The sequence below is a fragment of the Polyangium sp. 6x1 genome (genome assembly GCF_029946515.1).
Classification (GTDB): Bacteria; Myxococcota_A; Polyangia; order Polyangiales; family Polyangiaceae; genus Polyangium.
Genome location: NZ_JARZHH010000048.1, coordinates 1 through 57,671, shown reverse-complemented (window position 1 = coordinate 57,671; position 57,671 = coordinate 1). Strand labels below are relative to the sequence as shown.

Annotated in this window: 41 protein-coding genes; 22 read left to right on the top strand and 19 right to left on the bottom strand. The window is 69.9% G+C overall.

The genetic code is table 11. From position 1 onward, the window contains the following. Nucleotides 1-618 precede the first annotated feature (618 nt). The 4 genes from QHF85_RS34150 (at nt 619) to QHF85_RS34135 (ending at nt 4,276) form a co-directional block, all read left to right on the top strand. Nucleotides 619-1,119 (top strand): DUF2505 domain-containing protein, encoded by a 501-nt coding sequence (locus QHF85_RS34150; protein ID WP_281331595.1) that lies wholly within the window; start codon nt 619-621, stop codon nt 1,117-1,119. Between the two features lie 222 nt (nt 1,120-1,341). Further along, nucleotides 1,342-2,613 carry an NAD(P)/FAD-dependent oxidoreductase gene (locus QHF85_RS34145; protein WP_348652781.1) on the top strand — a complete coding sequence of 424 codons (1,272 nt, stop codon included), beginning with the start codon at nt 1,342-1,344 and terminating at the stop codon, nt 2,611-2,613. Between the two features lie 163 nt (nt 2,614-2,776). Further along, complete coding sequence (locus QHF85_RS34140; protein ID WP_281331593.1) at nt 2,777-3,523, top strand: hypothetical protein; 747 nt, start codon at nt 2,777-2,779, stop codon at nt 3,521-3,523. Nucleotides 3,524-3,799: 276 nt separating this feature from the next. Beyond that, the gene (locus QHF85_RS34135; protein WP_281331592.1) at nt 3,800-4,276 is read left to right on the top strand and encodes a hypothetical protein; all 477 of its coding nucleotides are present in this window, start codon (nt 3,800-3,802) and stop codon (nt 4,274-4,276) included. A 79-nt stretch (nt 4,277-4,355) separates the two neighbouring features. Here QHF85_RS34135 and QHF85_RS34130 read toward each other — a convergent pair whose 3' ends face one another. From QHF85_RS34130 to QHF85_RS34120, 3 genes are all read right to left on the bottom strand, one after another. After that, the gene (locus QHF85_RS34130) at nt 4,356-5,879 is read right to left on the bottom strand and encodes a tetratricopeptide repeat protein (protein WP_281331591.1); all 1,524 of its coding nucleotides are present in this window, start codon (nt 5,877-5,879) and stop codon (nt 4,356-4,358) included. Between the two features lie 64 nt (nt 5,880-5,943). Continuing rightward, complete coding sequence (locus QHF85_RS34125) at nt 5,944-8,244, bottom strand: serine/threonine-protein kinase (protein ID WP_281331590.1); 2,301 nt, start codon at nt 8,242-8,244, stop codon at nt 5,944-5,946. A gap of 15 nt (nt 8,245-8,259) precedes the next feature. After that, complete coding sequence (locus QHF85_RS34120; protein ID WP_281331589.1) at nt 8,260-8,919, bottom strand: hypothetical protein; 660 nt, start codon at nt 8,917-8,919, stop codon at nt 8,260-8,262. A gap of 131 nt (nt 8,920-9,050) precedes the next feature. Here QHF85_RS34120 and QHF85_RS34115 point away from each other — a divergent pair, with 131 nt between their 5' ends. Both QHF85_RS34115 and QHF85_RS34110 read left to right on the top strand, forming a co-directional pair. Then, complete coding sequence (locus QHF85_RS34115) at nt 9,051-10,181, top strand: HAD family acid phosphatase (protein WP_281331588.1); 1,131 nt, start codon at nt 9,051-9,053, stop codon at nt 10,179-10,181. Nucleotides 10,182-10,361: 180 nt separating this feature from the next. After that, nucleotides 10,362-15,185: a translocation/assembly module TamB domain-containing protein gene (locus QHF85_RS34110; protein ID WP_281331587.1), complete on the top strand. Its 4,824-nt coding sequence runs from the start codon at nt 10,362-10,364 to the stop codon at nt 15,183-15,185. On the opposite strand, the gene QHF85_RS34105 is transcribed toward QHF85_RS34110, so the two are convergent. Further along, nucleotides 15,179-15,679: a hypothetical protein gene (locus QHF85_RS34105; protein ID WP_281331586.1), complete on the bottom strand. Its 501-nt coding sequence runs from the start codon at nt 15,677-15,679 to the stop codon at nt 15,179-15,181. The two genes, QHF85_RS34110 and QHF85_RS34105, sit on opposite strands and share 7 nt — an antisense overlap. Before the next feature lie 129 nt (nt 15,680-15,808). On the opposite strand from QHF85_RS34105, the gene QHF85_RS34100 reads away from it, so the two are divergent. Together QHF85_RS34100 and QHF85_RS34095 are read left to right on the top strand one after the other, a co-directional pair. Further along, nucleotides 15,809-16,570: a class I SAM-dependent methyltransferase gene (locus tag QHF85_RS34100; protein WP_281331585.1), complete on the top strand. Its 762-nt coding sequence runs from the start codon at nt 15,809-15,811 to the stop codon at nt 16,568-16,570. Between the two features lie 194 nt (nt 16,571-16,764). Next, on the top strand, nt 16,765-17,397 hold the full coding sequence (locus tag QHF85_RS34095) for a hypothetical protein (RefSeq protein ID WP_281331584.1): 633 nt from the start codon (nt 16,765-16,767) through the stop codon (nt 17,395-17,397). Between the two features lie 157 nt (nt 17,398-17,554). Here the strand turns inward: QHF85_RS34095 and QHF85_RS34090 are convergent, their stop codons facing one another. From QHF85_RS34090 to pyk, 3 genes are all read right to left on the bottom strand, one after another. Then, nucleotides 17,555-18,460 (bottom strand): hypothetical protein, encoded by a 906-nt coding sequence (locus QHF85_RS34090; protein ID WP_281331583.1) that lies wholly within the window; start codon nt 18,458-18,460, stop codon nt 17,555-17,557. A gap of 229 nt (nt 18,461-18,689) precedes the next feature. Further along, complete coding sequence (locus tag QHF85_RS34085) at nt 18,690-20,642, bottom strand: serine/threonine-protein kinase (protein ID WP_281331582.1); 1,953 nt, start codon at nt 20,640-20,642, stop codon at nt 18,690-18,692. Further along, nucleotides 20,639-22,060 (bottom strand): pyruvate kinase, encoded by a 1,422-nt coding sequence (gene pyk, locus QHF85_RS34080; protein ID WP_281331581.1) that lies wholly within the window; start codon nt 22,058-22,060, stop codon nt 20,639-20,641. Before pyk ends, QHF85_RS34085 begins: the two co-directional genes overlap by 4 nt. A gap of 170 nt (nt 22,061-22,230) precedes the next feature. Here pyk and lysA point away from each other — a divergent pair, with 170 nt between their 5' ends. After that, nucleotides 22,231-23,538, top strand: coding sequence for a diaminopimelate decarboxylase (gene lysA, locus QHF85_RS34075; protein ID WP_281331580.1), 1,308 nt, complete (start codon nt 22,231-22,233; stop codon nt 23,536-23,538). A 57-nt stretch (nt 23,539-23,595) separates the two neighbouring features. Here the strand turns inward: lysA and pnp are convergent, their stop codons facing one another. Both pnp and rpsO read right to left on the bottom strand, forming a co-directional pair. Then, nucleotides 23,596-25,866 (bottom strand): polyribonucleotide nucleotidyltransferase, encoded by a 2,271-nt coding sequence (gene pnp, locus QHF85_RS34070; protein ID WP_281331579.1) that lies wholly within the window; start codon nt 25,864-25,866, stop codon nt 23,596-23,598. 370 nt (nt 25,867-26,236) lie between these two features. Further along, nucleotides 26,237-26,503, bottom strand: a complete 267-nt coding sequence (gene rpsO, locus QHF85_RS34065; protein ID WP_281331578.1) for a 30S ribosomal protein S15 — start codon at nt 26,501-26,503, stop codon at nt 26,237-26,239. 287 nt (nt 26,504-26,790) lie between these two features. Between rpsO and QHF85_RS34060 the strand changes: the two genes are divergently transcribed. Continuing rightward, complete coding sequence (locus QHF85_RS34060; RefSeq protein WP_281331577.1) at nt 26,791-28,407, top strand: serine/threonine-protein kinase; 1,617 nt, start codon at nt 26,791-26,793, stop codon at nt 28,405-28,407. Here QHF85_RS34060 and ruvX read toward each other — a convergent pair. Then, the gene (gene ruvX / locus QHF85_RS34055) at nt 28,404-28,967 is read right to left on the bottom strand and encodes a Holliday junction resolvase RuvX (RefSeq protein ID WP_281331576.1); all 564 of its coding nucleotides are present in this window, start codon (nt 28,965-28,967) and stop codon (nt 28,404-28,406) included. The genes QHF85_RS34060 and ruvX overlap by 4 nt on opposite strands. A gap of 92 nt (nt 28,968-29,059) precedes the next feature. On the opposite strand from ruvX, the gene hisS reads away from it, so the two are divergent. The 3 genes from hisS to QHF85_RS34040 are packed head-to-tail and all read left to right on the top strand — an operon-like array spanning nt 29,060 to nt 32,920. Further along, a complete protein-coding gene (hisS, locus tag QHF85_RS34050; protein ID WP_281331575.1) occupies nt 29,060-30,349 on the top strand; it encodes a histidine--tRNA ligase in 1,290 nt (429 codons plus the stop codon). Next, entirely contained in the window at nt 30,346-32,049 is a 1,704-nt protein-coding gene (locus QHF85_RS34045) for a hypothetical protein (protein ID WP_281331574.1), read from the top strand. Before hisS ends, QHF85_RS34045 begins: the two co-directional genes overlap by 4 nt. A 52-nt stretch (nt 32,050-32,101) precedes the next feature. Then, nucleotides 32,102-32,920: a hypothetical protein gene (locus QHF85_RS34040; protein ID WP_281331573.1), complete on the top strand. Its 819-nt coding sequence runs from the start codon at nt 32,102-32,104 to the stop codon at nt 32,918-32,920. A 369-nt stretch (nt 32,921-33,289) separates the two neighbouring features. Here the strand turns inward: QHF85_RS34040 and QHF85_RS34035 are convergent, their stop codons facing one another. Then, nucleotides 33,290-37,276: a protein kinase gene (locus tag QHF85_RS34035; RefSeq protein WP_281331572.1), complete on the bottom strand. Its 3,987-nt coding sequence runs from the start codon at nt 37,274-37,276 to the stop codon at nt 33,290-33,292. Nucleotides 37,277-37,459: 183 nt separating this feature from the next. Here QHF85_RS34035 and QHF85_RS34030 point away from each other — a divergent pair, with 183 nt between their 5' ends. Continuing rightward, the gene (locus tag QHF85_RS34030) at nt 37,460-38,731 is read left to right on the top strand and encodes a hypothetical protein (protein ID WP_281331571.1); all 1,272 of its coding nucleotides are present in this window, start codon (nt 37,460-37,462) and stop codon (nt 38,729-38,731) included. 46 nt (nt 38,732-38,777) lie between these two features. Here the strand turns inward: QHF85_RS34030 and QHF85_RS34025 are convergent, their stop codons facing one another. The 4 genes from QHF85_RS34025 to QHF85_RS34010 all read right to left on the bottom strand — a co-directional run bounded on the left by QHF85_RS34025 (nt 38,778) and on the right by QHF85_RS34010 (nt 46,788). Beyond that, complete coding sequence (locus QHF85_RS34025) at nt 38,778-41,222, bottom strand: ATP-binding protein (RefSeq protein WP_281331570.1); 2,445 nt, start codon at nt 41,220-41,222, stop codon at nt 38,778-38,780. Between the two features lie 11 nt (nt 41,223-41,233). After that, entirely contained in the window at nt 41,234-43,558 is a 2,325-nt protein-coding gene (locus QHF85_RS34020; RefSeq protein ID WP_281331569.1) for a hypothetical protein, read from the bottom strand. A gap of 2 nt (nt 43,559-43,560) precedes the next feature. After that, entirely contained in the window at nt 43,561-45,957 is a 2,397-nt protein-coding gene (gene lon / locus QHF85_RS34015) for an endopeptidase La (protein ID WP_281331568.1), read from the bottom strand. A 66-nt stretch (nt 45,958-46,023) separates the two neighbouring features. Further along, nucleotides 46,024-46,788, bottom strand: a complete 765-nt coding sequence (locus QHF85_RS34010; protein ID WP_281331567.1) for a hypothetical protein — start codon at nt 46,786-46,788, stop codon at nt 46,024-46,026. 48 nt (nt 46,789-46,836) lie between these two features. Between QHF85_RS34010 and hisB the strand changes: the two genes are divergently transcribed. Further along, nucleotides 46,837-47,424, top strand: coding sequence for an imidazoleglycerol-phosphate dehydratase HisB (gene hisB / locus QHF85_RS34005; protein ID WP_281331566.1), 588 nt, complete (start codon nt 46,837-46,839; stop codon nt 47,422-47,424). 2 nt (nt 47,425-47,426) lie between these two features. Continuing rightward, the gene (hisH, locus tag QHF85_RS34000) at nt 47,427-48,071 is read left to right on the top strand and encodes an imidazole glycerol phosphate synthase subunit HisH (RefSeq protein ID WP_281331565.1); all 645 of its coding nucleotides are present in this window, start codon (nt 47,427-47,429) and stop codon (nt 48,069-48,071) included. Nucleotides 48,072-48,074: 3 nt separating this feature from the next. On the opposite strand, the gene QHF85_RS33995 is transcribed toward hisH, so the two are convergent. Genes QHF85_RS33995 through QHF85_RS33985 form a run of 3 tightly spaced genes read right to left on the bottom strand, consistent with a single transcriptional unit; the run spans nt 48,075 to nt 51,546 of the window. Next, entirely contained in the window at nt 48,075-48,503 is a 429-nt protein-coding gene (locus tag QHF85_RS33995) for a nuclear transport factor 2 family protein (protein ID WP_281331564.1), read from the bottom strand. A gap of 23 nt (nt 48,504-48,526) precedes the next feature. Beyond that, nucleotides 48,527-49,903: a DUF1552 domain-containing protein gene (locus QHF85_RS33990; RefSeq protein ID WP_281331563.1), complete on the bottom strand. Its 1,377-nt coding sequence runs from the start codon at nt 49,901-49,903 to the stop codon at nt 48,527-48,529. Next, complete coding sequence (locus QHF85_RS33985) at nt 49,900-51,546, bottom strand: DUF1592 domain-containing protein (RefSeq protein ID WP_281331562.1); 1,647 nt, start codon at nt 51,544-51,546, stop codon at nt 49,900-49,902. The genes QHF85_RS33990 and QHF85_RS33985 overlap by 4 nt, the downstream gene beginning before the upstream one ends. 231 nt (nt 51,547-51,777) lie before the next feature. On the opposite strand from QHF85_RS33985, the gene QHF85_RS33980 reads away from it, so the two are divergent. Together QHF85_RS33980 and QHF85_RS33975 are read left to right on the top strand one after the other, a co-directional pair. Continuing rightward, the gene (locus QHF85_RS33980) at nt 51,778-53,154 is read left to right on the top strand and encodes a hypothetical protein (RefSeq protein WP_281331561.1); all 1,377 of its coding nucleotides are present in this window, start codon (nt 51,778-51,780) and stop codon (nt 53,152-53,154) included. Between the two features lie 8 nt (nt 53,155-53,162). Further along, nucleotides 53,163-53,696 (top strand): hypothetical protein, encoded by a 534-nt coding sequence (locus QHF85_RS33975; protein ID WP_281331560.1) that lies wholly within the window; start codon nt 53,163-53,165, stop codon nt 53,694-53,696. A 440-nt stretch (nt 53,697-54,136) separates the two neighbouring features. Here QHF85_RS33975 and QHF85_RS33970 read toward each other — a convergent pair whose 3' ends face one another. Then, nucleotides 54,137-54,433, bottom strand: a complete 297-nt coding sequence (locus QHF85_RS33970; RefSeq protein ID WP_281331559.1) for a DUF2288 domain-containing protein — start codon at nt 54,431-54,433, stop codon at nt 54,137-54,139. Between the two features lie 56 nt (nt 54,434-54,489). Between QHF85_RS33970 and hisA the strand changes: the two genes are divergently transcribed. The 4 genes from hisA to QHF85_RS33950 all read left to right on the top strand — a co-directional run. Continuing rightward, the gene (gene hisA, locus QHF85_RS33965) at nt 54,490-55,212 is read left to right on the top strand and encodes a 1-(5-phosphoribosyl)-5-[(5-phosphoribosylamino)methylideneamino]imidazole-4-carboxamide isomerase (RefSeq protein WP_281331558.1); all 723 of its coding nucleotides are present in this window, start codon (nt 54,490-54,492) and stop codon (nt 55,210-55,212) included. Between the two features lie 72 nt (nt 55,213-55,284). Continuing rightward, entirely contained in the window at nt 55,285-56,634 is a 1,350-nt protein-coding gene (locus tag QHF85_RS33960; protein WP_281331557.1) for a tetratricopeptide repeat protein, read from the top strand. Beyond that, nucleotides 56,624-57,316 (top strand): CDP-diacylglycerol--glycerol-3-phosphate 3-phosphatidyltransferase, encoded by a 693-nt coding sequence (gene pgsA, locus QHF85_RS33955; protein WP_281331556.1) that lies wholly within the window; start codon nt 56,624-56,626, stop codon nt 57,314-57,316. The genes QHF85_RS33960 and pgsA overlap by 11 nt, the downstream gene beginning before the upstream one ends. 13 nt (nt 57,317-57,329) lie before the next feature. Next, nucleotides 57,330-57,671 (top strand): hypothetical protein (locus QHF85_RS33950; protein ID WP_281331555.1); only part of this gene is annotated, 342 nt, incomplete at its 3' end.

Sequence of the window (57,671 nt, the reverse complement as noted above, 5' to 3'; positions counted from 1 at the left end):
CCCCCACGGCATCAAATTCGCCGAGGAGAAGGCCTAAAACGCCGAAGGCCGCCTGGGATCTCCCGAGGCGGCCTTCGCAGTCGTCAGAATGACGCTTGCTCTACCGCCTACGTGCCCCCCTCCGGGTTGCCGAGCTGCCGCGAATCACGAAGCGTATACGCGCGAAACGACTCGGTTTTGCCGGACTTGGGCGCAAGATGTCCCGCGCTCTGCAGTCGACCGAAGGCCACGCACGCGACCCCTGCTGCCGTCAGCAGGGCTCGTTCGTGGTTTCGGTCGGTCGCAGGGCGGATCAACATGTAAAAACTCTCCGGCGAGAGATACTCGTCTCGGATCGACTTTGCAACAAAAAAGTTCCCGCTTATCTCATTTTCGTTCGGGCCCCGCCCCGGACACGCGCCGAGCACGAGATGCGCACCCGAACCAAGGCCCCATGACGCTCTGCATCGCGGATGCCACGGGCGGAGACCGTCCAGGGCGGCCAGCAAAGTGCCGTCATCGGGAGGCTATGGAACGACGGCCCTCGCTGGTAGAGTCGCCGCCCTTCCCAGCCCCGGTGGCCCACGAAGCCCCAGACGGCGCGAGAGATCGGCCCCGGGCAAATAACCAGGAGACGTCATGGGCAAGTTCACCGTCACGCACGAGATCAACTGCGACGAGGAGACCTTCTGGAAGATCTTCTTCGACAAGGCCTTCAACGAGAAGCTCTACAGGGATCGCCTCAGCTTCCCGAGGTTCGACATCCTCGAACAGACGGAGACCGATACCCGGATGAGCCGAAAGGTCGCCGGACAACCCAAGATGGACGTCCCCGCCCCGGTCGCCAAGTTGCTCGGCTCGGGCTTCAGCTACACGGAAGAAGGCAGTTTCGACAAGGCCACCAAGGTCTGGCGCTGGAAGTTGATCCCCTCCACCATGGCCGACAAGGTGCGCAACGAAGGCACGATGCGTATCGAGCCCGTCGGCGATAAGAAGGTCCGTCGCATCGCCGAGATCACCATCGAGGCCAAGGTCTTCGGCATCGGAGGCCTCATCGAGAGCTCCACCGAGAAACAGCTCCGCGACGGCTGGGGCGACAGCGCCGTCTTCATGAACGACTGGATCAAGACCCACACCTGAGGGCCCCGGACGCCCGCTCGGCCCCAGCCACCCTCCCACCACCTCGGCTGGACCGACGATTGCATCGCCCCGGGCATGAGAGGTCCGACAGGGCGAGCGAGGAGGCCGGAGCCAACGCCGCGTAGCGCGCGAATCGCACAGCGCCGCGCGGACGAGCGCGGCAGCCCCATCACGTTCGGAGAGCCCGGCCGTACCCCCAAAGCACGCAAGGAGCCGCTGCACCTGCCCCACGTGGTCATCGTGGGCGGCGGCTTCGGCGGGCTCTACGCCGCCAAGGCCCTGCGCCACGCGCCCGTGCGCATCACCCTGCTCGACCGCAAGAACCACCACCTCTTTCAACCGCTGCTTTATCAGGTCGCGACCGCAGGCCTGAATCCGGCCGAGATCGCCGCGCCGATCCGGCGCGTGCTGCGCGATCAACGAAACGTGCAGGTGCTCCTCGGCGAGGTCACGGGCATCGATGCGAAAGAGCGAACCGTGACCTCGTCGGCCGGGACATTCGGATACGATTACCTCATCCTCGCGACCGGCGCGAGCCACTCGTATTTCGGGCACGACGAATGGGCGCCCATGGCCCCGGGGCTGAAGAGCCTCGAGGACGCGCTGGAGATCCGACGCCGCGTGCTGCTCGCATTCGAGAAGGCCGAGTGCTGCGCGCCCACGCCCGAGGAGCGCGCCGCATGGCTGACGTTCGTGATCGTGGGCGGAGGACCGACGGGCGTGGAGCTCGCCGGGACGCTGGCCGAGGTCGCTCATCATACGGTGGCGAACGATTTCCGGGTGATCGATCCGACGGCCGCGCGGATCGTGCTCGTCGAGGGGATCGATCGCGTGCTGCCGACGTATTCGGAGCTGCTCTCGGCGCGCGCGAAGCGGCAGCTCCAGCGGCTCGGGGTGGAGGTGCGCACGGACGCGCGGGTGACGGGCATCGACCCGGAAGGCGTGCTGATCGGCGAGGAGCGAATCGCCGCGAAGACGGTGCTCTGGGCCGCGGGCGTGAAGGCGTCGCCGCTCGGGCAATCCCTCGGCGCGCCGCTCGATCGCGCCGGGCGCGTGAAGGTTTCGCCGGATCTGTCGGTGCCCGGGCATCCGGAGGTCTTCGTGATCGGCGACCTCGCCGCACTGGAGCAGGACGGATCGCCCGTGCCGGGCCTCGCGCCCGCGGCGATCCAGGAGGCGAAGCATACCGCGAAGAACATCGTGCGGTCGCTCCGAGGCGATGCGCGGCTGCCTTTCCGTTACCGCGACAAGGGCACGCTCGCGACGATCGGGCGCAACGCGGCCGTGGCGGATCTCGGGCGCATCGAGCTCTCGGGCTTCGTCGCGTGGCTCGCGTGGCTCCTGATTCACGTATTTTTCCTGATCGGGTTCCGGAATCGGCTCCTCGTGCTCTTCGATTGGGCCTTTTCCTACGTGACGTACGAGCGCGGCGCGCGCCTCATCACGGAGACGAGCCCCAAGGCCGCCCGGACCGAGCCAGAGCCCCGGCGCTGAGCGGCGCGCGATTCTCCGAGCGAACGCGGGAGGCCCCTGCCGCCCTGGACGCGCGGCGGGGGCCGTGATAGCGTTCACAAAGGTCTTCGCCAGCACGCGTAGGCCGCACCTTTCTTTCGTGGCGCCGGCGCGCGGCGCCCCCAACCCATTCGCCGGAGCACCAATGACCCACGAGCGCATGGCCAAAGGCTTGACCCTGCTGTTTTTCGCGGCCGCAACGCTGTTCGCCGCCTGCAGCTCGGAGGACCCCCAGACCCCCGAGCAAAAATACTGCAATCAGCGCTGCGAATGCAACAAGTGTCCGGAAGAGGAGCTGGGGGAGTGCCTCGACGACAAGGTCAACCAGAAGGACGAGGCCGCGGACGCCGATTGCAAAGAGGAATACTCGACATACCTCACCTGCCTGACGAACGACGCCGCCTGCAGCGACGGCGATTACGACGAGTCGGTGTGCTTCGCCGAGGAGACCGATCTCAATTCGTGCCTGCACCCGGCCCCGGCGTGCAACCTCGTGAACAACGGCGTCTGCAATGAACCCGCGCCGAAGGGCGACGGCCTCTGCGCAGCGGGGTCCGACACGACGGATTGCGCGATCCCGACCTGCCCCTCGGCCGGCGACGGGTTCTGCGACGAACCGGAAGGATCCGGGATCTGCGCGGAGGGATCCGACCCGCTCGATTGCCCCGTCGAGACCTGCCAGAGCTGTTACAGCTACGCGCTGAGCCCCTCCTCGGGCCCCATCTGCGACGCGTCGATCACCGCCTTCTCGGCGTACTACGAGTGCGCGTGCGGGACGTGCGCCGACGCTTGCCAGGCGACGCTTTGCTCGGGCTTCTCCGTGGAGGCCACCTGCGACGATTGCATCGCGTCCCTCTGCGCGAGCGCGTACACCGCCTGCCACACCGAATGAGCCCGGCGCGCCCGCCCCGCCCAGGGAGCGATGCGCCCGTCCTGCCCACGTGCGTCCCGCGCGCACGGCAATCGTCCTGAAGTCCCAGCGATTCCCGCCTCCCCTGCCCTTTCCTTCGTCATCGTCCGCTCTTCCCGATTGATATCGGGAATGACCTTCCCGCGCGCTGTCGAGGCCGCCTGGCATCGCGTTTGCCCGAGGATGCTCGGGGACGCCCGTTCGGCCGCCCGTCGGCTCGCCCGACCCGCGCCCCCAAAGGGGAAAAGGAGGGTAGTCATGAAGGTCGGGAAAGCATTCTTCGCAGGGATCGTCGGCGGCGCCGCAATGACGCTGATCCTGGCGGCAGCCCGCGCGGCCGGCGCTTCGGCCGACATGGCCCAGGTCCTCGGCACGCTGCCCGGCAATGCGCCGAGCAGCCTGTCCTGGTTCGTCGGGTTCCTCGTGACCATCCTGATCTCGGGCCTCATCGGGATCGCCTACGGCGCCGTGTTCGAGACCATCACGCGGAGCGCAGGCGTCGCGGCGGGCCTCAAGGTCTCGCTCGTACACCTCGTGCTCGCGGGCATCTTCGTGGGCCTGGTCGGCGTGATGCACCCGCTCGTGCCGGAGCTCGTGGCCGCGCCGGGCTTCTTCATGTCGAGGTACGGCGGGCTCGGGATCCTCTCCTTCGTGGCCGCGCACCTCGCGTTCGGCGCCATCGTGGGCGGGCTCTACGGGACGGTGATGACCGAGGAGGAGATCCCGCTCAAGTGATGGGCATGGGCAGCGAACCAAAAAGCAAAAGGCGCGGGCCCTTTGCAGGGCCTCGCGCCTTTTCTGTATTCGCGTCGTGTCAGGTCGCCGCCGGGGGCGTCTCCGGATTGGACATCACGCCGCCGAGGGTCAGACCCTCGTCGATCGATTTCACCGCGCGCTTGGCGCGCTTGCGGATGTCGACGTGCAGCGAATCGTCGAAATTGATGGCCGAGAACGCGCCGCGCGCCTCGATCTTCTTTTCGAGGCCGAGGTAGGCCTCCGCCTCGTTCCAGCGGAGCTTCCAGTCGCGCTTGGCCAGGTTCTCGAGCTTGCCCGCGTCCTCGACGATCTCCTGGTATCGCTTCTCGTTGCCGAGCTGCGTCCAGAGCTCGGCGCGGAGGTCGTCGTCCTCAACGCGAAGCGCGACGGCCTTCTTGAGGAGGTCGATGCCCTCGTCCTTCGCGCCCGTCGCGATCTTCGCCCGCGCGAGCGAGCGCCACGCGCCCACCGCATTCGGGTGCGCCTCGGCGAACGCCGTGAGCGCCGGGATCGCATTCGCGACGCCCTGGATGTTCGTGGCCGCGTCCGCGGGCCAGAAGCGGTACTGGAGCGCGAGGAGGTCGCCCGGATCCGCCACGAGCGCCTTGTCGAGCGCCGCGCGCGCCTCGTCGACGTTGCCCGCGGCCGCGAGCGAACGCCCGAGCTCGACGTACGCGCCCGCCGATTGCGCCTTCTCGACGTACGCCTTCGCCGCCGCGAGGGCCTCGTCCCGCCGGCCGAGGTCGCGCAGGGCCGCGATCTTCGCGAGCTCGCCGCGCTCGGCGGAACCGGCGTCGCCGAGCTTGATGATGCGCTCGGCGATCGCGAGCACCACGATCGGGCGCGCCTCGCGCTCGTGGTACGCGAGCTGCTCGAGGTAATACGCGGCGTCGCGCGCCTCGGCGTCCCACACGGAGACGAGGTACTCGTCGACCTTGTCGCTGCGCACGTAGGTGAGCGAGGTCGCGTCGCGCGGGTTCTCGTAGACGGGCACGAGGATGCCGAGCTTGGCGAGCGCGTCGAGCGCGGGCTGGCAGTCGGGCTGCGCCTCGAGCGCGAGGACGAACTCGTCGACCGCCGCGTCCTTGTTGCTCATGGTCGCGTGGACCTGCCCGAGGCCCACGTGATAATCCGCGTCGCCCTCGAAGGTCTTGCGGATCGACTGGTACGTCTTCAGCGCGGCCGGGTAATCACGCAGGGCCGTCTGCGCCGCGGCGAGGTTCAGGCGCGCGGCGTGATCGTCGGGATCCATCGAGGCGATGCGCTTGAGCGCCGAGAGCGCCTTTTCGAAGTCGTTCTCGGCGAAGCCCTTCTGGGCGCGATCGAGCAAGGGCGCCTTGTCGAGGAAGACCTCCAGCGCCGAGACGAGCTGGCTGTTCTTCTTGCGCCAGTTGCCATCCTTGCCCGCGGGCGAGTCGTTGAGGAACGACTTGATCCACTTGCGGGCGTTTTCGATGGACAGGCCCTTGTCGGCCAGACCCTCGAACTCGCTCTTGGGAATGGGGAGCTGCGGCGGCATCCCCTGACGGCGCGACATCTTCGGGTCCAGGGCGATCATGACCCATTCTTCGTCTTTGCTCATCGCGGATCACGGTAGCGAAAGGCCGCTTCCGAGATCAAGCGCGGAAGGCTCGCGCCACGGCGCGTCAGGTGAAGCCGATCAGGATCACGACGAGCAAGACGATGACCACGCCGACGCCGATCGCGATGAGCACCGGGGTCTGCAAACCGAGCACGCGCGGACGCAAGCGCGTGGTGAACGCGTCGGGGTCGAGCTCGGGCGCGGGCAAGGCATGGCGATCCGGCAAGCGCGTCGCGCCCGGCGGCACCGAACGACCCGGCACGGGCGGCGCCGGCGGGATCGGCGGCGGCGCAGGAATGGAAGGACCCGCGAGCGCAGGCGACGACGGCGATCGCATCGGCGAAACGGCCGGGAGCGGCGCCGGCGGCGGGATCGGCGGCGGGGCCATGGCCCCGAAACCCGGCGGCGGCGCGCTCACGGTCTGCGCGGCGGCGCCTTCGGTCGCGCGGGCCGTGCGCTCCATCGCGAGCGCGACCTCGAGCCGGCGCAGGCCATCCGCGACGCCCTGGGCCTTGCCGATCCTCCGCGCCTCCGCGGCGATCGCAGCCGCGTCGCTCGTGGCCTTGGCGAGCGCGGCCTTCCGCTCGGCGCGGGCATACGCGGCCTTCGCCTCCTCGGCGAGGCGCATCGCCTCGATCGAGAGACGCTCCGCCTCGCTGCGCAGGCGCTCCTCGGCGGCCGGATCCACGCCCACCGGAGGCGGCGGCGGGGCGGATCCCGCGCTCCGGGTCGTGATGGGCGGCAAGGGCACGGACGGATCGGCGGGGACGATCTGACCGGGCGGCGCCGGAGGCATGGCACGCGCGGCCGTCGCGGCGCGGACCTTGCGCAGCATGTCGCCGATGGGCGCGGTGGGATCGTCGAGCTCCTCGCTGTCGGGCGGATCGTCGCGATGGCCCGGGCCGGCGGCGGGTTTGCCCTCGAGGACGGTCGCGAAGCTCGGCTGCGGGGCGCGCTTCTCCTCGGGGGCCTCGGGCGGGGGCGCGGGGCGCGCGGCGGCGACGTCGGGGGCGACGAGCTTCGGATCGAAGGGTTTGCCCCCCTTGAACTGCTGGCGCAGCATCGCGAGCTGCTCGGGCGTGCCTTTGACGAGGGTCGGGACCTCTTCGCCCCAGTCGACCTCGCCCTCGCCCGTGCCGCGCCCGGACGCGATGCGCGGCGCGTTCCGCAGCGTGCCGATCCGCGGCGGCGTGGCCTTCGCGTCCGCAGTCGTGTCCTCGGTGAGGTCGCTCGCGTCGGTGTTCGGCGCTAGGCCGGCCGATCGTTTGGTGCCCGGACGTTCGGTGGGCGGGGGCGAGTCTCGCCGGTTCGGCGGGTCTTTCGGGAGCGGGGCCACGACCGAGTTCCCGGTGAACGTGGGCGGGCGTGGCTTCGGCTTTTTGACCTCGGGCGTCTGGCTGGCGATCACGCGCTCGAACCAGGCCATCTGGCGCATCGCGTTCCGACGGACGAAGCGGCCGAGCGCCTCCTCGTTTTCCTCCATGTACCCGTGCGCGCTGAGCCACTCGTCGAGCCGCGCGAGGATCTCGGCGATCGACTGGAAGCGCGCCTTCGGATCCTTTTCGAGGCACTTGCTCACGATGCTCACGAGCTCGCGATCGATCCTCGGCCGGAGCTTGAAGAGGTCGGCCGGGGGCGCGGTCATGAGCATGCGCGCGAGCTCCATGTCGTTCGGCGCGACCCAGGGCCTGCGCGCTGCGAAGAGCTCGAAGAGCATGACGCCGAGCGAGAAGATGTCGGCGCGCGCGTCGATGTTGTTGCCCGTGGCCTGCTCGGGCGAGATGTACTCGAGCTGGCCCTTCACCATGCCCGTGAGCGTGCGCGTGAGCCGTTGCTTGGCCTTGGCGAGGCCGAAGTCGGTGATCTTCACATCGCCCTGGAACGAGCAGAGAACGTTGCCGGGCGTGAGATCGCGGTGGACGAGGAACAGGGGCTCGCCGCTCGGCGCGCGCAGGGCATGCGCGGTGCCGAGGCCGCGGCAGATCTGGCGCGCGAGAAAGACGACCATCCGCTCGGTGAAGGCCTCGCCGGTGTCGAAGATCGTCTTCATGAGCCGCGCGAGCGAGACGCCCTGCACGAGCTCGACGGCGAGATAGAGGCCCTGATCGTCGCTGCCCCAGCCCACGACCTCGACCACGTTCGGGTGCCGGAGCGCCGCGGTCATCCACATCTCGTCGCGGAACTGGGCGACGAACGCGGGATCGCTGGCGAGGTGCGGGTGCAGGCGCTTGACGGCGACGAGGCGACCCTCGGCGGGGCCTTGGGTCACGCGGCAGAGATCGACCTTCGCCGACTCCCCGGCCGCGATCTCCGCGAGCATCAGGAAGGAGAGCGCGGACGGGTCTTGCCCAGGAGGCGGCGGCATTCGCGGGTCAGTGTATCAAACCGTTTGCCGCGCCGCAGCGATCGCTTGCGAGAGACCTCCGATGTTTGCCTTGAGGTGCACGTCGAGGTGATCGTCCTTGGTACGGATCGCACGGACCGAGGCGACGGGCAGGACGATCGAAAGGTAACGACGAACCTTGGGGTTTTCCGCGATCTTGGGCACCTTCATGAGGTCGAGCGTGAGGCGATCGTCCTTGGCCTCGACCAGCATGGGCGGACGCTTCGGCATGAAGGCGACGAGGTTGCCGGGCTTCGAGAGATCGAGCGCGCCGGACTTGAGCAGGCCGGCGAGCGGCGAGCTCGAATCGCCGAGCACGGTGAGCGTGAGGCCCTCGATGCGGACCCCGATGCGCATCTCGGTCAAGGAGATGTCGATCTCCTCGATGTGAAGGACGAGCGAGGCGCGCAGCGGCGTGCCCATGGCGTCGACGGTCGCGGCGACACGAACGCCGGGCGGCGCGGCCTCGATGACGATGTCCTTCGGGGCTTTCTTGTTGTCCGGAACGAACTCGCGCGCGAGGTAACGCAGGGCATCCATGGGGATGGACGCGCGCAGGCCGAGGGCGCTGCGCAAGGCGCGGACGATCTCCTCGGGGTGCTCTTTCAGGTAGTTGCCAGCGGTGCGGGCGAGGACGCGGGGATCAGGCTTGGGCATACGAGGGGTTAGAACCTTCGCAGAGGTGCGCGCGTCCGCGCAAGGGGCGCGAACGCCAGGTTCGCGGCGTCGAAGGATGCAGCGCGTCGAGGCGCTTTTTCCGCGGATCGATTGGGGCCACAATGGAGAGCATGCGTGGAACGTTCGCTTTCTTCTTGGCGGGGATCGTGGGCATGGCCGCATGCGGGACCGGCGGCGGCGTCGACGTGGTGACGGGCGGCGCCACGACGGGCGCAGGCGCATCCGGAGGCGCGGGTGGATCGGGCGGCTCCGCGGGCGCGGGCGGCGACGCGACGGGCGGCGGCGGATCGGGCAGCGTGCCGGGGGCGTGGTGCGCGCCGATCCCGGCCTGCGACGCGCCTCCGCCTCCGCCGGGAGAGGCCATCGACTGGAACTCGGTCCTCCCGCCGTTTGGAGATCCAAACCACCGCGGGCGTGATCTCTTCCTGAACCCCGGCGATCCGCAGTGGATCCTCGCGAAGTTCTCGTACGGGACGTTCGACGACGACATCAAGGGCGAGTACGTCGACGTGTACGTGCTGCGTGATTGCGCAGGCGCGTGGGAGCACCTCGGGACCGCGACGACGACCGAGGACGGCGAGCACCAGGCGGTCGAGGGCGTGGAGGACACGGGAGGGCGCGTCTACTTCGAGATCCCGAAGGAGAAGGCCCTCGGGCTCGGCAGACACAGGGTTCATCTCGTTGTCAAGGGTGACCTCTCGACGACGGACCTCTTCGTCGAGGTCGTGCCGAAAGGGACGCCGGTCTTCGTGAGCGACATCGACGGGACGCTCACGACCTACGAGACGGAGGAGTTCGTCGCGCTCGCGCAAGGGGCACTGCCGGAGGTGCGAAAGGACGCGGCGAAGCTCTTCGACGTGCTCGTTTCGAAGGGCTATCACCCGTTTTACATGACCGCCCGGCCCGAATGGCTCGGCGCGCGGACGCGGGCGTTCCTCGATCAAAACGGATTTCCGCACGGGATCGTGCACACGACGCTGACCAAGTCGGGCGCGCTCGGGAGCGAGGCGTCGACGTACAAGAGCGGCGAGCTCGCGATGCTCGCGCAAAAAGGGATGGTCCCCACCTACGCCTTCGGCAATACGGACACCGACGCCGAGGCCTATTTCAACGCGATGGTGCAGCCCGCCGAGCGGCGCGTGTTCATCGAGTTCGACGATACGGTGCACGGGGGCCGCAGGATCGAGAGTTACACGGAGCTGCTCGCCGAGGCCGAGGCGCTGCCAAGCCTCTGTCAATGAGCCGTCGCAGGCGGACCGTGATTCTCCGGTAACTTCCGCCCATCCTCGAAAGCATGAAACTGCGGGGCGCGGAGGCCGTGAAACCCGGCGGCGATTCGTTATGCTACGGCCGTGGCCCCGAGCGCGCCGGCCGATCGCGATTCCCCACCGAAAGCCGCGACGCCGCGGCGACCGGGACGGGTGCGGCGTGCGCTCGCGACAGGCGCGGCCACGATCGGGCTTTGCGCGGTGTTCACCGGGTCCGCCGTCCTCGCCGTCGGGCTCCACCTCGACGTCGGGCCGTTCCGTCGCCTCGCGCGCGACATCACGAACCAGGCGCTCGGATCGCTCTTCGAAGGGAAGATCGTGGTCTCGGAGATCGATCACCTCGCGCTCGACGAGGTATCGATCCGATCGGCCGTCACGCTCGATCCGAGCGGCGCGGAGATCATCCGGGCGAATGGCATCCACGCGCGCTGCGACCTCCTCGGGTTTGCCCGCGCGTCGCTCTTCGGCGCGGGCGAGCGCACGCTCGCCTTCCCGATCATCCGGATCGAGGAGGCCGAGGTCGTGCTCGATCGCGGGGCCGATCAGCGCCTCGGGATCGAGACGGCGTTCCATCCTCGGCCGAAGCCGAAGAAGCCCAAGAAGCCCAAGAAGTCGGGTGAGGTGGAGAAAGCGGTCGAGCGACCGACGACGGTGGCGCTCGAGCGGATCGAAATCGGCCACGCGCACGTGCGCGGGCAGGTGGCGGCGCCGCGCGCGCTCGACGCCGACGTGACGCGCCTGTTCGCCTCGGTGCACGTGGGCCCGCGCGGAGTCGCCGTGGACGTGGAGCACACGGGCATCCGGGAGCGCGCGCTCGCGCACGTGCCGCTCGCGGGCACGGTCGATTACCACCTGCACATCGACACGCCGCCCGAGGCGCCCGCGACGAGCACGGCGCCGGACGCGAAGAGCCCGGCGGCCGTGATGCAGATGTGGAGCAGCTTCGCGGGGCGCGCGGGGCCTGTCGAGGTGCTGGCGCGCGCGAGGCTCGACGGCGCGCATGTGTCGGCGGCGGTCGAGCTGCCGCGCGCCGAGCCCGCGGACCTCAAGCTGCTCGTGCCGGGTTTGCCCCTGCGCGAGCGGGTCTCCGCGAGGGTCACGCTCGAAGGAGACGCGCCGACGTTCGAGGTCGAGGGCCGGCTCGATGTCTCGCCGCAAGAGCGATCGCCGGGCTCGATCACGCTGCGTGGCAAGCTCGACGCGACGCACGGGGCGCGGCTCGCGCTCGACGTGACCGCGGACGACGTCGATCCGCGCATGTTCGTGGAGGGTTTGCCCGAGGCGAACGTGGACCTCGGCGCGCGTCTCGTCCTCGATACGACGCCGGCGCTGCGGCTCGTGGCCGACGCGAGGACCGAGCCGACGGTCGTGCAGGAGCAGCCGGTGCCGGCGGCCGACGTGCACCTGGTCTACGATCACGGCGAGCTCGAAGGCCGCGTGACCTTGCACGAGCAAGGCGCGCCCACGTCGGGCGCGTTCGTCGTGAGCCCGGGCGGCAGCGTGCGGTTCGAGGCCGAGACGTTCGTCGCGTCGCTCGAATCGGCGCCGCGGCTCGCGGGTCCGGCCACGGGCAGCGCGCGCGTGCACGTCGAGGGCGCGGTGAAGGCGGGGAAGGTCGACGCGCGTGTCTTCGGCTCCGTGCACGAGCTGCACGCGAAAGGCGGCGTGTCGCTCGAGCGAGGCCGCGTGGAAGGTCGGATCCGCGGGCCCTTCGAGACACTCGACGTCGAGGCCGCGCTCGAAGGCGAAGGGTTTTTGGCGGGCGGTCGCAGCGCGGACAAGGTGACGGCGCGCGTGCGCGGACCCGTCGCGGCGCCGAAGGTGGAAGCGCGGCTCGAAGGCGGCGACGTGGGCGAGCTCGAAGCGTCGGCGCGGGTCGAGACGAAGGAGAAGAGCGCGCGCGAGGTGGCGCTGCGGCTCTCACGCGAAGGCGAGCGGATCGAGGGCAAAGCAAAGCGCATCGCGCTGCGGGGCGGAGCGCTCGCGATCGAGGGGCTCACGGCCGAGGGGCCAGGCGTGGGCTCGGTCGAAGGGACCCTCGCGGTCGACGGGCGCGAGCTCACGGGCAAGCTCAAGGGCGAAGGCGTCGATCTCGGTCGGCTCGGCCGGCTGCTCGATCTCGATCGGAATTTGCGGGGCCTCGCGGACGTGGACATCGCGCTCGCGCGCACGAGGGACGGGCGCAAAGGGCACGTTCGCCTGCAGGTGGAGGACGGGGCGTTCTCCGCGGCAGGGCTGCCGATCACGGGGGCGAGCGGCTCGCTCGTGGCGACGTTCGACGGCGGGCATGCGGCGATGGACGGCACGTTCCGCCTCGTCGATCGCGACAAGACCGGCGCGGAGGACGCGTGCAACGGCTCGATCGCCGAGGTGCAGATCTCCGGCGCCGAAGGGAATTTGCGCGGGCCGCTGCTGGATCCGGCGACGTGGGCGCACCTCACGGGCTCGGCGCGCGTGGACGCGCCCGACTGGGATCTCCGGTGCATCGCGCGGCGCCTGCCCGTCGCGCTCGTCCTCAGCGAGGTCTCGGGTCGCCTCGGCACGAGCTTCACGATCGAGCGGCCCGCGGAGCAGCGGTTCGTCTCGGTGCGCGACCTCGACGTGCGCACGCGGGGCCTCGTGGTCGCGGGGCCCGTGGGGTTCGGAGAGGACAAACCCGCGTGGGAGTCGCGCTCGATGGATGTGGCCGTCTCGGGCTCGCTGAACGGCGCGACGGGCGCGACGGACGCCAAGCTCTCCCTGCTCGACACGGCGACGATGGTGGAGCTCTCGACCCACGTGGATCTCGATCTCCCGACGCTCGTCGACCATCCGAAGAAGCGGCGCGCCTCGCTGCTCACGTCGCGCGCGACGGCCGCGCTCACGATCCCGCGGCGCACGGTGCGCTCGTTCCAGACCTTGCCCTCGGTCCTGCGCGAATCGCTCCCGCCGATCCGGGGCGCGATCGCGCTCTCCGCAGAGGCGAGCGGGACCTTGGAGCAACCGTCGATCCGCGTGAACGCGCGCGGGTTCGGCGTGGCGCACGACGCGCGGACGCTGGGGCCGAGCCCGTGGGCGTTCCCCGTCGACGTGGACGCGACCGCGACCTACGACGCGAACAAGGCAACCCTGCGCGCCGCCGTACGCAAGGACGCGCGCGAGCTCGCCCTGGTCGAGGCAAACGCCGACGTCGATCTCGCCGCGCTGCGCGCGGGCCGCGACATCCCGCCGCGCGGGAGCGCGCGCGCCACGCTGCGCGATCTGCCCCTGGAGCTCGTCCCGTTCTTCGCGGATCGGGACGTCGCGGGCCGCGTGAGCGGCGTCGTCCGCTTCGATCACCGCGGCGTCGAGCCCGAAGCGGCGGCGCGCATCGAGGTGTCGGGGCTCGAGCTCGGCAGCCAGTCGGCCTTCGATCGCGCCACGGTCGAGCTCTCGATCGGAAACCCTGGCGGCGCGGGGAAGCCGGCGCGCGGCGTGGCGCAGCTCGAGCTCGTGGGTCGAGGCGGCGGGCGCATCGACGCGACGGGATACGCGGGCGTCGACTGGCAAGGCATCGTCCCGCGGATCGACGCGACGCGGCCCGCGGACCTGCTCCTCAAGGCGAACCGCTTCCGCCTCGCGAGCCTCACGCCGCTCGTCTCCGGGACACTCTCGCGGCTCGACGGCTCGCTCGACGGCGATCTACGCGTCGGCCTGCATCGCTTCGGCGAGGACGACGGGCGCATCGAGGCGAACATGGAGGTGCGCGGCGGCGTCTTCCACGTCCCGCAGATCGGCCAGGAGTTCAAGAACACGCGCGTCTCGATCCGCACGACGGACAAGGGCGAGCTGCGCTTCGACGACCTGCGCGCCGAGGGCATCAGCGGCGCGGTGGAAGGCTCCGCGATCGTGCAGATGAAGGGCCTCGCCTTCCAGGAGGCGCACGGCGAGCTCACGATCGATCGCGACGAGGAGCTGCCCGTGACGTTCGAGGGCGTGCCGCTCGGGCATGCGTACGGGAAGATCGTGCTCGCCGCGGAAAAGGAGGGGCGCGAGGTGGGGCTCACCATCCGCGTGCCCGATCTTCACCTCGCGCTGCCCGCGTCGAGCACGCGCGGCGTGCAGTCGCTCGATCCGAACCCCGATGTCATGGTCTCGCACGCGCTCGGCCCGCCCAAGGAGGAGCGCCCCAAGGACGCGCTCGCGTACCTGTTCACGTTCGAGCTCGGCACGATCAAGATCGAGGGGATGGGCGCGGATCTCGAGCTCACCGGCGGAAGCACGCCGCCGCGCGTCGCGCTCACGGACGAGACGCGTCTCTCGGGCGACGTCGAGATCAGCCGGGGATCGTTCGAGATCGTAGGAAAAAAGTTCGAGATCGAGCGAGGCCTCGTGCGGCTGCGGCCGGAAGAAGCGGGCAACCCCTACGTGAACGTGACGGCGCGCTGGGACGCGCCCGACGGCACGCGCGTGTTCGTGGACTACGTGGGCGATCTGAAGCCGATCACCGAGCAGAAGCTCCGCTTCCGATCGAGCCCGCCAATGTCGCAGCAGGCGATCCTGTCGATGATCCTCATCGGCGATACGCCCGAGTCGAAGGACACGCAGTCGCAGGCCACGGCACAATCGTCCCCGCGCGCGACGGACGTGGCGGCGGGCGTGGTGGGCGGCGAGATCGCCTCGGCGCAGATCAACGCGATCCTGTCGCAGATCGCGCCGCTGCGGGGTCTGTCCACGCGCGTCGGCACGACCGAGGCTGGCAGGCTCCGCACGACCGTGATCTACGAGCTCGGCGACACCGTGACCGCGCAGGCGAGCTACGAAGGATCCCCCGCGTCGAGCCGCCTCGAAGGCATCCAGAGCCCCACGGGCACGACGCAGGGCACGGAGAACCGCACGGAGCTGAATGTCGACTGGCGCTTCAAGCGCAACTGGGCGCTGCGCGGATCGTTCGGCTTCGGAGGAATCAACCAGCAGCCGAGCTCGGGCCTCGATCTGTTCTGGCAGTACCGCTACTGAGCCGCCCGCGTCGCGAGCTCCGCCGACACATCGCCGACGCGCACGATCGGAGGCTCGGCCGACACGAGCAGCGGCGCGAGGCCAGCCTGCGCGTGCCGCGAGAAACGCGCGTCCTCCGCGCCCGCCTTGACCCGCGCGAACACCACGCCCTCGCTCGACACCGAGAGCCCGTGCGGATCGAGCAGCTCCTCCGTGCCGTCCGAGAGCACGAGCGACGCACGCTGCCCCTCGTCCTCGACGCGAACGAAGCGCACGACGAACGGCGTCTCCTCGGCGCGGAAGTAACACCAATCGTAGCCGTTCGTGAGGATGAGCCGCCCGTCCTCGGGATGCCGCGCGATCCAGCGATGGAGCGCCTCCTCGAGCGCAGGGTGGTCCACGCGCGCGCCGTCGTGCCAGAAGCGACCCTCGCGATCGAGGACGATCGTGCTCTCGCGCGAGGTGCCCGGCGGGGGCGCGAGCTTGTAAAAGTCGGGGTGATCGCCGGGTTTCATGGTCGCCTCCTGTCCGGCCGCCCGTTCGGGCCGCAGACGATCCATAGGGCCGGCGGCGAGCCGCGTCACGCCCCCGCGCGCGGCGAGGGGCTGCGATCACGTCCGCGTTGGGCTACAACCGGCCCCGCGATGAACGAAGCGCCGCAAGAATCGCTCCCGCACGACGACCACCTCCACGCGACGCGCGCGTACTACGACGAGTTCGCCGCGCGGTACGAGGACCGGCGCGACGGCCGCGACACCTCCGGCTACCACGACCTCGTCGACGACCTCGAAATCGACTTCCTCCGCCGCTTCGGCGAGGGCCGCGACGTGCTCGAAGTCGGCTGCGGCACAGGCCTGCTCCTCCGGCGCATCGCAGACTTCGCGCGCACCGCCCGCGGCGTCGATCTCTCGCCCGGGATGCTGGAGAAGGCCCGCGCGCGGGGCCTCGACGTCAAGGTCGGCAGCGCGACCGATCTCCCCTTCCCCGACGCGAGCTTCGACGTCGCCTGCGCCTTCAAGGTGCTGCCACACGTCCGCGAGCTCGAACGCGCCATCGCCGAGATGGTGCGCGTGGTTCGTCCAGGTGGAACCATCCTCGCGGAGCTCTACAACCCCGTGAGCCTGCGCGGCCTCGTGAAGCGCTTTCTGCCGGCAGGCGCCATCAGCGCGCGCACGAAGGAGGACGCGGTCTACACGCGCTTCGTGAGCCCCTGGGGCGCCCATCGCCTCTTTCCGCCCGGCGTACGCGTCCGCGCGTCGCGCGGCGTGCGAATCGTCACGCCCGCGGCCGCCATCATGCGCGTGCCGCTCGTCGGCGGCGCGCTCATCCAAGCCGAGCGTGCACTCTGCGACTCCCCACTCCGGCACCTCGGGGGCTTCTGGATCGTCGCCCTCGAGAAGCTTTGAGCGGGTGCCCCTCGTCCCTGTTGTTCCGGTCGGAAATCACTGATATTTTCGCTCATCGTGGCCTTCGAGGTGTCGCGCGTCGTGAAGGCGGACTTCCGCCCCCCGCCGTCGATGTTGGCCCCGCCGCGAAGCAGAGCGATACTGCACGTTGCAGGGCCCCCTCCGAGCGCCCGTCGTCGCTGAAAGGACCCGCGATGCCTACCCCGTCCACGAGCTCGATCCCGACCCTCCTCACCGGCGCGGACAACGATCGCGGCGCGCTCATCGGTGCGCTCGCGTTCGTCGAGGGCGTCGGCATCGGGGCCATGGGCGCGCGGGAGCTCAAGACGTGGATCGAGGAGTACCTCGTACGCGCAGGCCGCATGCAGCGCCCCATCCAGGTCGCCGAGCCCATGGCCGGCACGCTCCTGCTCGACACGCTGAACACCGTGGGCGCACCGCCGTCGGCGACGAAAGCACTGCTCGATCGAATCCTCGGCCGCGCGCGCTCACGCGTCGTCTTCACGCTGCGCGGGCTCATCACAGATCCACCCGAGGACGGCTTCCTCGAGCACACCACGAAGTCAGGCCGCGTGCAGCCGATCGGCATCGGCTCGAAAGCCTCATGGATCGCGCGGCCGCAGAAGGAAGACCCGCTGAGCGACGTCGTGCTCAGCCTCTTCGCCGCGGACATCCTTTCGAACCGCAACCTCTACGACCAGAACCTCTGCGTCTGCGACACGTGCGGCCGCGTATCGTTCCGCGCCAAAATGATGTCGCGCACCGGCTGCCGCGAGCACAACGACGGCCCGCCTGGCGTACGCCCCACGAGCAGCCGCAGCACGTGAGAGCGCGCTAGGCAGCGTAGCGCCGGGGTTTCACCCCGGACCCGACCAGGGGTTGTCCACCCCTGGACCCGGACCAGGGCCAGCCCTGGACCTTTGATGCATCGACCGCGATGCGGTCGATGCAAAGGTGCGTCGGTTCGCGCTGCGGCAGCAACGCTCAGAACGCGCCGACGACGCCCACGCCAAACCCGTCGGGCGTGACCGCCACTGTGGGCACGACGCGCACCGTGGGGCGCGGCGGAATCGGGCGCTTCTCGATCGTCACCTTCTGCGGCACGTACGCGATCTGCGCCTGCACGATGCCCGCAACGGTGAGCCCGGCCCAGAGGCCGAACGAGACCTGGTTGATGATCAGCGTGATCTGCTGGCGCCGAAAGAGCTCCTCGCGCTCGGGCCCCGTCGCGAGCCTCTGATCGAAGCTCGCGTAGTAGTTGTACACCTGCGACGCGACGATCGTCGTCGCGCCCGTGAACGCCTGCGTGATGGCGAAGGTCCACCCGAGCTTGTTGCTGCCGTTCTGGAACTGGCCGATGCCGAACGGCATCGCCGCGACGAGGCGCGAGTTCTGCACGATGACCTGCCGCTCGGAGGCCGCCTTCACGAGCGACTCGATCCAGCGTTTGTCCTCCTCCTTCGCCTTCTGCTCCGCGATGCGCCGCTGCCGCTCCTCGTCGGCGCGCTTCTGCTCCGTCGCTTCGAGCTCCTCGCGCAGGCGCCCGCGCACGAGGGTGAAACGATCGACGACCTCCTGCGGGAACACCGCGGGATCGGGCGAGTACGTCGGGTTCTGCCGGAGGATCGTCGCGATCTCCGCCTCGGCTTCGTCGTAGCGCTTGAGCGCGATGAGCGAGGCCGCGCGGAGCGTGCGCGCGCGCTTGATGAGGTCCGGATCCGTGAGGCGGCACGACGCGGTGCCGCTCGTCGGGACAGACTCGCAAGGCTTCTGCGCCAGGTCGAGCATCGCCGTGAAGCGCGAGGCCGCCTCGGCGTACTCGGCCGCGTCGAAGCGCGTCTTGCCGAGCTCGAACTGCTGCAAATCGTCCGCGCGCGCGGCCTGGGACACGAAGGCGAGCGCGAGGCACGTCGCTGCGGCGAGCGCCCGTGGGACGAACGGAGCGCGCCCTTTGGCCCTGGGGCCGCGGCGGTCCCGCCCGAACCGGAGCCCGCCGGGCAGAAAAGCCCGCTGCAGACGAGGTCGCGCCGTCATTCCCCGTAACCGAGTAACCGAGGGACCCTTCTACCGGAATTTGGGCATCGTGGGGACCGCTATCCGCGAAGCGAGGCCCCCCACCTCACCGCGACGGCCAGGGCACCACGTTGTGCTCGCCGGCGCGCAAGCTCACGGCACGCCGGAGGGGCTCCTCCCCCGGCGCCGTGAACTGGCACTTGTTGTCGTAGGTGATCTCGTCGAGCTGCACCTTCTTCGTGGCACCTGGAAAAAGCGTCAGTTTGATGTCCGAGCACACCACCTGCGCGTTCGCGGGCGACGGACCCAGGGCGACGGTCGACGGAAGCGGCGTGAGCCGGACGCGGAAGCGCTGCACGTCGTCGGGATCGTTCTCGGGCGGAGCCTCGACGACGAGGGTGGTGTCGAAGGTCCCGCAGCACTTCGAATCCTTCACCCGAGCCGACACGGAGTGGCTGCCGGGCTTGAGCGCGAAGATGCGCGAAAAATGCTTTTCCTCCTTGCCGTCGAGGACGAGGGTCGCGCCCTGCGGACTGACGAGGAAGACGACCTTGCGCAGGTCCGGAGACGGAGGCGGAGGCGTGGCCGCCGACGCCGCCATGGCGCTGAGCGGAAGCCTGATGCGGATGCTGCGCGGCGGATCGGCGGAGTTGATGGCCGATGGAGCGGTGCTCGAGATCTTCGGATCCGCGGACGTGTTCGGCGCGGCCGGATCCTTGGGGCGCTCCGTGGAGCCGGTCGTGGCGTCGGTCTTCGGGCCCGCGTCGGCCTCGAGCGCGGCCGCGGGCTTGCGAAGACGCGCGACGGCGAAGGCCGCGACGCCGAGCGCGAGCGCGCCCGCGACGATGCCAGCCACCCTGCGCACGAGCCTCTGCCGCTCGGCGCTCGCGGACAAACTCGTCACGCGCTTCAGGATCACGAGGTCGTTCGGCGCGAGCGCGTGGGCGCGGTTGAAGTCGGCCGCGGCGCCGGTGCGATCGCCGGCCTTGCGCGCGGCCTCGCCGCGGGCGACGAGGCACGGCACGAGGCGCGTCGTGAGGGCGTCGGCGTAGCTAGGCGGGTCCTCGAAGTAGGCCTCGATCTCGCGCTGCGGGTCGGTGATGCCGAGGGCTTCGAGCTCGGCGCGGATGAGCTCGCCGAGCTTGCCGGGGCTCGCGATGCGATCGGCCGAGGCGCGCGCGAGGGCGCCGTCGATGATGCGCGCGAAACGACCGCCGACGGTGGACCGCTCGTGGTCCGCGGGCGGATAGTCGCCTTCGAGCACGCGACGAAGGACCTGCGCCGGGTTTTTCCCTTCGAACGGCAGGTGCCCCACGAGACACTCGTACATGAGCACGCCGAGCGCGAAGACGTCCGTGCGACCGTCGACCTCGCCCGCTTCGATCTGCTCGGGCGCCATGTGCGCCGGGGATCCGAGCACCTGCCCGGTCGAGGTGACGCCCTGCGCGTCGAGGATCTTCGCGATGCCGAAGTCGGTGAGCTTGATGAGCACGCCGAGATCACCGGCGCGGCTCGGGACGGGCCGAGGCGTCGATCGCGGACCGTCGGGGACAGGCGTCAGATCGGGTTTGTCCGCGCGCGCTCGCGACTCGCTCGTGCGATCGGTCGGAAGCTCCACGAGCACGTTCTCCGGCTTCACGTCGCGGTGCACGATGCCGCACGCGTGCGCGTGCTCGAGCGCCTCGCAGAGCACGAGGACGATCGATGCGCCGATCTCGGCGGGCATGTCGCGGTGACGCTGGAGGATCTTGCGAAGCGTGGTGCCGCGGCAGAGCTCGACGACGAGGTAGCGCTCGCCGTCGTCCTCGCTGGAGACGTCGTACACCTCGACGATCCCCGGATGACGCAGCTTCGCGGCCGCGCGCGCCTCGGCGACGAACCGCGCGCCGACCTCGGCGTTCTCGCGCAGGTGCTTGTGGATGAGCTTGATGGCGACCTCACGCCCGAGACGTTTGTCCCGGGCGCGATAGACCGTCGCCATCCCACCGTGCCCGATCTCCTCGATGAGCTCGTACTTCGCGAGCCTGGGGAGCCCCGGCAGGGCGGAGGGTTCCGTCATTCCACGACCTTGACGCGGATCGAGTTCGTCGAGCCACGCACGCCGATGGGCGCGCCGAAGATCGCGACGAACTTGTCCCCCGGCGAGACGAAGCCGTTCGCGAGCAGGAGCATGCTCGCGCGATCGACCATCTCGTCCGCGCTCGTGACCTTGTCGATCGGCCAGGGCACGACGCCCCAGAGGAGCGCGAGCCTGCGGCGCGTCGCCGCGTTCGGCGAGAACGCGATGATCGGCACGACGGGCCTGTGCTTCGAGGCGTAGAGCGCCGTGGAGCCACTCTCCGTGAAGGCCACGATGACCCGCGCGCCGATGTCGCGCGCGATGTCGCAGCCGTTCCGCGCCACGGCCTCGGGCACGTTCGCGCGCGCGCCGGGCGTCTCGCTCGCGAGAGGCCGGAAGAACTTGCTCTGCTCCGCCTCCATGACGATGCGGCTCATCACGCGCGCGACGAGCGGCGGGTGCGCGCCCGTCGCCGTCTCCTGCGAGAGCATCACCGCGTCCGTCCCCTCGAAGACCGCCGTCGCCACGTCGCTCGCCTCGGCGCGCGTCGGCCGCGAGTTCGTGACCATCGACTGCAGCATCTCGGTCGCGACGATGACCGGCTTCTGATGCACGCGCGCAAGTCCGAGGATCTCGCGCTGGATCACGGGCACGCGCTCGGGGTTGAACTCCACGCCGAGATCACCACGCGCCACCATGACGGCATCCGTCGCCTGGATGATCGACTCGAGGTTCTCCACGGCCGCGGGCGTCTCGACCTTCGCGACGATGGGCGTCGGCCGGCCCCACGCCTCGCAGATGTCGCGCACGAGCCGGATGTCGTCCGAGTTGCGCACGAAGGAGAGCGCGACGTAGTCGATGCCGAGCGAGAGGCCAAACGAGAGGTCCGCCTTGTCCTTCTCGGTGAGCGCCGCGAGCCGCACGCGCCGCGCCGGCAGGCTGACGCCGACGCGATCGCGCAGCTGCCCGCCCTGCGTGGCCACGGCGTGCACGCGCCGGCCGTCGACCTTGGTCACCGTGAGGACCATGCGTCCGTCGTCGACGAGCACGATGTCGCCCGGCTGCAGATCCTCGGCGAGGCCCTCGTACAGGATCGGCATCTCGCCGGGCCCGCCGTGCTGCTGGTCCTTCGTGGCCTCGACGAGCACGACCTGGCCGTCCGTGGGCACATCCATCGTGCCGCCTTCGAACTTGCCGGCGCGGATCTTGGGACCACAAAGGTCCTGCAAGATCGCCACGGGTTTGTCGCACGCCTCGGCGGCGGCACGGACGGCCTGGAAGCGGCGCGCGTGCTCGTCGTGGGTGCCGTGAGAAAAGTTAAGCCGCGCCACATCCATGCCGGCGCGGATCAGTTGTTCGAGCTGGGGCTCGGATGCAGGGCCTATCGTGCAGACGATTTTCGCGCGGCGTACGACCACGGGCGCAGCATGGCACGACGTCCGCGCCGCTAACAGGGGCCTTCCGCCGGGAACCTCCGTGAGCCGTCCGACGTGGAACGGCGGGTCGTCCGGGTCGCCGGGACGAGCCCGCCCGACGCCCCGCGCCATGCCGGCTTTACCCCCTGCCCGCGCCGCGCTACCCGAGGCCCATGCTGACACGCGACGCGCGCGGGGCCGCCACGATGGGCGGCCTCCGCCTCGAGGACCTCCTCGACCTCGGGGCGGAGTCCCCACAAGAAGGCGCAGAACGACCGCGCACCCCCGCCTACGTGTACGACGTGGACGCGATCGTGCAGGCAGCCCGGAACCTCGCCGCGGGGTTCGAAGGCGCGCCGCACTTGATCGCCTACGCCGTCAAGGCGAACACGGCGGGCCCCATCGTGCGCGCACTCGGCGCCGCGGGCTGCGGAGCCGAGGTGGTCTCCGGCGGCGAGCTCGCCGTGGCGCTCGGCGCGGGCATCCCCGCGGATTCGATCCTGTTCAGCGGCGTCGCCAAGACCACGCGCGAGATCGATCAGGCGATCGGCGCAGGGGACCGCGGGATCCTCGCGCTGCAGATGGAGAGCGTCGAGGAGATCCCACGCGCCGCGGCCCGCGCCCGCGCGCTCGGCCGCAAGGCGCGCGTGGCCTTCCGCGTGAACCCGAGCATCGAGGCCGACACGCACGCGCACGTGGCGACGGGCCACGACGAGGCGAAGTTCGGCATCGCGCTCGCCGATCTTCCGGCGGCGTACGAAGCGATCGACGCAGCCGAGGGGGCGCTCGAGCTCATGGGCCTCGGCTGTCACATCGGCTCGCAGCTCACGCGCACGGACGAGTACCTCGAAGGCGCGCGCGTGGTGCTCGACCTCGCGGCCGAGCGTCGCGCGGCGGGCAAGCCCCTCGCGTACCTCGATCTCGGCGGCGGCTACGGGATCGACTACGGCGCGGGTTGCCCCGTCACGCCCGCGGATTTCGCGCGCGCGGCGAGCCGCCTCGTCGCGGAGCGTGGCTTCGGCGGCACGCGGATCGTCGTCGAGCCGGGGCGCGCGCTCGTGGCGCCGTACGGCGTGCTCTGCGCGAGCGTGGTGATGGCGAAGCGCTCGCGGGGAGAGCCTGCGCGGCGGTGGCTCATGATCGACGCGGGCATGAACGATCTCGTCCGCCCCGCGCTCTACGGCGCCAAGCACCGCATCGAGCCGATCGACGCGCCTCCGCCCGCGGAAGGCGCAGCGCCCGGCTATCGCGTCGTGGGGCCCGTCTGCGAGAGCTCCGACGACTTCGGCGAGCACCCCTTCGCGGAGCCGCTGCCGCGCGCGGTGATCCTCCGCGACGCCGGCGCCTACGGCTTCGTGATGGCGAGCGAGTACAACGGGCGCGGGTTGCCGACGGAGATCTTCCTCGCGGGCGGGCGTGTGGCGACGATTCATCGCTCGCGTGACGCGGCGGCGTGGGCGGCGTCCCGCCTCTTCGGCTGACAAAAAGCGAAGGGGGCGAGCCCGGAAGGCCCGCCCCCTTTCACGCATGCGGCGCGGTCAGCGACGATCGCGCGGCGGACGATCGCCACGCGGACGATCCCCGCGATCACCACCACCATCCCGGCGCGGCGGACGATCGCCGCGCGGCGGACCATCCCGACGCGGCGGCGGCCCGCTGGCGTCTCGCTCGCGCGCCTGATCGAGCCGCGCCTTCGCCTCCACGCCGGCTTCACCCTCCGGGAGCGGCAGCACCTCGCGGCGGCTCAGGCGGATCTTGCCCTCGCGGTCGACGCTCACGACCTTCACCTCGACCGTGTCGCCTTCCTTCACCACGTCCTCGACACGCTCGACGCGCGTGTGCGCGAGCTCCGAGATGTGCACGAGGCCGTCGGTGCCCGGGAGGATCTCGACGAACGCGCCGAAGTCCGTGATGCGCTTGACCGTGCCCTTGTAGACCGCGCCGACCTCGGGCTCCGCCGTGAGGCCCTTGATGATGTCGAGCGCCCTCTTCACGGCCTCCGAGTCCGCCGACGCCACGTTCACCGTGCCGTCGTCCTCCACGTCGATCGCCACGCCCGTCTGGTCGACGATGCCCTTGATGGTCTTGCCACCGGGGCCGATGATCAGGCGGATCTGGTCGGGCTTGACCTTGATCGTCGTGATGCGCGGCGCGTACTGGCTGAGATCGGGCCGCGGCGCCGGCAGCGCCTCCAGCATCTTGCCGAGGATGTGCAGTCGGCCCTCGCGCGCCTGATCGAGCGCCTGCGCGAGGATCGCCCGCGACAGGCCCGCGATCTTGATGTCCATCTGGATCGCCGTCACGCCGCGCGCCGTGCCGCAGACCTTGAAGTCCATGTCGCCGAGGTGATCCTCGTCGCCGAGGATGTCGCTCAGGATCGCGTACTTGTTGTCCTCGGCGATGAGGCCCATCGCGATGCCGGCGACGGCCGACTTGATCGGCACGCCCGCGTCCATGAGCGAGAGGCAGCCGCCGCAGACGGCCGCCATCGACGACGAGCCGTTCGACTCGAGCGTCTCGCTCACGATGCGGATCGTGTAGGGGAACTGCTCCTGCGCGGGGATCATGCGGGAGAGCGCGCGCTCGGCGAGAGCGCCGTGCCCGATCTCGCGCCGGCCGGGGCCGCGCATCGGCTTCGTCTCGCCCGTCGAGAAGGGCGGGAAGTTGTAGTGGAGGTAGAAGCGCTTCCAGCTCTCCCCCATCAGGCCATCGATCTTCTGCTCGTCCGTCGAGGTGCCGAGCGTCGTCGTCACGATCGCCTGCGTCTCGCCGCGCTGGAAGAGCGCGCTGCCGTGCACGCGCGGGAGCAGCCCCGCCTCGCACATGATCGGCCGGATCGTCCGCGTGTCGCGGCCGTCGATGCGCTTGCCCTCGTCGAGCACGTAGGTGCGGACGACGTGCGCCTTGCGCTCCTCGAACTCCGCCTTGATGAGCTTCTCGTTCGCGACGTACTTCTCCGCGCCGAGCTCCGCGAGCAACGCCTCGCCGAGCTTCTTCTTGAGCGTCGAGTACCCCTCGTAGCGCGCCTTCTTGTCGGTCACGCGGGTCGCGGACTTGAGGTCGTTGTCGACGATCTCGGCGACGCGCGTCTTGATCGCGTCCTCGAGCTGCGGCGCCTGGAACGCCTTCTTCGGCTTGCCCACGGCCTGGCGGACGCGCTCGATGAGGTCGATCACCGGCTGCGCCGTCTCGTGCGCGAACATGAGCGCGTCGATGATGTCGCTCTCGGTCGCCTCGGCGGCGCCGCCCTCGACCATCACGATCGCGTCGCGCGAGCAGGCGACGACGAGGTCGATGTCGCACTCCTCGATCTCGGCCGCGGTCGGATACGCCACGAACTCGCCGGCCTTGCGGCCAACGCGCACGCCGACGATGGGCCCGTTCCACGGGATGTCCGAGATGTGCAACGCCGCGCTCGCGCCCGTCAGCGCGAGGACGTCGGCCTTGTTCTGCTTGTCGCTCGAGAGGACGGTCGCGATGATCTGCGTGTCCTTCTTGAAGCCATCGGGGAAGAGCGGGCGGAGCGGGCGGTCCATGATGCGGCAGGCGAGGATCTCCTCGTCGCGCTGGCGCGCCTCGCGCTTGAAGAAGCCGCCCGGGATCTTGCCGGCGGCGTACGTCTTCTCGACGAACTCACAGGTGAGGGGGAAGAAATCGAGCCCGGGCCGCTCGTCTTGCGACACCGCGGTCACGAGGACCATGGTCTCCCCGTAGGTGACCAGGACGGATCCATGGGCTTGCTTGGCCAGACGGCCGGTCTCGAGCGTGAGGGCTCGGCCGCCGACCATGACGGATTCACGAACGTACATGTGTCTTGCGCTCTCTCTCGCGGTGCGCGATCGCGCTCCCGAAGACCCGTGACATCCAAGCGCAAGGCGGATCTTCTTCCTCGATTCCTGCCCAGGAGCAGCGGCGCTGCTGGGCACGAAGCGAAGACGAAGACGCTCCGTAGCGCTCACGGCCTCTGGGGAACGCCCCCGCGTCCCGTACTATTGTCCAAACCGACGTATTTCGGCTCTCTGTGTAGAGCCTCCCGCTCGAACCCGCCACTTTTTTCGGCGGAGCGGCGCGCCGTTCTTCCGGAAGCACTTCGATAAGCCGGACGGACAAACGGCACAAAAAGCGAAGAGGGCCCACTCCCAAGGAGCGAGCCCTCTCGTCGTTCGCGTGTTCGAACGCTTACTTGCGGATGTTGAGGCGGCTGATGAGCGACCGGTAGCGCTCGATGTCGATCTTCTTCAAGTAGTCGAGCTGGCGGCGGCGCTGGCTGACGAGCTTGAGGAGACCACGACGCGAGTGGTGGTCCTTCTTGTGCGTCTTGAAGTGCTCCGTGAGCTGCGTGATCCGCTCGCTGAGGAGCGCGATCTGCACCTCGGGCGAACCGGTGTCGCCCTCGTGGGTGCGGAACTTGTCGATGATCGTCGTCTTGTGAATCGGATGAAGCATCGGTCTTCTGCTCCTCGGCGTATCCTTGCGCTGCCGAGCGCCGGATCGCCAAGTGACGCCCGACGGCGAGCGCGCGCCCGGAGCGGCGCGTGCCCACGTGATCGGGCCGAACGAAAAACGGAGGCGGAGTATACGCATCTCGCCCGGTCGGTCAACGGGACGGAACGCCGAGGGGCGAGCGAGCGAGGTTTGCGGCGGGATTGTCCCCCTCGGCCAGCCGACTTCCGCTAGTCTGCGTCGCGATGGCCGGCAATTTTCGGCCCCCCGATTCGGGGGCTTCTCCCCATATGGCTGCGTCCTCGTCGGCCCAGCCGTCGATCGTCGTGGGCCCCGCGACGACGAATCTCACCGGGATCGGCTCCGCGGCCACCGGGTACGGATCGGCCGACTCGTTCGTCGCAGGCGTCGCCGCCCCGCAGCGCATCTGTCCGACGTGCAACAGCCGCTATCCGGGCGAGTACAAGGTCTGCCCGAAGGACGGCGCCGAGCTCGCGGAGGAGACGCAAGACGAGCTCGTCGGCCAGACGCTGCGCGAGTCGTACACCATCGTGCGCGTGATCGGCGAAGGCGGCATGGGCCGCGTCTACGAGGCGCGCCACACGCGCATCGGCTCGAAGCGCTTCGCCATCAAGATGCTGCACCCGGAGTACGCGCGTCAGCCCGACGTGCTCTCCCGCTTCCAGCGCGAGGCCGAGGCCGCGGCGCAGATCAAGAGCCCCCACGTCATCGACGTCTACGACATCGATCGCACGAGCGACGGGCGCCCCTTCATCATCAGCGAGCTGCTCGACGGCAAGGAGTTCGCCGACCTGCTGACGCAGCTGGGCAAGATGCCCGTGCCGCAGGCCATCCGCATCGTCCGGCAGGTCTGCAAGGCGCTCGCCGCCGCGCACGCGAAGGGCGTCGTGCATCGCGACATGAAGCCCGAGAACGTGTTCCTGATCGGTGACCTGAACCGCCCCACCGCGAAGGTGATCGACTTCGGCATCTCGAAGATCGAGGACAACGCGACGGGCAAGGCGCTCACGCGCACGGGCATGATCATGGGCACGCCCTCGTACATGGCGCCGGAGCAGGCACGTGGTCAGCGCGTCGACCACCGCGCCGACATCTACGCCGTGGGCGCGATGCTCTACTGCGCCCTCACGGGCAAGCGTCCGTTCGACAACGGCGATCCGGCCGCGACGCTCATGGCGGTGCTCTCCGAGGACCCGCCGCGTCCGCGCTCGCTCGAGCCGAGCATCCCCGAGACGCTGGAGATGGTCGTCCAGCGCGCGATGGCCAAGGAGCCGGACGATCGTCACCAGAGCATGGCCGAGCTCGACGCCGATCTCGCGCCCTGGGATACGGACGAGCAAGCCAGCGCCGCGATGGTCCCCGTCGGCGACGCGACCGCGACCGGGACCCTGACGCGCCCGTCGGCCCTCTTCATCAAGCAGCAGCAAGAGGCCACGATGGCGCGGCCGATGCTCGTGCTCATGACGGCGCTCGGCGTCTTCTTCACGCTCGGCGGCCTCATCACGACCGCGGCATCCATCTTCCGCATCACCCGCGGCGGCGGCGCGACGGCGAACCTGACCGTCTCGGAGTCCGTCCTGCTCCTGCTCCTCATCCCGGTCGCGCTCGCGACGCCGATCATCCTGCTCATCCGCCACCTCCGGAAGGCGGTCTGGGACAACACGGTGAAGGCGATCGAGATGCTCGGACGGCTGCGTCGCCCCGTGGTCGTGGGCCTCTGCGCCTACGGGTTCGGCTCGATGCTCGTGCGGCTCATCGAGTCCGTGCTGCTCCGGCGCGCCGTCGGCGTGGCGTGGCCAGTCTGGGACGTGCTCCTGCTCGTCATCGCGCTCATCGCGGCGCTCACGGCGCACATGATGCTCGACGACAACAAGAAGGCGGCCTAGCGCCTCCCTCCCCGTCCGCGGGGCGGCGGGGGCGGCGGCATGACGAGCGTGGCGGCGCTGCCGAGGCCCTGGGATCGATCGAGGTAGGCCTGGAGCATCACGGCGGCGGCCATGCCGTCGATGACGCCCTTTTGCCGCTTGCCCGAGGTCCCGCTCTCCCGGAGCTTCCGGGCCGCCTCCACGGTCGTCCAGCGTTCGTCGAAGAGCTCCACGGGCACGCCCGTGGCCTGGCCGATCTCCTGGGCGAGGTCCGCGGCGCGCGTCGCCATGGGGCCGTGCTCGCCGGACATGTCGAGCGGCAGGCCGACCAGGAAGAGGCCCACCCCCTCCTCGCGGGCGAGCTCGCCAAGGGCGCGAATCAGCGCCTTTTTGTCGCGCCCGTCGAGCGGGGGCCGGGGGTGCGCGAGCAGCCCGAGCTCGTCGGCGATGGCCACGCCCACCCGGGCCTTGCCCAGGTCGAGCGCGCATACACGCGGGGGGTTCGGGGGGTTTAGGGGCACAGCTCCGCTTGTCGGAGCGGAGCCCCCAAGGTTCGGGGGACGGCCAGGACGCTCTGCCATACCCGGGACAAGGGAGGACAGACCCCGTCGTACGTCAAGAGGTCGGCAAAGCTTGACCCTTCTCGGCTCTCCGACCATAAGCCGCGGCGGACATGGAACTTCGCGCGGTCAAGGGGATGAACGACATCCTGCCGGACGAGGCGGCGCGCTGGCAGCGCCTCGAGCAGGCGTTCCGCGAGCACGTCGCTCGGTACGGCTACGACGAGGTGCGCACGCCGATCCTCGAACACACCGCGCTCTTCTCGCGGCAGATCGGCGAGACGACCGACGTCGTCGAGAAGGAGATGTACTCGTTCGCGCGGCACGGCGACGAGCTCACCGTGCGCCCCGAAGGCACGGCCGGCGCGGCGCGCGCGTACGTCGAGCACAAGATCCACACGAAGGAGCCCGCCTCGCGCTGGTACTACCTCGGCCCGATGTTCCGCGGCGAACGCCCGGCGAAGGGCCGCTACCGGCAGTTTTATCAGGCGGGCTGCGAGCTCTACGGCGACGCGGGTCCCCTCGCCGACGCCGAGATGATCGAGATGATCCTCTCGCTGCTGAACACGGGGCTCGGCATCGGCAACATCGAGGTGCGGCTCAACTCGCTCGGCGCGTCGGGCACACGCGCGCGCTACCGCGACGCGCTCGTCTCGTACTTCACGCCGATGAAGGACAAACTCTCCGAGGACTCGCAGCGCCGGCTGGAGAAGAACCCGCTGCGCATCCTCGACTCGAAGGACCCGCGTGATCGCGAGGCCTCGAAGGGCGCGCCCTCGATCCTCGAGCTGCTCGACGAGGCCGACGCTGCGCACTTCGCGGGCGTGCGCCGCCACCTCGACGCGCTCGGCGTGCGGTACATCGTCGACCCCACGCTCGTGCGCGGCCTCGACTACTACACGCGCACGCTCTTCGAGTTCGTCACGACCGCAGGTGATCTCGGCGCGCAGAGCACGGTCGTCGGTGGAGGCCGCTACGACAACATGATCGAGGGCCTCGGCGGCCCGAGCGTGCCCGCGATCGGCTTCGCGATGGGCATCGAGCGGCTGCTCACGTTGATGCCCGGCGAGGCGTCGCGCGAGCGCCCCGCGATCTACGTCGCGCCACTCTCGGACGCGTGCACGAGCCGCGCGCTCGTGCTCGGCCGCGACCTCCGCGCGCGCGGCGTGCGTGTCGAGGTCGACGGCCGCGGCGGACGCCTCAAGGCGATGCTCCGCCGCGCCGACGCGCTCGGCGCGAAGCTCTGCGTGATCCTCGGCGACGGCGAGCTCGAAAAGGGTGTCGTGTCGGTGAAGGAGCTCGCGGCACACAAGCAGGACGAGGTGCCGCTCGCGGACGCGGCGGACGTCCTCGCGGCGCGGGCGCGGGCCGAGGCGTCTCCTCCGCCGGGCGAGGCGCGGTGAGCGTCCTTCGACGGCGCGGCACCTCGCTGGCCTCCCTCGTGATCGCGGCGCTCGTCGCGGTCCCGGCGGTCTCGTACGCGCAGGGCGGCATGGGCCCGGGCGGGCCGCCTGGCGGTCCTCCGCCGCAAGGGCGCCCGAAGCAAGCGCCTTCGGACCAGCCGCAGACGCACGCAGCCTCCGGCGCGGACGAGTCCCAGCAGCTCCAGACGCAGGAGCCCTCGCTGCCGCAGGATCCGCTCGCGGTCCCGCCCACCGTGGCGAAGCAGCTCGGATCGAGCGCCGATCCGGAGGCGACGCCGGCGCTCGAGCCGTCGGAGCGTCGCTTTTATGGCCTGTGGTACTCGGAGAAAAGCCCGAAATACGAATTTCGCACGCTCTTTCCCCTGTGGGCCGAATGGAAGAAGCCGAAGGAGCAGGATCGCGCGAGCCTCTTCGGGCTCTTCTATTACAACCGCCGGAGCCCGAAGGCCGACGCCGACGTCCTTTTCCCGCTGTTCTGGCGATTGCGTGACGGCGAGACCCGCACGACGGTCGTCGGCCCGTACGTCCATCAGGAGAGCGAGGCGACGGCGAAGAAGCCGGCGAGCCACATGAACCTCCTTCCCCCGCTCTTCTTCGAGGGGAAGACGGGGACGAAGAGCTACCTGCACATCCCGCCGCTGCTCACGTTCACGCAGCACACGGATCACGACGGCCTCGACATCGTCGGCCCGATGTTCTGCAAATGGAAGGGCGGCCCCGCGTGCGACACGCGCACCGCCGACGACATCGACCTCGGCGTCGCGCCCCTTTATTTCTACGGCCGCAACGAGACGACCGAATACGAGGTCATCCCGCCGCTCCTCCATTATTATCGTTACAACGAGATCGGCGAGAGCTGGCTCAACGTCTGGGGCCCGTACATCCGCCGCCACGATAACGAGGGCGACAGCCGCCACGTCGTGCCGTTCTACTGGCACACCTGGGGCAAGAACAAGGAACACCTCACGGTCTTCCCGCTCTTTCATTATGGCTACGAGGGCAACGCCTCGCGGCTCGTGACGCCGCTCTTCTGGTGGGAGCGCGGCGAGAAGGGCGAGAAGACGTTCGCGACCTGGGGCTATGCCCATTACCAGGGCCGCACCGAGCTCGAGATGATCACGCCGCTCTACTGGCATTACCGTGATCCGGACATCGGGCTCGATCGGAAGCTCTTCTTCCCGTTCTTCTACAAGGGCGAATCGCCGCGCGGCAAGGAGCTCGCGATCTTCCCCTTCTATGGCCGGTTCCAGCGATACGGCCTCAGCGACGAGACCTGGATCACGCCGCTCTTCCGCTATCGCGCCGACACCACTGGCTGGGCGGCGAACTTCTTCCCCATCTTCCACATGGGGCGCACGAATCAATCGTCGCACCTCGTGCTCGCGCCATTCGTGTGGGATTTCGCCTCGCCGACCTCGCGCGCGACCGTCGTGCTCCCGGGCTTCTTCCGCTTCGCCGACCAGGACGGCGTCTCGCAGCTCGCCCTGAACACGTTCTATCGCGAGAAGAAGCTCGCGCGCGGATCGGAATGGGAGTTCCACTTCTTCCCGTTCTTCTCGTACGGTCAATCGCCCACCGGCCACTGGTGGAACGTCCTCTACGGTTTGGCGGGGTACACGCGCGACGGGACGATGTCCAAGATGCGCCTCGCCTACATCCCGATCACGCTCAGCAAATAGGGAGGCCGCGCGAGGCCTTTCCGCGCGGCGAATGGCGTGGTAACGTAGACGCGTGCTTGCATTCCGTCGCGTCCTTTCCCTGGGGATCGCGCTCGCTTCGCTCCTCGTGACCCGAGCGGAAGCAGAGGCGGCGCCGTGCGGGCGGGTCCGATTCGTGACGGTCTACGATTCGCACGGCCTCACAGCGTTCGGAGACCGGCTCGACAGCTGGCTCCTCGCGCAAAAAGACGCCGAGCTCGAGAGCTACACGCTCGGCGGCGCATCCACGGAGTGGCTCCTGACGGCGAAGGTGTCGCTGCGCGGCTACCATTACCATAGCTGCGACAAGTCGCCGATCCTCGCACGAGTCCGGCTGCCCGAGCGCAAACTGCGCGCGCCGACGCTCGACGAATTGCTCGCGCCGCCCGGCACATACGAAAAGCAGGTCGTGCTCGTCGGGCTCGGCAGCAACATGCCCGGGGAGCCTTCACTCCAGGTCGGAAACGTCGAGCAGACCATCCGGCGCATCAAGTCGCGGCCCAATACGGTCTGCATCTGGATCGGGCCACCCTCGATGCGAAAATGGTCGCCCAGCTTCGGAGACAAGGTCTACGCCATGCTGCGCGACGGCATCCAGGCCGCCACAGACGATCCGAAGGCGGCTCCCGCCTGTCACCTCGTCGACAGCCGGAAGCTCTCCGCGTACCCCGACGGCGGCGACGGCTGGCATTACGGATTCTTCCCGGCCGGCATCGAAGCCGCGACAAAATGGGCGGACGGCGTCACCAGCGAGCTCGAAAAAGTCCTCCGCGCAGCCAAGCCCGCTCCGGCGACGCTCGCGAAGAACGAGGCCACCACGCGATTGCCGCCTCTTTTGACGCCGCGACGCTGACGTCCTTTCGCTCGAGGAGGCGCCGCGCCGGGGCTCTGCCCCGGGCCCCGCGGGGGCTGTTCGCCCCTCGACCCGAACCAGGGCCAGCCCTGGACCTTTGATGGAAGAACTGCGCTCCGCGCAGTTCTTCCACAGGCCGATGGCAAGACCATGCGGGCGTTGCCGGAAGAACCGTCAGCGCGGCTGTCTTGGTTGGCGGGTTCGTCGCTCGTCTTGACCTGGCCTGTTCGATGAACTGCGCATCGCGCAGTTCATCGACCCCGAGTCCAGCGCTTGCGCTGGTCCGGGTCCAGGGGCGGACAGCCCCGGTGGGGCCTGGGGCAAAGCCCCAGCGAGGCGCCTCCAAAGCCCTGCCGCCCCCGCGGGCGCTCAGCCTGCGATTCCCCAGGTCCGCGCGATCTCGTGGGTCTCCACGTGCTCGGGGATCGCGGCGAACGTCTGTCGCGCGTCCGGATCCGTGATCGTCGCTGTGCGCCGATCGATCTCTTGCAACGCCTCTGCGATCACGGCGCGTGCCTCGTCGACCTCTCCTTTTGCGTGGAGCGCGCGCGCCAGGATCAGCCGCACGAGACCCTCGCCCTCTTCGAGCGCGCCCACCTCTGCGAGCAGCTTGCGCGACGCTCGTGCGTTCGCGAGCGCCTCGTCCGCGTTGCCCACGGCGAGCAGCACCCGCGCGAGTGTCGCGTGCCCGTGGCAGAGGTATGGCGGTGCGACTGCGAGCCGATCCACCGCGCGCCGCGCCTCGGCCTCCGCCTCTGCGAGGTCGCCCATCATCAGGTGGATCGTCGCGAGCTCGTCGCGCCCCACGCCTTCCAGCCGACGATCGCCGTGCGCCGCGAACTCCGCGACGGCCTGCTCTTCGAGCGTCTTGGCTTCTTCGAGCCGACCCATCCGTGCGAGCGCGTACCCGAGATCGCGCTGCGCCGACGAGACGATGTGCTTCGCGCCCATGCGCTCGGCGTCCACGATCGCTGGCACGAGTGCCTTCTCCGCGCCGACCCAGTCGCCGACTTCGAGGCAGGACGCGCCGTAGTTCGCGCGTTGCAGGCACGCGTTCCGCACGTCGCCGGCCCTCTCGAACCCCTCGGCCGAGAGCGAGAAGTACCGCGCCGAGGCGCCCGTCTCGCCCACGAACGGCGCGCGGAACGCACGCGCGCGCTCGATCCAGCCTCTCGCCAGCGGCTTCTCCGAGTCGCCCCCGAGCCGCTCGAGCTCCTTGAACAGCGACTCTGCGAGCTCGTTTTTCCCGAGCAAGAGCGCCGCCGTCGAGGTGCGCGAGAGTGCCGCGATGTGCCCGTCGCTCGCGGGCGCCTCCTGCATGCACGCGACCGTGAGCAGTGCGTCGCCGAGGACCTCGACGCGCTCGACGCTGCCGAGCTTGCCGAACACGCTCGCCATCTCGCCGACCGCGAAGAGCCATGGATCGCTGCCCGCGGGCAGGATCTGGATCGCCTCGAGGCCACGCTCCTCGGCCTCGGCGAACTTGCCTTGCCAGCGGTACGCCTCGGCTTGCCGCAGCCGCAGGCGCCCGAGCTCCTCGCCCTGCGCGCCGCAGGTGATCGCTCGCTCGCTCCGCTCGATCACGGCCTCGAAGTCGCTGCCTTCGAGCGCTGTCTCCGCCGCGCGCCCGTACCACGTCGCCGCGCGGATCAGATCCCCGCCGCGCTCGTAGTGCTGCGCGAGCACCATCGCCTCGGTCTCGCCCACCGATTCGAGCCACGCGGCTGCGAGGCGATGGCCGAGCATGCGATCGGCGTCCGTGAGCGTCGCGTAGGCCGCCTCGCGCACGAGCGCGTTGCGGAAGGCGTGATCCTCCTGCTCGAGGAACCTGCGCGAGGTCCGGCGAAACACGAGCTCGCGCTCGACGAGCGTGCTGAGCGCGTCGCGCACGGACGCCTCCTTCTTCTCGCCGCCGACGAGCGCGGCCACGCCCGAGGGCCAGAAGACGTCGCCGAACACGCTCGCGGCGCGGAGGATGCGGCGCTCGACGGCCTCGAGCTCCTCGAGGCGCGCTTGCACCATCGCGAGCACCGTGCCCGGCAGCGCGTCGCCGCGGCCCGAGGCCACCGCGCGCACGATCTCTTCGAGGTAAAACGGATTGCCTGCCGCGCGCTCGATGATGCGCGCCGTGAGGTCCGGCGTGACGGTGTTGCCGAGCCAAACCTTGCAGAGCTGCTCGCTCGCGCGCCGCCCGAGCTCACCGAGGCGGACCTCCTGCATGCCGCGCTCCTCCCAGAGGCGCGGGAAGGTGCGCGAGATCTCGGGCCGCGCGAGCGCGAGCACGCAGAGCGGCTTCTCCCGCGCGTGGCGCAACGCCGCGTCGATGAGCCGCACCGTCGGCAGATCGCCGAAATGCAGATCGTCGAGCAGAAGCAGCACGGGCTTTTTCGTGCACTCCGCGAAGAGCCAGTCCTCGAACGCGCGGCGCATCTGATCGCCCATCAACATCGCGTCCGCGCGCGCCGCGGCGAGCAGGTGGCTGCGCTCCGCGGGCAAACGCAGGCCGAGAATCTCGCCGAGGAAGACGGTCACGCGCACGACGTCCTCGGCCGGGACGCACGACGAGACACGCGCGAGGAGTTTTTCCTCCTGCACGGCCGCGAGCGCGCCGACCTCGATGCCCGCGGCGGCGCGGACGAGCTGCGCGAGCATGCCGAACGTCGAGCCCGCGGCCATCGGATCACCGCGCGCGACCCACACTTCGAGGTCGTGCCCGGCCGCGTCGAGCCTGCGGAGCACCTCCGTCGCGACGCGCGACTTGCCGACGCCCGCGGGCCCCGTCACCAGCGAGACGCGCGCGATCGGCTCCGCGATGCTCTCCTCCATGATCGCGACGAGCGTGCCGATCTCCCGCTCGCGCCCGACGCACGGGCTCGGCTTGCCGAGCAGCGTGCGCGCCGCGTCGGCCCGATCCCGCACGGCCTCGAGCACGCGCGTACCCCCCTCTTCCCGCACGTCGAAGCGCGCATCGAGCAGGCCCGCCGTCACCTCGTCGACGAACACCTGCCCCTCCATGCGCACGCCCTCGCGGCGCGCCGCCGAGAGCGTACGCGCGGCCGACTCCGCAGCCTCGCCGACCGGAAGCTGCTGGGCGACGAGGCCACGCCCCGTCGCCACCGCGATCGGCACGCCCGGCAAGAGCTCGCGGAGCGAGATTGCCGCCCGCGCGGCCCTCGCCGCGAGATCGATCGCGGCCGCGGCGCCCGTGAACACCGCGAGCAGCGACCCGTCGACGAGCCGCTCGAGCTTGCCGCCGTACGACATCGCGACGCCGTTTAGATCGTCGAGCGTGCCCGCGGTGGCGCTCACCGCGTCGCCGGGCAGGCTCGGGAGGCTGCGGCGGAGGATGGCCTCGGCCATCATCCCCGGCGTGAGCGTCACGTCCGTCTCCGTGGAGTCGCCGTCCGCGATCGTCTTGGAGAACGTGCTCGTCGCGAGCACGACGCAGAGAAGCTGCTGCTCGCGCACCGTGATCGCCGGACGGCTCATCACGGACGAGTGCACGAGCTCGCTGCTCGACGGCCCTCCGGGCAGCGGCCCGAGCGCGTCGAGCGCGGCGACGACCATCGATCCGTCGCGCGGCCTGCCCGCGGGATCCTTGCAGAGCATCGAGGTGACCAGCAGATCGAGCGCGGCCGGCGTCTCGCTGCGGATCGTGCGCACGCGCGGCGGCTCCTCGAACAGGATGCGCGAGAGTGTGGCCATGAGCTGCTCCGACGCGAACGCGGGCCTGCCCGTCAGGCACTCGAAGAGCATCGCGCCGAGCGAGAACACGTCGGCGCGTGCGTCGACGTCCTTGCGCCCTTGCGCTTGCTCGGGGGCCATGTATCCGGGCGTCCCGAGCAAGGTCCCCGTGCGCGTCGCGAGCGTGCGGCCGTAACCGAGGCGCGCGATGCCGAAGTCGAGCAGCTTCGCGTCGTCCACGTCGCCGCGCAGGAGGAACACGTTGCTCGGCTTCACGTCGCGGTGAACGATCCCGCGCGCGTGGGCTGCGCCGAGCGCGTCGGCCACGCACCGCGCGAGCCGGATCGCCTCGTCGAGCGGCAAGCGGCCACGCGCGAGGCGATCGGAGAGATCCTCGCCTTCGAGCCACTCCATGACGAGGAAGAGCTCTCCCGTGGGGAGGGAGCCGTGGGAGACGTACCGGACGATGCCCTGATGCCGCAGCTCGGCGAGGAGCACGGCTTCGGCCGAGAAGCGCTCCATCTCGCGCACGTTGCGTCCGCCGAGGACCTTCACCGCGACCACCGCGCCCGTCTCCAGATCGCGCGCTCGGTAGATCGTGGCCATCCCGCCCGAAATCGTGTGATCGTCGAGCTCGAAGCGCGCAGCGACCCGCATCCCTGGCTTCAACATCGCCGGGGAATTCTATCCGGGCGGATGCGCGATCATCCAAGTCATTTCGCGGCCCTTCCCGCGGCCTTCTGGATCGACCCGGGCGGTTCGTAGTCAGGGCCGACACCAAGACAAAAGCCCCGCGGGAGCACGCCTCCCCCCCTTGCTCGCGCACCTTCCGGCAGCTCATGATGCACGCCTCGCATGGGTCATTTCCTCATCGGTGACGCGGATTTCGAGTACCGGAGCTTCGCGACGTTCGCGCTCCTCGAGCACGTCCTCGGGGCCGGGCGGATGTTTTGCGCGCCGCGCTTCGAGCTCGTCGACGCAGAGGGCACGCCGCTCGACGACGACGACGCGTTCCTCGCGGCGCTCGGCGAGGACGCGCCGCCGCTCTTTTTGCCGTACGGCGAGGACCTCGTCACCCTGCCCTCCACGGCCGATCTCGACCTTGTCCTCGGCCACCTGCTCGCCACGCTGCGGCAAGCGGACGAGCGCATCCGCGCGCTGCGCGATGAGGCCCACGAAGGCGCGCGCGTGCGCTGGTCCCTCCCCTTCGTGTGGGAGCTGCGCAAGGACGAGTGGGGCGCGCTGCTCGCGACGATCCAGGCGGCGCTGCCGGGAGAAACGTCGCTCTCGCTCGAACTTTTGCAGGCAGAGGAGACAGAGGATCTGCTGGATCGGCTCTTCGATCCGGACACGCCGCTCGGGCGGCTCGTCTCGGCCTTGCCGGAGACCCACGCCTTCGGCCTCGCGGCGCTCGCGTTCGCGGTCGCGCACGACATGGAGGTGTTCACGGTCGAAGACGAGCCGGTGTTTTACGAGTTCGATGAGCAAGGAGAGTCGCCGCGGTTCATGAGCCGGCTCGAATCGACGGTGCTCGCCGCGCCGGAGGCGACGCGGATCGAGCAGGTGAACGTGCACGCGGACTCGGCGCTGCAAGCGCTCGAAGAGGAGCGGATCGGAGACGCGCTCGGGGATGCGCGGCAAGCGCGGGCGTGGACGTGGGGCGTGCGGGACGCGGCGACGATCGCAGCCGCGTATCGAGCGAGCGCGACGGCGTGGCTCGAGGCGGGCGAGCTCGATCGCGCGATCGCCGACGCCTCGTGGGCGATCTACCTCGAGCCGGAGGCGGACGCGTTCGATACGCGCGGGATCGCGCGGCACCTCGCGGGCGACGTCGAGGGGGCGATCGCCGATTACACGCGCTCGCTCGAGCTCGCGCCCGAGGCGGCGCGGGTGCTGTCGAACCGGGCCGAGGCGTTTTTCGATCAGGGCAACGACGCGGCCTGCATCGCGGACGCGGAGCGCTCGATCGCGCTGGATCCCGAGGATGCGACCGCGTTCGTCTGGCGAGGGCGGGCACTCGCGAGGATGGGGCGCACGGAAGAGGCGCGCGCGGACGCGGAGCGAGGGGCGGCGCTCGGAGACCCGTCGTTCCTCGACGAGCTCCAGGCACCGCCGCGCGAAGCCTAGGCGGGGTTGTCCTGGAAATGGACCGGCGCGGCCGTCGATCCGGCTCTCACCGCGCCGCCGTCGAGGCGCGCCCGTGCCTCGTGACGACCTTCTGGATCACCGTGAGCGCGTCCTCCGCGGAGAACGGCTTTTCGAGCACCGGTCGCCCCGACTCCGAGAGGAACCGCTCCACGTCGGCGCCGAAGCCGACGCCCGTCATGAACACGAATCGCTTCGCGACGTCGGGGCGGGAAGCGCAGACCTTCTCGTAGAACGCCTCGCCGCTCATGCCGGGCATCCGGAGATCGCAGAGGATCACGTCGAACCGCTGCGACGAGAGGGCCTCCAGCGCGCCCTGCGCCCCGCCCGCGACCGAGACCTCGTGCACCCGGCCGATCTCCTCGGCGAGCGCGCGCGCGAGCGGCGCCTCGTCCTCGACCACGAGCACGCGCACGCCGCTCTTGATCGAGCGCGGCGGCGTCGACGGCATCGGCGGGATCGACGAGTCTCCCCTCCCCGCGGCCGGCAAGACGATCACGAAGCGCGCGCCGTGCGGCGGCTCTTCACCCTCGATGGGGCTCTCGACGTAGATGCGCCCGCCGCTGCGCTCGATGATCTCGCGGCTGATCGAGAGGCCGAGCCCCGTGCCCGCGCCGGGCTCCTTCGTGGTGAAGAACGGATCCCAGATGCGATCGAGGATCTCCGGCGAGATCCCCATGCCCGTGTCCCGCACCTCGATCTCCACCGTGCGTGGATCCTCGCTGCGCGTCGTGACGGTGACGGCAGGCTCGCCGGGCGTGTTGCGCGGGATCGCCTGCGCCGCGTTGACGAGCAGGTTCACGAGCACCTGCCCGAGCCGGCCCTCATCGATGATGACGGGCGGCACGTCGCCGAGGTCGCGGACGATGCGCGCACGCTCGATGATCTGGCCCCGCGTGAGCGAGAGGGCGCTCTCGACCGTGCGGTTCACGTCGACCGCGATGCGGCGCGTGCCGGCCGGCGCGCGGGCGAACATGCGGAGGTCGCGGACGATGTCGACGATGCGCCGCGTGGAGTCGCGCAGCTCTCCGAGCATGTGGTGCACCTGCTCGGAGACCGTGGGGCCGAGATCGACGCCGGGGCCGGCGATCATGCGGGCCATCATGTCGATGCCGAGCAGAATGAACGCGGCGGGGTTGTTGATCTCGTGCGCGACGCCGGCGGCGAGCGTGCCGAGCGTGGAGAGGCGATCGGCCTGGATCAGGCGCGTGCGCGCGGCGTGCTCGACGCTCACGTCCATGAAGAGGCCCTCGATCGCGACGACCTCGCCGCCCTTGCCGACGAGCGGGTAGATCGTGCCGCGCGCCGTGATCGCGTGCGCGCCGCGGCGCGCGAGGCGGGCCTCGTACGGCGAGGAGCGCATGCCCGCGCGGGCCCGGAGCACGGCCTCGTCGTACGCGGCGGCGCCCTCCGGATCGACGTGCACGCCGCACAAAAAGCCCGGCGTGGCGAGCGCCTCGTCGAGCGGGACGCCGAGCAGCCGCTCGGCGCAGTGGTTCAGGTAGACGAGCTCGAGCGTCCTCGGATCGAGCCGGAAGATCACGAGCGGGGCGTTGTCGAGCAACGTGCGGTGCTGCTCTTCGAGCTCGCGAATGCGCGCGAGGTGCGCGACGACATCACGCTCGCTCGCCTCCCACGCCGAGAGATCACGCAAGAGCGCGTGGCACGCGACGAGCGGATCGTCCTCCACGGCCGTGATCGTCGCGGCCACGGGCAGGCGGCGCGCCTCGCCTTCGGGCGTGCGCGCGACGAGCACGAGGCGCGCATCGGGCTGCGGCAGACCCACGGCCGGATCGGGCTCGGGATCGAGCAGCGATCCGATGTTCCGGCCGATGAGCTCCTCGCGCGTGTGGCCTGTGAGCGTGAGCGCGGCGCGGTTCGCGTCGGTCACGCGGCCGCTCCGATCCCACGCGAGCATCGCGTCCCCCGAGGTGTCGAGGATCATCGCGAGCCGGCGCTCCCGTGTGGACCGGAGCGAGCGCTCGATGCTCGCGCCGATGATGTCTGCGATCTCCTCGAGGATGTCGATGGGCGCGCGGCTCGCGGCCCCCGGCTCCGCGAAGGTCATGGAGACCGTGGCGAGCGCGCGCTTGCCGTCCGGCGAGCGCACGGGCACGGCCACGTAGGACCGGTAGCCGACCTCGCCGACCGAACGCTCGATGTCGTTGCCGAGGCGCGTGTCGTCGCAGATGTACGGACGAACCTCGACGTAGATGCGCTGGTAGAAGCTCGGATCGAAGGGGATACGAGCGCCGAAGCGCACGTTGCCGGGCAGGTTCGGATCGGCGTTGTCGGTGTGGAAGCGCTGGTGGCCCTCGTCGTCCGGGAGGAGCACGGCGACCGAGGCGAACGTGATGTGCGCCGCGAGCGCGCGCGAAAGGTCCTGGAACGCGGCCGGCGCGAGCAGGCTCGGATGACGAGCCGCCACGCGCAACACGGCGTTGAGGACGACGAGCTTGTCCGAATCGGGCACCAATCCCTCCCTCATGGAAGCGCGCCCCCGGCCTTCGTGGCCTCGGGGACGGCCGGCGCGGCTGCGCCCGTGCAACGAGCATACAAGCTCGCCGCGGCTTCGCGTCGCGCGCGTGGCACCTCTTTCCGCGCGACGTAGGCGAGCGTCATCCGCTCGGCGGTGGCGCGGTCTTCGAGCGCACAGGCCGTGACCAGGCGCAGGCGCTCGGCCTCCGCCGCGACCCGGCCGATCGCGAGGCGACGCCCGAGCGCCCGATCGAGCCTTCGAGCGGCCTCGGCGAAGTCGCCGCTGCCCACGTACCCGCGCGCGAGCAGGTAATCGGGCAGGCCCTCGTCCGGGGAGCTCGCGGCCCAGGCGCCGAGCTCCTCCGCGGCGCGCACCTTGTCGGGGCCGCGGCCCGCCGTGCCCACGAGCAGGGCGACGATCGCGTCCTTGCCACGCGGGCTCTCGGCGGCTTCGAGCTTCACGTCGAGGGTGCGGAGCTGGTCCTCGTCGACGGTGCGGGACATGACCTCGCGATAATGCACCATCGCGCGCTCGTGATCGCCCTCGGCGAGCGCGATGTCGCCGAGCTCCTCCAGGGCGCGGTCCCGGATGTGGCGCGGGAAGCGCGCCTCGTCGGCGATCGCCTGGAGCTCGGCTTTGCCCGCGTTGGGTTTGCCCAGCCGAACGAGGGCGCGGGCGATGGAGACGCGCGCTCCGCTCTCGCCGGGATCGAGCGCGAGGGCCTCGCGGAGGGCCTCGATCACGCCCTCGTCGTCGCCGCGGGCCTTGTCCTCCTCGGCGCGCTTGCGGCACGCGTCGACGACGTGCGGGCAGCGCCGGCCGAAGATCCCGGGCCGCTCGAAGCGCGCGCGCGCCTGGGCCATGGCCGCCTCGGGGAGCGCCACCCGATCGAGATCCTCGTGGAACGACCGCTCGAGCTCGTCCCAGCTCGCGCCCGTGATCTCCGGGAGCGATCCTCCGCCGTACCACGCGCGCACCGCCGCCGCGCCGTAACGTTCCTTGACGAACCCCACGAACGCGCCGCTCGCCGTGTACGCGACGCTGGAGTTTTCCCCGAGAAACCCGAGCGCGAAGAGGCGCGAGAGCTTCGGGAGCTTGCCGAGATCCTTCATGGCCTTCGCCCACTCGCGGGCCGAGAGCGCGCCCTCGTGCGGCGAGGTCGCGACGGCGATGCCCTCGATGAGACCGGGGTTCGGCAAGAGGCCGCCGAAGCTGCCGGCGATGCGGAACGGCCCGCGCCCGAACGATCCGGCCATCACGTGCGCGATCTCGTGGCCGAGCACGGGGTGCGGATAGCCGTTCTGCTGGACGTAGACCTCGTTCCGCCAAGGCTTGGCGATGTAGGTGTCGGCCGCGCCCATGAGCGCGCCTTTTTGCGCGGGGTCGGCGAAGAGGTACGCGGTGATCTTCGCGGGCCCCTTCGTCTCCAGCCACGCCTCCTGCGCGATGACGTGCGCAGTGCAATCCCGCGCGAAGCGCAGCGCGTCCTCGCGGGCCATGCCGCGCGGGTAGACGACGTCGCAACGCTCGCTCTCGACCCTGCCGCCGAGCGTCTCGGCGATGCTCGCGGGCGTGTGCCAGTGCCCGAGGTGGTGGCCGAGGTACGTCATCCCGAGGCTCGCCGCGGCGGCGAGCACGCCGAGCACGATCGCGCTCGGCCGGCCGATCGAGCGACACGCGAGCTTGCCTTCGTCCGTGCGCGCGAGGTGCGACGCGAGCACGGCGCCCGCGAGCAGCGTCGCGGCCGATCCCGCCCGGTACGCGTAGAGCCCCGAGGCGTTGATGACCGTGTCGTAGAGGCTGCCGCTGAAGTAGCCGACGAACGGGTCGTACGCGAAGACCATCGGGCTCGTGTAGAAGCGGACGAGCGAGACGCCCACGGACACGAGCGGCGCCGCGAGCGCGACGAGGACCGCGCAGAGACGCCTCCGCTTCACGCGCCCCGCGATCTCGCCCGCCGCCGCGCCCCACGCGCCCGCGAGGAGCGCGCCGACCCCGGGGCCGAGCGCGAACAGGACCGATCCCGCGAGCGGATCGCAGAACCCCGCGCGCAGGCCGTGGACGATCGTGACGAGCCACGCGACGCCCGCGAAGAGCGCGCCCCGCGCGAGGCCCGAAGCGAACGCGTCGAACGGCGCCGGGCGCGCCTTGCTGGTCTCGAGTGCCGTCGTGATCGCGACTGCGCTCGGCACGACGAGCCCCGCGGCGAGCGCGCTCTCGTAGCCGGGCCCGTCGAAGAGCGGCAGGAACCCGATCGCGCCCACGAGCAGCACGACCGCCCCGATCCCGATCGAGGACGGCCGCGCGCTCGCGAGTCGTTTGAAGTTCACGCTCACGCCAGGGGCGGCGGCGTGCTCACGGACGTCTGTCGCGGCGGTTCGAGCACGAGCGGGAGGATCTCATCCATCGCGTTGACGAGCGTCACCTTCACCTCGTCGAGGATGTCCTGCGGCACGTCTTCGAGGTCCTTGCGGTTCCTCGCGGGGATGATGACGTGCTTGATGCCCGCGCGGTGCGCGGCGAGCAGCTTCTCCTTCACGCCGCCCACGCCCATGATGCGGCCGCGCAGCGAGATCTCGCCCGTCATCGCGACGTCCGAGCGCACCGGGCAGCCGAGCAGGAGCGAGCAGACCGCGGTGAACATCGTCACGCCCGCGCTCGGCCCGTCCTTCGGCGTGCCGTGCTTCGGGATGTGCACGTGCAGGTCGATGTTCTTCAGCCACTCGGGATCGAGGTGCAGCTCGCCGGCCTTGCTGCGGACGAAGGAGACGGCCGTCGTGGCGGACTCCTGCATCACGTTCTTCATGTTGCCGGTGAGCACGACGTTGCCCTTGCCGGGCATCTTCGTGGCCTCGATGAAGAGGATCTCGCCGCCCGTGGGCGTCCAGGCGAGGCCCGTCGCGACGCCGGGCTCGAGGTTGTGCTCGGCGATCTCCGGCCGGTGCTTGTGCGGGCCGAGGACCTTCTCGACGTGCTCGGGCGAAACCACTTCGATCACGGCGTTGCCCTCGGCGAGCTTGACCGCCGTGGCGCGACAGACCGCCGCGATCTCACGCTCGAGCCCGCGCACGCCGGCCTCGCGCGTGTAGTGGTCGATCAACGTGGCGATGCCGGGCTCGGTGAACTCGAGCCGCTCGTCCGTGAGGCCGTGCGCCGAGAGCTGCTTCGGCACGAGGAACTCGCGCGCGATGCCGAGTTTGTCCGTGCGCGTGTAGCCCGGGACCTCGATGACCTCCATGCGGTCGAAGAGCGCCGGCGGGATCGTCTCGCGGTTGTTCGCCGTGGCCAGGAACATCACCTGCGACAGGTCGAACGGCATGTCGAGGTAGTGATCCTGGAAGGTCGCGTTCTGCTCCGGATCCAGCACCTCGAGCAGCGCCGCCGCCGGATCGCCGCGCAGATCGACGCCCATCTTGTCGACCTCGTCGAGGACGAGCACCGGGTTCTTCGTGCCGGCCTTCTTCAGCGCTTGCAGGATGCGGCCCGGCAACGCGCCGACGTACGTGCGGCGGTGGCCGCGGACCTCCGCCTCGTCGCGCACGCCGCCGAGGGCGATGCGCTCGTACTGGCGGCCCATCGCGCGGGCGATCGAGCGGCCGAGCGAGGTCTTGCCGACGCCGGGCGGCCCGATGAAGAGCAGGATCGGGCCCTTCTTGTCGGCCCGGAGCTGCCGGATCGCGGCGTACTCGACGATGCGCTTCTTCACCTTCTCGAGGCCCATGTGGTCCTCGTCGAGGCAACGACGCACCTCCTGCACGCTGATGCGATCGACCGTCGTCTTCGACCACGGCAGGTCCGCGATCCACTCGACGTAGGTCCGCGTGACGTTGTACTCGGCCGACTGCTGCGCCATCGAGCGCATGCGGCCGAGCTGCTTCTTCACGACCTTCTCGACGTCGGCCGGGACCTTCGCGCGGCGCACGCGCTCGCGCAGCTCCTCGATCTCGTCGTCCTCCCCCGCCTCGCCGAGCTCCTCGCGGATGCTCTTCATCTGCTGGCGCAGGATGTACTCGCGCTGGCTCTTGCCCATCTCCTCCTGGACCATGGAGGAGATCTCCTTCTTCACGCGGAGGACCTCGAGCTGACGACCCACCATCGCGAGCACGAGCCGCACGCGGGCCTTCACGTCGAAGGCTTCGAGGATCTCTTCCTTGTCGGCGACGGACGCTTGCGCCTGCGGGAAGTTCGAGGCGATGAGGTCGGCGAGCGCGCCGGGCTCGCGGACGTTGTCGAGGATGCCCGCGGTGTCGCGCGGCAAGTTCGGCATGAGCTGCAGGACCTCGCGCGTCGCTTCGCGCAGGCCCGTGCCGAGCGCGTCGAGCTCGACGTCGCGGACGAGCGACTCGGGGATGCGCTCGATCTTCGCGCGCATGTACGGCTCGAGCGCGACGATGTTCTTCACGCGGAAGCGACCGAGCCCGTTCAGGACGACCGAGTAGTTGCTCGGTCCGAGGCGGATCACCTTCACGACGCGCGCGATGGTGCCGACCGTGTAGAGCTCCTTGAAGGTCGGCTCGTCGATCTCCGGCGAACGCTGGCTGATCACGCCGACGAGGGCCCGCTCGCGGCCGAGGAGATCCTCCACGAGCCGGACGCTGCGGGGACGCCCGACGTTGATCGGGACGACCGACATCGGGAACAATACGGAATTCCGCAGCGGGAGGATCGGGACGCTATCCTCACCCGAGGAAGAGGGCGGTCGAGAGGGGGGCGCGCCGTTCGAGGCCATACGCGCGACACCCTAGTACATTTTTTGCGGACCCGCTCGTAACGCGCAGGCCCCGCGTGGGTCGCGTCAGAAGTCGCGGATTTTCCAGAGCCCGTGCTCGCGGACCAGGGCGACCGTACCGCCGGCGCCGTAGGACATCGACGCGCTGTCGCCGGTCTCCTCGATGACGGCCGTCGGCAGCGCGGTGCGGATGGCCTGGACAATCCGGTTGATCTGGTCCTTCTGCGGGCCTTCCCAGGCCGTGCGGAGTTTCTCCGCCGTGAGCTCGGTGCCAGTCGCCTTGGGCGCGAGGGCTTCGGTTTTTCCCGCCGGCGGCGCGGCCTCGTTCGGCGCCGCGGGCGCGGCCTCTTCGCCGAGGGCGATGCCCTCTTTCTCGGCGTCGGGGACGTAGCGGAGGATGACGTCGTACCGCTTGCGCTCGAAGGCCCGCAGGAAGCCCGCGAGCGCCTGGCGCGGCGTGGCCTGGCTGTAGAGGTCGATCGCGGCGGCGTCGATGCGCCATTTGCCGTCCTCGTACACGAGGAGCAGCTCATCGCCGTTCGGCAGGTTCACCGTCGCCGTGACGAGCGGATCACTCGCGGGGCGCGAGACGGCGCGGGCGATCTCGATGACCTCGTCCGGGCTCTCCTTCACGGCGCGGCGGAACGCTTCGAGCGACATCGAGCGCTTCGCGTCGTCGGAGAGCAGGCGGTAGGCGTCGTCGACGCGGCCTTCTTCGAGCGCGCGCGCGTAGGCGCGGAGCGTGTCGCTGGGCCCTTGCTGGACGAGGGTGCTCGGGCTGCAGGCGACGCCGAGGAGCGCGAGGGCGACGAGCCAGGCGGAGAGCTTCACGAGGCGGGCATAACACATTTCGGGCCGAAAGGAGCTACGATGCCGGCCATGCCGCGTGTTGCCCGGGTGGCACGGACGACCCACGAGACCCGCATCGCCGTCGAGATCGATCTGGACGGGACCGGCAAGAGCCGCATCACGACGCCGCTGCCGTTCCTCTCGCACATGCTCGATCAGATCGCCCGGCACGGGCTGTTCGACCTGACCGTCGAAGCCGAGGGCGACGTCGAGATCGACGGGCACCACACGACCGAGGACCTCGGCATCGTGCTCGGCTCGGCCGTCGCGCAAGCCCTCGGAGACAAGGCCGGCATCGCTCGTTACGGCGAGGCGACGTTGCCCATGGACGAGGCGCTCGTGACGTGCGCGCTCGATCTCTCGGGTCGTCCGTATTTCGTGTTTCGCGTGCCCCTGCCGAAGGCGAAGGTCGGGACGTTCGACGTGGAGCTCGTGCCGGTGTTTTTCGAAGCGTTCGCCCGGTCGGCCCAGTGCAACTTGCACCTCAAAATGCACGAGGGCGAGAACCTGCATCACATCATCGAGATCAGCTTCAAGGCGTTCACGAAGGCGCTGATGCGAGCGACGCGCATCGATCCCCGCGTGGCCGGCGTGCCTTCGACGAAGGGGAGCCTCTAGCCATGATGCGGGTCGTGGTCGTCGATCTCGGGATGGGGAACCTGCGCAGCGTGGAGCGGGCGATCACCCGCGCGGCCGAGGATCGCGGCGTCGCTTGCGACGTCGTTCGCAGCGGGCGGCCCGAGGACGTGCTCGGCGCGGACAAGATCGTCGTGCCCGGGCAAGGCGCGTTCCGCGATTGCGCGGCGGCGCTCGCGGGCGAGATCGGCGAGGCGCTGCGCGAGGCCGTTCGCCAAGGCAAACCCTATCTCGGCATTTGCTTGGGGCTGCAAGCGCTGTTCGAGACGAGCGAGGAGGCGCCGGGGGCCGCGGGGCTCGCCGTGTTCCGCGGCGCGGTGCGGAGGCTCGATCCGGGCGCGAGCGCGGACGTGGTGAAGATCCCGCACATCGGGTGGAATCGGCTGGAGATGAAGGGCGCGCCCGCAGGCGCGCTCGGCGCGTTTGGAGCGGAGGCGCCGCACGTGTACTTCGTGCACAGCTATCACGCGGTGCCGGAGGATCCGTCGATCGTGGTGGCGACGGTGACGCACGGGCCGAACGTGGTCACGGCGGCGGTCGCGCGGGACAACGTGACGGCCGTGCAATTCCACCCCGAGAAGAGCCAGGGCGCGGGGCTCGCGCTGCTCGGGGCGTTCGTCGCGGCGTAACGATTACCGCTCGAAGAGCATTGCGGTGAGGCGCGGATAGAGCTTTCGGACGCCGGGGACGCTCGCGGCCATCGACGAGAGCACGTCCCAGTGATCGCGGTGGTAGACGATGACGCCGCTCTCCGAACGGAACTCGCTCACGCCCGGGGCCGTGATCGTGACGCCGAGCGCGCCTTCGATCGTCGCGGTCCACGAGAGCATGAAATGGGGCTCCGCGCCGACGAGCTCGAGGTCGTCGAAGCGCATCTCCCGCAGGCGCTTGAAGAGGTTCTCGTTGATGCGGAGGAAGCGATCCTTGCCCGTGACGTCGTTGAAAGGGTCGACGAAACGGACGTCGGGCGCGTAGATCGCGTCGAGGTCCGCCAGGATCTTTTCGCGGCGGATGTGGTAGGTGGCGAAGAGCGTGAGGATGCGCTCGGGCAGCGTGGGCATGCTGCCCGATATACCATTTCAGGTTACGCGATGATCTCGGTGAGCATGCCCTTCGGCAGCTCGGGGTCGCCGAAATCGTCGAGCGGGCCCCCCGCGCCGTTCTTGCAGCCGAGGGCGGCGCCGATCGTGCCGAGCAGGCGGCCGTTGTGCACGCCGTTCACGTCGACGTACTGGCCCGTCTTCAGGTAGCCGTTCGCGCCGCCCGCGAGGACGTACGGGACGTCGTTATACGAGTGGTACTTGTTCGACAGATCGTTCAGCCAGACCGCGACGCCGAAATCGAGCAGCGATCCGGAGCCGAAATCGTAGGCCGCGAGTTTGTCGAGCATGTACTTGAACAGCCGCGCGTGGATGCGGTCGATCTCGTGGTGGAGCAGATACGCGCCCTCGATCGGCGGCCCCTCGGAGCCGTCGCTGTCGATGCGGTGCGAGATCTTGTGGTAGCTCTTCTGCCGGACGCCGTTGATGTAATACTCGGTGCTGTCGTTGCCGTCGCCGATCTGGAGCGTCGCGGCGCGCGTCACGCCGCACGCCATCGCGAGCGCGATGATGTCCATCTGCATCCGCGCGACCTTCTCCAGGTTGTCGTTCGACCGCGCGTCCGGGCTCATCGCCTCCATCGCCGCGACCTCCTCGGGCGTGAGCTTGCACGAGAGGCCGATCTCGAGGTCGCGGATCGACTGGAAATGAAGCTCCAATCGGTCGCGATCGGCCTTGCCGAGATCGCCACGGGTCATGAGCGATTGCATCTGCTCGCGCACGAGGTCGTTCACGCTCTTGCGCTGCGCGGCGAGCCGCTTCAGGACCTCGGGATCGAGGTCCGAGAGGCCGAAGAGCGCCTGGTAGGCGTTGATCGGGTTGTGCTCGGCCGCGCGGATGACCTTCGCTTCGCGGTACGAGAGCACCTCGTTGATGTAGCCGGACTTCTTGCCCGCATAGAGCGTGAGGGGCTCGACGCCCGGCGCGTTGAGCTCGCGCGCGATGCGGTTGTCGATCGACTCGCCCATCGCCAGCGACTCGTTGCCGACGGGATCGAGCGAGACCTTCTGCGCCGTGAGGCACTGGTTGCCGCCGCCGGAGTGGCCGCAGCCGTTGCCCGGGAACGCGAAGTTGATGCCCTTCACCAGGAGGAGGCGCGAAGCATAGGCGCTGAGCTCGCTGACCGCCCGGTCACTCTCGGCGTTCATCGACTCGGTCGTGAGCGCGCCGAGCTGATTCGGCCAGAACATCTCGGGTTCGTCGTCGGTCTTCTGCACGACGCCGTTCGCCTGGCGCATGAAGATCGCGAACGGAGGGACGTCGCCCGCGCCCGCCTCGGCCTTGCGCGGCGAGAAGCTCTCGAGGAACGGGAGCGCGAGGGAGACGCCGAAGAGACCTCGAAGAAAATGACGGCGATTCATGGCGCGACCTCCACGGGGCGGCGGGTCGAGAAGGCGTCGGAGGAGATGAGCTCGAGCAAAAGCTCCTTGACGGACATGCCCGAGCGCGAGGCGTCGCCGAGCTTCGTGATGAGCGCGGCGTCCTCGACCTCGGCGTCCCTGCCGTAGGCGAACTCGAGCCAGTTCTTCGCGAAGCACTCGTTCGCCTCGCGGCTCTCCGCGAGCATCTGGCTCCACGTGATGGCGTCGCTGAAGCTCGCCATCCCGCCGCCGAGCGGATACGCATCCGCGGCGTTCACCGGGAAGCCGTTGTCCTCGGCGCGGTAACGGCCGATCGCGTCGTAGTTCTCGAACGCGAAGCCGGCCGGGTTGATGAGCGTGCCATGGCACGAGGCGCCGCACGTGCCCTTGCCCGTGTGGCCGGCGACGATCTCGCGCGTGGTCTTCCCCTCGACGGGCGGCAGCGGCGGGACGTTGTTCGGCGGCGGCGGCAAGCGCGCGCAGAGGACGCGCAGGTTCACGAAGACGCCACGGTGAATCGGATCCGACGCGCGGGCCGTGCCGTTCGCCGCGAGGAAGCCGGCGCGCGTGAGGATGCCGCTCCGTTTCTCGGGGTCGAGCTCGACCTTGCCGAACTCGGCGCCGTTCGGCGCTTCGACCTCGTAGATGCTCGCGAGCCTGTCGTTCACGAATGCAGCGCGCGAGGTGAAGAGCTCGTTCAAGCCGCCTTCCTGCTCGAAGACCACATCCTCGACGAAGAGCTCGGCCTCGCGGATGAGGTCCTGCCCGATCTCGGGGACGAACTCGGGGAAGACGGCCGGATCTTTGTAGAGATCGCCGAACTTCCTCCAGTCGAAGAGCTGGCGGTGGAACGAGAGGACGACGGCGCGCGCCTGCGGATCGGCGAGCATTCGCTCGGCGTGGGCGCGCAGGCCCTCCTTCGTGTCGAGCTCGCCCGCGGCGGCGGCCTCGAAAAGGACCTCGTCGGGCATCGTGTTCCAGAGGAGGTACGAGAGCCTCGACGCGAGCTCGTAGGCGCCGAGCGGGATGAGGCCGTCGGGGCGCGGCTTGCGCGTGCCCTCGACGCGATAGATGAAATGCGGCGACTGGAAGAAGGCCGAGAGGACGTGCTCGACGCCGGCGAGGAAGGGATCGCCGTCGATGAGGGACGGGGCCTCGTTGAAGAGCGCGACGAGTTTGTCGATTTCCTGGGCCGTGAGGGGACGGCGATACGCGCGCTTGCCGACGGCCTCGATGAAGGCGCGGGCGCGGGCCTCGTTCCCTTGGCCCTCGTCGGGCGGGACGAGCGCGGCGACCTTCGCGGGATCCGAGACGACGAGCGACGCGAGCTCCTCGGCGGCGCGCTGGTAATCGGCCCACAGGTTCGGCGTGACCGACAGGACGGCCTCGTTGTTGTCGAAGACGCCGCCGAGCGGGTCTCCGGTGAACGACGCCGAGAATCCCGGCGGAGCTTCGAGGCGCAATACGTCGCGCACCGAGTTTTCCCACTGCGCGTGGGTCAAACGCGGGAAGGCGCTGCGCTCGGGTATCGATTGAACGGCTGCTTGATCATCCGACGAGCCGCCGATCGTCCCGACGCACGAGGGCAAGAGACAAGCGAGGACGAGCGCTCCGGCGCGCAAGAGCGTCGGAATGCGGCGCATGACGGAGGAAGGGGCGCTAAGAATCTCCATGCCGGCCACCTCCAGGGCTTTGGCAACGACGGTGGTATGCCGGCTCTCCACGGGCGTCAACGCGCAAGCACGGCCTCCGATCCAATGCCGCGCCGATTTCCTTGGAGCCCCCACGAATATGCAATGGCATGGGATTTTGCTACCGAGGACGTCCTTGCGGAGGTCTTTACCCCTGGGCGGGGGCCCCTGTAGGCTCACGCCGTGCTTTCGATGAACGTGGTGCCGCGAAGGGCGGCGAATGGCTCGCGATCTACGCGAGCGGCGGCGTGGGGCTTCGCGCTCCTGACGCGCCTCGCGGCGCCTCTCCTCGGCTTTGTGGCGGCGAGCGCGCCCGCTTCGGCCTCGGCTGCGGAGCCTTCGGCGAAGAAGGTGCTGGCCGTGCATGTGGAGGGCCCGGACGCAGATGCGGTGCGCGGTGACATCGAGGCCGCGCTGCCCGATCGAATCGTCGTCGCCACGACGAAGGAGTTTTCCGCGGCGCTGCGCAAGTCGGGCCAGTCGAAGCCGCTCGGCGCTGCGATGACGAACCCGAAGCAACGCGATCGGCTCGTGCCGCGCGTGCAGCAAGCGGCGTCGATCATCGGGGCGGGCGCGGTGCTCGTGGGGATCGTGCAGAAGGTGCGCGGCGAGAATCGCGTGCACCTCGTGTGGGTGAACGCGGAAGACGACGCGACGCCCGTGGACGAGGCGGTGTCGCTGAAGGGCTCCGAGGACGAACGGAGGAAGGCGATCGCCACGGCGATCGGGAGTGCGGTCGAGACGTACGCGCCGCCGCCGCCGCCCGAGCCCAAGGATACGGCGGCGCCTCCGCCGACGGAGACGAAGCCAAAAGAGGAGGAGCCCGCGGCGCGGGTGCGGCATCAAGCGGGCTCGTCGATCGTGTCGGCGGAGGTCGGCTTCGAGGTCGGCGGGCGCGTGTTCACGTACTCGGATGGGATCTCGGGCAACCTGCGGCGGTACGACGTGTACGGCGCGCCCCTGGCGGCCGTCTCGGTCGAGGTGTTCCCGGCGGCGATGACGACGGTGCCGGGGCTGCGCGATCTTGGGCTCTCGTTTGGATATGCGCGCGCGTTCGGGCTGCAATCCGCGACGGAGGGGGGCGAGCCGGTGGGCACGCTCTACCAGCGGCTCACGGGAGCGTTGAAATATCGGATTCCGATCTCGCGGCCGATGGGACCGGTGATCGGCGTGCTCGGCGGTTTCCGCTTGCAGACGTTCGAGGTCGACGCGCCCGGCGCGCTCGGCGAGCAGGTCGCGAACGTGAACTACATGGCGATCCGCGCGGGCGTCGATGGATGGATTCCCATCGGGCCGGTGGCGGCGATGGTCGGGTTCGAGTGGCTCGAGCCGCTCGCGACGGGCGCGGTGTACGATCGGTTCTCGGGGCCGAAGGTGCATGGAATCACGGCGACGGCGGGGCTCGCCGTGCGCTTCGAGTCGGGGCTGCAGATCCGGCTGACGGGCCACTACGATCGGTTCTTCTCGGACTTCGATCCCGTGCTCGGCGATGCGTACGTGGCGGGCGGCGCGCTCGATCAGTTCTTCGGCGTGCGGCTCGGCCTGGCTTACATGGATTGATGGAGACGATGATGAACGCGCGCTTCTTCCGTATCTGCGTCGCGGCGCTCTCCGCCCCCTTCGTCGTGGCGCTCGCGGCCGGTTGTCCGGGTACGTTGACCGACGAGGAGAAGGCGATCTTCCAGGGCGGCGGCGCTTGCCCGGACGTGCCTGCGATGCTCGCGGCGAAATGCGGCACGGCGAACTGCCATGCGGCTGGCTCGACGACGGTGGACCTTGCCTCGCCGAATGTGGCGTCGCGGGTCGTGAGCGTCGCGGGGACGGAGTCGTGCGGGAGCGTGATCCTGGCGAACCCGATCGACGCGGCGGGCAGCCTGCTCTACGCGAAGCTCGTGGATCCGCCGCCGTGTGGCCTGAAGATGCCGCTCGGCGGATCGATGAGCGACCTCGAGATCAACTGCGTGAAGCTCTGGATCGAGAGCCTCGATCCGAACGCGGGCCCGGGCTCGGGCGGCATGGGCGGCGCCGGTGGCATGGGCGGCGCCGGTGGCATGGGCGGCGCCGGTGGCATGGGCGGCGCCGGCGGCATGGGCGGGATGTAAGACACGCCCGCACGCGACCTGGAGACGCCCGCACGCGACCTGGAGACGCGTGCACGTGACGAAAGACACGTGCGCACGCGACCTGGAGACGCGTGCGCGCGACTTGAAGACGCGCGTTCGTGAGTAGGAACACGTGCGCACGCGACTTGGAGACGTGTGCACGCGCCTTGGAGACGCGTGCACGCGACCTGGAGACGCGTATTCGTGACGAGGAACACGCGCGCACGTGACTTGGAGACGCGTGCACGCGACCTTGGAGACGCGCGCACGCGACCTTGGAGTCGCGTGCACGCGACCTGGAGACGCGCGCTCGCGCCTAGCAGGCTGTTGAGAAACGCCGCGAGCGCCCTGGAGCTAGGGAGGAGGACGCAGGAAGACAGGCGTATTCCGAGGACGACGACCAACGATCCAGGGCGCGCAGCAAGTTTCTCAACAGCCTGCTAGGAGAGCGCTTTCGCGGGGGGCCGTCGGATCAGGACGAACGGCTGCACGATGGCGGCAGGGAAGCGCGCGCTCGTGTCGAGCGACCACACCGTGAGCTCCTCGGCCGTGGGCTTCTTGAGCTTGCCCTCGCGGATCCAAGCGTCGACGGCGGGCACGTCGTTCTTCGCGAGGGCCACGCCGACGTCGAGCAGATCGAGCGCGTCGTCGACGATGATGACGGCGTCGCGCGCGAGGTGCGCGCGGAGGTCGGCCCAGTGGACGTCCCCGAGGGTCTCGGCGATGCGTTCGCGCATGATGGCGAGAGCCTAGCTTTTCCTCGGCTCGGTTCCATCGTAGGCCACGGTTCGCGATGCTGATCCTCCCTGCGATCGATCTCTTCGAGGGCAAGGCCGTCCGGCTGCATCAAGGGCGCTACGACGCGGTCACCGTCTACGACGCGGATCCCGTGGGGCTCGCGGCGAAGCTCGAGGGCAAGGTCGACGCGCTCCACGTCGTCGATCTGGAGGGCGCGCGGGAAGGTCGGCCCGTGCAGAAGGAGCTCGTTCGCGCGGTCGTGCAGGCGTTCGGGCCGGGCGTGGAAGTCGGCGGCGGGGTGCGCTCGGCCGAGACGGCGGAGGAATACCTCGCGCTCGGCGCGGACAAGGTCGTGCTCGGGACGGCGGCGATTCGTGATCTCGGGATGGTCCGCGCGCTCGCGACGGCGCATCCGGGGCGCGTGGTCGTGGCGCTCGACGCGAAGGATGGGTTCGTCGCGGTGGAGGGGTGGGTGCAGACGTCGACGCGTACGGCGCTCGACGTTGCGCAGGATCTCGCGGGTGCGCCTGTGGCGGCGCTCCTCTACACGGACGTTGCGCGGGACGGCACGCAGGTCGGGCCGAACGTCACGGCGACCGCGGCGCTCGCCGAGAAGGGAGGGTTTCCCGTGATCGCTTCCGGCGGCGTCGGCAGCCTCGAGCACATCCGCACACTCGCGCGTGTCCCGGGCGTGGCTGCCGCGATCGTGGGACGCGCGCTCTATGAGCGCGTTTTCACGCTGGAAGAGGCGATCGCGGCGGCGGCCTCCGTTCCTTGACGCACCCCGCTTTCCGGGTGAAACGCCGCGCGCGCCCTTTTCCCGCGGCGATCATCGTGTACCCTTCGCGCCGTGGCCGATCGAGCATCCCCGCCGCGCCCTCCCCCGGGTGATCCCGGGGAGGACTTCCTCTTCCACCTGTATCGCGGCGGCGAGCTCCTGCAGGACAACCGCGTCCTGGAGGCGCGCGTCGAGCTCGAACGAGCGATCGAGCTCGCGCCCGCGGATCCGAAGGGGCAGGACCTGATCGGCGTCGTCTACTTCCGGCTCGGCCTCTATCCGCGGGCCATCGCCATCTACGACAAACTCGTCCAGGCCTACCCGGAGTCGTTCGAGCCGCGCGTCAACCTCGCGCTCTGCTTCCTGAAGATGGGGCAACCCGCGCGGGCGCGGCAGGAGCTCGAACGCGTGGTCGCGCAGCATGCGTGGCACCAGCGCGCGTGGGGCTACCTCGGCCTCGCGTACCAGGCGCTCGGCGACACCGATCGCGCGCTCCATGCCTTCACGCGCGGCGGCCACGACGCGATGGCGCGCCGGCTCATGGACGCGACCGGAGGGACGCCGAACACGCAACGCAAACCTTCGCTGCCGCCGGGCTCGTTCCAGGAGCTCGATCGCACGATGGACCTGAACCCGTCGAGCGCGCTGCCGCAGTCGATCTCGGCGGGGTGGGATGCGCTGCTCGGGGCCGCGGACGCGCCTCCTCCTCCTCCTCCTGCCCGCGCGACGCCGGCCGCGAACGCGACGACGAACGGCGCGACGAAGTCCGATTCGCCGCCGCGTGGGCCGCTCTCGCCGACCGATCTCGGTCGACGCCACACGTTGACGTTCCCTGCGGAGGGAAAGATCGCGACGCACCCGGGCGGCGTCCTGCTCGTGGCGGCGACGAGCGGGTTTGCCGTGCGGCCCTCGCTCGTCCGCTCGATGGCGTACGCGACCGGGCTGCGGCACAAGGCGATGATGCGCCGGATGCGCGGAAAGTCGCTCGAAGAGCCGCTCGGCGGCGAGGGGGACGCGCTCGTCGAGCTCGAGGGGCGCGGCGATCTCGTCCTCGCGCCGCCCCCGGATCACGAGCTCGTGTCGATCAGCCTGGAGGAAGAGCCGCTCTACCTGCGCGAGGATCTGCTCGGTGGCTTCGAAGGCGCGATGAGCTACGAGAACGGCCGCATGCCCGTGGGCGAGGGAGAAGCGGTCGGGATGGTGCAGCTCCGCGGCCCTGGTGCGCTCGTGGCGCGGCTCCGGGCGCCGATGCTCGCGCTCGACGTCCGCGAGGGCAAGAGCACGGCGCTGCATGCGCCGAGCGTGCTCGGGTGGATGGGCCGCGTGATTCCGCGGGCGCTGCCGCCGAGCGAGGCGCCGGCCGGGGCGAAGGGTTTCGTGGTGTTTTCCGGCGAGGGCACGGTGCTGCTCCATGGTCGCTAGCGGCTCGAAGGTGGACAAGGCGTCGCTGCGCCAGATCAAGGCCGCGCGACGGAAAACGCTCTGGGAGGACGCGCGGAACGTCCCGAACCTCCTGACGTTCGCGCGGATCGTCATGATCCCGGTCGTGCTCGTCCTTCTCGGGCGCGGCAGCCCCCACGACTGCTTCTGGGCCGCGGCCGTCTACGCCCTCGCGGCGATCACGGACATGCTCGACGGCTGGCTCGCGCGACGGCAGGGCCTCGTCAGCGTGCTCGGCAAGTTCCTCGATCCGCTCGCGGACAAACTGATCGTCACGGGCACGCTGGTCTGGCTCGTCCCGATGGGTCGGATCTCGGCGTGGGCCGTCGTGCTCTTGATCTCGCGCGAGATCACCATCACGGCCTTGCGCTCGATCGCCTCGTCCGAGGGCATCATCATCGCCGCGGGCGAGGGCGGCAAGACGAAGACGGCGCTGCAGATGATCGGGATCGTGTGCCTGATCCTCGGCTACCCCTACTGGTTCACGATCGGCGTCTTCGACTTCGGGGTCGTCGACCTGGTGCACGTCGGGCGGCTGCTCATCTACACGTCGCTGGTCTTCTCGCTCTGGAGCGCGGGCCGGTACATGAGCCTCTTCGTGGACGCCATCGACGCGAAGAACAAGGCGGCGTACGAGGGACCAGAGCAGGCGCGGGAAAAATGATAAGAGAGCCGGCGTGATTTCACGCCGTATCTTTCCTGGGTTCGTCCTGGTCGCCCTCACCGCGGGCCTCGCCTTCGCGGCGTGTTCGAATCAGGGCGTGGGTCAGGCCTGCAGCATCGACAACAACAGCGCCGACTGCGAAGACGGCCTCGTGTGCGTGTCGAAGACCGTCTTGCTCGGCGGCTCGGACATCTGCTGCCCGTCGACGGGTAGTGACGAGCCCGCGTGCACGCCCGGGGCGCTCACGGGCGTCGGCGGCGCGGGTGGCGCGGGTGGCGCGGGTGGCGCCGGCGGCGCCGGTGGCGCAGGCGGCGCCGGTGGTGCTGGTGGCATGGGCGGCGCCGGTGGCGCCGGT

Bases quoted from the DNA above. Each gene is read 5' to 3' on its own strand.
- QHF85_RS34150 (WP_281331595.1), top strand. From the start codon at position 619: ATGGGCAAGTTCACCGTCACGCACGAGATCAACTGCGACGAGGAGACC.
- QHF85_RS34115 (WP_281331588.1), top strand. From the start codon at position 9,051: ATGCGTGGAACGTTCGCTTTCTTCTTGGCGGGGATCGTGGGCATGGCC.
- QHF85_RS34085 (WP_281331582.1), bottom strand. From the start codon at position 20,642: ATGACGGAACCCTCCGCCCTGCCGGGGCTCCCCAGGCTCGCGAAGTAC.
- QHF85_RS33990 (WP_281331563.1), bottom strand. From the start codon at position 49,903: ATGAATCGCCGTCATTTTCTTCGAGGTCTCTTCGGCGTCTCCCTCGCG.
- QHF85_RS33995 (WP_281331564.1), bottom strand. From the start codon at position 48,503: ATGCCCACGCTGCCCGAGCGCATCCTCACGCTCTTCGCCACCTACCAC.
- QHF85_RS34100 (WP_281331585.1), top strand. From the start codon at position 15,809: ATGAACGAAGCGCCGCAAGAATCGCTCCCGCACGACGACCACCTCCAC.
- pnp (WP_281331579.1), bottom strand. From the start codon at position 25,866: ATGTACGTTCGTGAATCCGTCATGGTCGGCGGCCGAGCCCTCACGCTC.
- QHF85_RS34130 (WP_281331591.1), bottom strand. From the start codon at position 5,879: ATGAGCAAAGACGAAGAATGGGTCATGATCGCCCTGGACCCGAAGATG.
- lon (WP_281331568.1), bottom strand. From the start codon at position 45,957: ATGGCCTCGAACGGCGCGCCCCCCTCTCGACCGCCCTCTTCCTCGGGT.
- pgsA (WP_281331556.1), top strand. From the start codon at position 56,624: ATGGTCGCTAGCGGCTCGAAGGTGGACAAGGCGTCGCTGCGCCAGATC.
- QHF85_RS34060 (WP_281331577.1), top strand. From the start codon at position 26,791: ATGGCTGCGTCCTCGTCGGCCCAGCCGTCGATCGTCGTGGGCCCCGCG.
- QHF85_RS34030 (WP_281331571.1), top strand. From the start codon at position 37,460: ATGGGTCATTTCCTCATCGGTGACGCGGATTTCGAGTACCGGAGCTTC.
- QHF85_RS34135 (WP_281331592.1), top strand. From the start codon at position 3,800: ATGAAGGTCGGGAAAGCATTCTTCGCAGGGATCGTCGGCGGCGCCGCA.
- QHF85_RS33970 (WP_281331559.1), bottom strand. From the start codon at position 54,433: ATGCGCGAACGCATCGCCGAGACCCTCGGGGACGTCCACTGGGCCGAC.
- QHF85_RS34120 (WP_281331589.1), bottom strand. From the start codon at position 8,919: ATGCCCAAGCCTGATCCCCGCGTCCTCGCCCGCACCGCTGGCAACTAC.
- rpsO (WP_281331578.1), bottom strand. From the start codon at position 26,503: ATGCTTCATCCGATTCACAAGACGACGATCATCGACAAGTTCCGCACC.
- QHF85_RS34035 (WP_281331572.1), bottom strand. From the start codon at position 37,276: ATGTTGAAGCCAGGGATGCGGGTCGCTGCGCGCTTCGAGCTCGACGAT.
- hisB (WP_281331566.1), top strand. From the start codon at position 46,837: ATGCCGCGTGTTGCCCGGGTGGCACGGACGACCCACGAGACCCGCATC.
- hisA (WP_281331558.1), top strand. From the start codon at position 54,490: ATGCTGATCCTCCCTGCGATCGATCTCTTCGAGGGCAAGGCCGTCCGG.
- QHF85_RS34095 (WP_281331584.1), top strand. From the start codon at position 16,765: ATGCCTACCCCGTCCACGAGCTCGATCCCGACCCTCCTCACCGGCGCG.
- ruvX (WP_281331576.1), bottom strand. From the start codon at position 28,967: ATGGCAGAGCGTCCTGGCCGTCCCCCGAACCTTGGGGGCTCCGCTCCG.
- hisS (WP_281331575.1), top strand. From the start codon at position 29,060: ATGGAACTTCGCGCGGTCAAGGGGATGAACGACATCCTGCCGGACGAG.
- hisH (WP_281331565.1), top strand. From the start codon at position 47,427: ATGATGCGGGTCGTGGTCGTCGATCTCGGGATGGGGAACCTGCGCAGC.
- lysA (WP_281331580.1), top strand. From the start codon at position 22,231: ATGCTGACACGCGACGCGCGCGGGGCCGCCACGATGGGCGGCCTCCGC.
- QHF85_RS34125 (WP_281331590.1), bottom strand. From the start codon at position 8,244: ATGCCGCCGCCTCCTGGGCAAGACCCGTCCGCGCTCTCCTTCCTGATG.
- QHF85_RS34105 (WP_281331586.1), bottom strand. From the start codon at position 15,679: ATGAAACCCGGCGATCACCCCGACTTTTACAAGCTCGCGCCCCCGCCG.
- QHF85_RS33985 (WP_281331562.1), bottom strand. From the start codon at position 51,546: ATGCGCCGCATTCCGACGCTCTTGCGCGCCGGAGCGCTCGTCCTCGCT.
- QHF85_RS34140 (WP_281331593.1), top strand. From the start codon at position 2,777: ATGACCCACGAGCGCATGGCCAAAGGCTTGACCCTGCTGTTTTTCGCG.
- QHF85_RS33975 (WP_281331560.1), top strand. From the start codon at position 53,163: ATGATGAACGCGCGCTTCTTCCGTATCTGCGTCGCGGCGCTCTCCGCC.